Here is a 46964-nt window from a genome sequence, read left to right on the forward strand (position 1 = left end):
CTACAATTTGAAACACCTGCACAAAATTTTGTATTTGCCTCTCAGGATGGAACCATCGCATATAAAGCCAATGGTAAGATTCCTATCCGTAAAAAGGGAGATAGCATACTTCCTGTCCCTGGATGGACTGATGAGTATGAATGGGAAGGTTTCATCCCTTTTGATGAATTGCCTAAAACAATCAATCCAATTGAGGGATTCATTTCTACAGCTAATAATAAAGTCATTTCGGATGAGTATCCATATCATATCAGCCATCATTGGGCACAGCCTTATCGACAAGCTAGGATTCAGGAAGTTCTTAAGGATAAAGAAGTTGTGTCATTGACAGATATGAAAGATCTGCAGATGGACCAAATGAATCTGCAAGCAAGGGAGTTTGTTCCTCAGTTTCTGTCTATTATGCAAAATGTAAAAGGAGACAAAGAGGAAAAAGCTTTAAAGTTGCTTAGAGAATGGGATTTCAAGGATTCTAAAGATGAAGTAGCACCACTGGTATTCCATGTATGGATGAATAAGATTTCCCATGTGTTATTTCATGAGGATATTTCTGAAGAGGCAATGGATTTATTTAATGGAAGAAAAGCTGTAGTGGATCAATTGTTGAGAAATGCCATTGAAGGAAATCCAGGCCCTTGGATTAAAGAAAAAGGAGACATTAACAAGGTTCTCAGAGACTCCTTAGTGTTAGCCTTAAATCATATTGAAGACCTACAGGGGAAAAATATGAATAAATGGACTTGGGGAGAAGAACATCAAATCCAATTCAAACACCCACTATCCAGTGTTTCGCCATTAAATTATATCTTTAACTATAAAGGAAGCGTCCCAGTAGGTGGAAGTAGTGTCACTGTGCAGGCAGCAGCTACGAAAAATGATGATGGTATTGTAAATCATGGGGGTTCCTGGAGGTTTGTTATAGATACAAAAGATATGGGGACAGGATATCATATTGTGGGACCAGGTCAATCGGGACATGTGAAAAGTAAATGGTATCAGAATCAAATGGATGATTGGGCAGAAGGGAATTATCATGCCACTGCTTTAGACGAATACAGTGGAGATGTTTTGAATCTCTTGCCTAAGAATTAGTAAGAAACGAGAGGTCACTCGCTTAATGAGTGGCCTTCGTCTATTCTAGGTAAGTCAAGATTGGTGTTGATGAAGGAATGTTTCAATTTGCTTCATATGATGAGCATCATGAGAAGAAAAGTCATGCATTAGGTATTCAAGAGTGAAGCGTTCATTCGTTGATGTGTCATGTGTTAGGCCGTTAATATTAATAGGAGTGTCTAAAGGGATTCCATTGTTATTAAGCATTTGAAGCAATTCTTTTCGTTTGCTAATGGTTTGAACAATAACATCAGCATTGGACATTTGTTTCGATAATGCTGCAGATTCATCATTATATTGATGATGGTCAGGGAAAGAGATAGTTTGATCATTTTGAATGCTTGGTATACCTACTTCAATTAAGAAAATATCCCATCTGAAAAGGTGTGCCAATATTTCTTTAGTCGACCAGTTATTTTCGGACAAAGGAGTTTCGAGCAAAGAAGGTTCTAATGATTGAAGTGAATGGGTAAACGGAATCAATTTTTCAAGATTCTGAACAGATGTGGTCATAATACACCTCGAATAGGTAAAATTTGTTATAATTATCTTAACAAAAGGAACGTATGTTTGTCTATTGGTTTTATTTAGTTATTTTCTAAAAAAAGGATGACTTTTTTTCTTCTAATTTTGAAGTTAAATAGTATATAATAGTTTAGAAGAATAAATTAAATAGGACTTACCTTTCTAGTAAAGGGGAGTAGCGTCAGATTTCGATCTGAAATACAGTCGTCATTACATGGGCATCCACCCATCGGCTGTGTTGGCATATAATTGCTTAGCGAGACCTTTGCCTTATATAGGCAGAGGTCTATTTATTTGCACTGAATTAAAGAAGGAGGTACATCATGGAAATACTTAGTGTAGAGTTTTTTTCAGCGTTGATGGTCATCATTGCAATTGATTTGGTATTGGCAGGAGATAACGCAATCTTAATAGGATTAGCTGCTAGAAACTTACCAAAGGAACAGCAGAAAAAGGCGATCTTATTCGGTTCTCTTGGAGCAGTCGTGATACGTTCTGTTGCAACAATTGGGGTGGTATGGCTACTTAAAGTACCAGGACTTCACCTGGTTGGAGGTTTAATGCTTGTATGGATCGCGTACAAGCTACTAGTAGAAGAAGATGATCATGGAGATGTAAAGGCTGGAGACAGCTTTTGGGCAGCCATCCGTACAATTCTGATTGCGGACGCTTTGATGGGATTAGATAATGTATTGGCTGTTGCAGGTGCATCTCATGGTAACTTCCTGCTTGTAGTAATTGGATTACTTGTATCTATCCCAATTGTAATGTGGGGAAGTACAATTATTCTAAAGTTCATAGAAAAATACCCTGTTATCATTACCATTGGAGCAGCGATATTAGCTTGGACAGCTGCGAAAATGATTGTGGGAGAACCCTTCTTGAAAGTTTATTTCACAAACGGGTTCTTGAAGTACGGTTTTGAATTGCTAGTCGTAGGGCTTGTAGTCATGATTGGCATGAAAAATAAACCAAAAAGTGAATTAGAACAACTTGAAGAAGAAGAACAACCGTTGAGAAAAGTAGGTTCGTAAATAAAAGGTGACTTGGATAATCGTAAATACGATTGTCCGGGTCACTTTTTTTTGAATAAGACCGCGAGACTCTCGGATAAAGAGAATACCTGGGGCGTATATCAACAGCCAAAATTAACAAAGCCAATAAAAAAAGCCCATCTATTTTAAAGATGGGCTCTGTGATAAGTTATTCTTTTGTATTATTTAATAAACGATCAATATCTATCGGTTTTAGAAGCAGTGAATAGGTCTCTTCGGCAAATTCGGTGGTAGCTTCTAGTAACTGATCGATATTAATATATGATTGTTTCATTTTCTTACCTCCATATACTGAAGTTATACCCCGTTTGAGGCTTTATTAAGCATCATGCTAAAGTCTTCGCTTAATGCTCGACACTTTAAGGGGGTAGAGAGAAAATAATTTTATAAATTCAGTATAGGTCTATTATACCATTTTTTCGATGGTTAAAGTGAACTTGTAAGTGGTAAATATCTACAAAGAGAAAAAGGAGTTGTTTATCATTGAAGAACATATATTATGTAGACATTAAAAGTGGAGAAATCCTGAAGCAACCTATCCAAGAAGGAGGACATTTTACTGTCTATGCTACAGATGAGGAATTTGCAAAGTTAAAAGCTCTATTTGAGCAAAATTATTCTGCAGAGTTAAAAACGTTTGTTCGAGCACAGACCCCTTTTAAGGAATACCATAAGGATAAAGAAGACAAACAATATGATGAGATTATGATTAATATTTATCGGTATTTATATGTTTTGGGTGATAAGGAAACAAAGAGTCATATCGAAAGTATGGGGATTATAGGAAAAAGCGAATTAAATGAGAGAAGCAATTTTTAGTTGGGTAGATTTCCTAAAAGTGTAAAATGAGATGTCAAATTGTTCCCAATATTATATAATCAATCACTAAGGACTTTCGTAAGCGGCAGTCCTTAGTTGTAGTTATAAAGTGGGGGAACAGAATGAATGGGATAAAAAGATATATAAGGATGTTTCATCCAATTGTTTGGACTTTACTAGCAGGTACGATATTTGCTAGAGGTGCATCTTTTATGACTATGCCATTTTTAGCAATTTATTTATCACAGAACCTTGATATGCACCCTATACTAATAGGAATTACGATTGGAATTAGTCCACTGACTGGTACGATTGGTGGATTCATTGGAGGACACTTATCCGATCGTTTGGGGCGAAAACCAATCATGATTATTGCTTTATTTATTTGGTCAGGTGTCTTTTTTGCTTTTTCCATGGCTAGTGTCCCGGTGGCATTTATTCTATTGAATGCATTGAACGGTCTATGTCGTTCGTTCTTTGAACCAACTTCCCAAGCCCTAATCTCAGATTTGACTCCAAGGGAAAATCGAATGAGAGCTTTTTCACTGCGCTACACCGCTATTAATATAGGTGCTGCTATTGGTCCGCTGTTAGGGGCATATTTCGCTACTAAGTCAGCAGATTTAACCTTTTTAATTACGGGAACAATGTATTTGCTGTATGCTACTATGCTGTTCTTGCAAATGAATAAGCATTTGCCCTCATCGGTTACAGGTAGTACTAATCGAAAAAACAATACAATGTCAATAAAAGCGGTTTTCCATGTAATTCGTAAGGACCGTATGCTATTAATGTTGATTCTCGGAACGATTTTGGTGAATGCTGGTTACTCACAAGTAGAATCTAATCTTCCTCAGTACTTAAAAGATACTTTTACGAAGGGTGTGTACTTATATTCCATCTTGGTGTCATTGAATGCCATCATGGTCATCATTCTCCAAATGCCCATTTCGCATTATACCGAGAGATTTAAGCCGATGCATTTAATGGTATCAGGAGCTTTGTTCATGGGAATAGGATTGTTTGGTTTTGGCTTTTTTGATGCTTGGTCAGGTCTGTTTGTCTCCATGGGATTTCTAACGATTGGAGAAATCTTAATCTTTCCTTCGAATAGCCTTGTTATCGATCAATTAGCGGAAGAAGGGATGAGAGGAGCCTATTTTGGTGCAAGCCAGTTTCGGAGCCTAGGTTCATTTTTCGGTCCGATTGCGGGAGGGTATCTATTGACGGAAATAGGGGGACCGTTTATGTTCACTTCTATATCTCTTCTGGTCCTGGTAAGTACTCTTTTCTTTTACAAAGGGAGTTCAATGACGATATCTAAAAATGCTACGATAAAAGCATAAAAAAGAGGCGATCTAATATAAATAGGTCGCCTTTAATGTTGCAGTGAAGTTGAGATTAGTCCCTTTTTCTAGGTATCGAAAGTATTGATTGTAAACTAAATGTTATGTATTATTAAACTATATGCACATGAAGTTTACTAATTTTAAACAACAGAGGGATTAACAAATATGCTTATTGGAAAAAAAATTAAGAATTTACGTTTGAAAAAGGGTCTTACCCAAGAAGAGCTGGGAGAAAGAACTGACTTAAGTAAAGGGTACATTTCACAATTGGAAAGAGACTTAAGCTCTCCTTCTATAGAAACTTTCTTTTCCATTTTAGAGGTACTAGGTTGCTCACCGAAGGAATTTTTTGATGATGAAAATCGAGACCAAAAGGTCGTGTACTCAGAAGAAGATCAAACAGAATATTGGGATGAAGAACGTGGATATCGCATCCAATGGTTAGTTCCGGAGTCTAATGAAAAGGAAATGGAACCAATCATGCTTTCGTTTGAGGAAAAAGGAGAATTCAAATCATTTGAGCCTTCATTATCCGAGACTTTTGGATATGTACTATCAGGTAGGGTAGTAGTAAAGCTAGGTAAGCATGAATATACAGCTAAAAGTGGTGAGGCTATTTATTTTCATGCTTCTGAAAACCACCAGGTAATCAATGATTTCGATGGGAAATCAGAATTAATCTTAGTTGTTACTAATTCATATTTATAAATGTAGGAAAAATAAAGTCTCGTAAGCTACTAAGTCTTATTTATATCTGAAGTCTGAAGGGTGTATATGGACAGGGAAAGGAGATAGTTATGACTAATAATACAATCATTCGTTTTGAGAATGTGACGAAGAAATATGATGCTGACCCAGCTGTATTGGAAAATGTAAGTTTTGAGATTGAGCGAGGGAAATTTTATACTTTGCTTGGTCCCTCAGGATGTGGGAAAACGACCATACTTCGATTAATTGCTGGATTCATTGAACCTTCTGAAGGGGATATCTTCATTAACAACAAAGTCGTTAATCGTGTCCCAGCCAATCGGCGACAAGTGAACACAGTATTTCAAGACTATGCCCTTTTCCCACATCTCAACGTCTTTGAAAATGTAGCATTCGGATTGAGAATTAAAAAGATGAAAAATGATGAGGTTCATAAAAAAGTAATGGAAGCCTTGCGCTTTGTTAATTTGGAAGGGTATGAATCCAGAGAAATCAGTGAAATGTCTGGTGGGCAACGCCAACGTGTAGCCATTGCTCGCGCGATTGTAAATGAGCCAGAAGTTATTCTACTGGATGAGCCTCTTTCTGCATTAGACCTGAAATTAAGGACTGAAATGCAATATGAGCTTCGAGAACTGCAACGTCGATTGGGAATTACTTTTATCTTTGTAACACATGATCAGGAAGAAGCTCTGGCAATGTCCGATGAAATCTTTGTTTTAAACAAAGGGAAAATAGTCCAAAGTGGGACACCAATTGATATTTACGATGAGCCGATTAATCGATTCGTTGCAGACTTCATTGGAGAATCGAATATAGTAAAGGGACGTATGGTCCGAGATTATTTAGTAGAATTCACCGGTAAACAATTTGAGTGTGTCGATGGTGGTTTAAAACCGAATGAGGGAATTGAAATTGTCATTCGTCCTGAGGATTTGGAAATTACCACTCCAGAAAAAGGTAAGCTTCAAGTGAAGGTAGATACTCAATTGTTCCGTGGTGTCCACTATGAAATCTCTTGCTATGATGAAGATGGAAATGAGTGGCTCGTGCATTCCACCAAGAAAGCTACTGTAGGTGAAAAAATCGGATTATTCTTTGAACCAGAAGCAATTCATGTAATGATGCCGGGTGAGACAGAAGAGGAATTTGATAAACGTCTTGAGGCTTACGATGAGGTTTTAGAACATGAGAAATAAAACAAAACCTTTATATCTTGTGCCTTATCTCTTATGGGTTGCATTATTTGTTATTGCACCCATTGTCTTAGTGGTATACTACTCGTTCTTTAATATAGAGGGAGATTTCTCTCTTATTAACTACCAGAAATTTTTCACTCCTGTTTATCTGAAGATGACTTTAAGTTCCTTTTGGTATGCCTTTCTTATTACAGCATTTTCCTTGCTGATAGCATATCCAACGGCCTATCTTTTAACGAAGACGAAGCATAAGCAGCTTTGGCTTTTATTGATTATCTTGCCGTCATGGATTAATTTACTGTTGAAGGCATATGCATTTTTGGGGATATTCGGAACATTTGGACCTGTCAACGCTTTCTTGGAAGTCATGGGGATTGGCTCCAAACAAATCTTATTTACGGATTTTAGTTTTGTTTTCGTATCTGTATACATTTTCATACCATTTATGATTTTGCCGATCTTTAATGCTTTAGAGAAGCTGAATCCATCAATGGTTTATGCTTCCTTAGATTTAGGGGCATCTAATTGGACGACTTTTCGTCGAGTAGTGTTCCCTTTAACGATTGATGGAGTGAAGGCGGGGTGCCAGGCTGTTTTCATACCAGCATTGTCCTTATTCATGATTACAAGGCTGATCTCTGGAAATCGTGTTATAACACTTGGTACAGCCATCGAACAACACTTCCTTGTGACCCAAGACTGGGGAATGGGTGCTACGATTGCTGTATTTTTAATCTTAACGATGTTTGCCATTATGCTAGCAACAGGAAATAGAAAGAGAGGGATCAGGATTGAAAAGTAACGGAAACCTTTCAAAGCTCTATTTAGCACTCGTATTTTTCATTCTGTATGCCCCGATATTCTATCTAGTTTTCTATTCTTTCAATAGTGGTGGCACCATGCATGATTTTGAAGGGTTTACCTTGGAATGGTATAAAGAGGTATTTAAGGACACTCGTTTATTAATTATTGTTTTAAATACCTTCGTCATTGCCCTACTTTCGTCCGCTATAGCCACAATCATAGGTGTTCTTGGCGCACTTGGGATTATGTACATGAAAAACAGACAGATGAAACAATCCTTTCTGTCGTTGAATAATGTGTTAATTGTAAGCCCAGATGTCATCATTGGTGCTTCTTTTCTAATATTGTTCACGATTGTAGGAATCAAACTTGGCTTTACGTCCGTCTTGTTGTCGCACATTGCTTTTAGTATTCCGATTGTTGTAATCATGGTTCTTCCTAAGCTACAGGAAATGAGCCCATCATTGATAGATGCTGCGTTGGATTTAGGTGCAAGTAGATTTGACGTGTTAACAAAAGTCATTTTGCCATTCATTTCTCCAGGGGTATTTGCAGGGTTTTTCATGGCATTGACGTATTCTCTTGATGATTTTGCCGTTACTTTCTTTGTTACAGGAAACGGATTTACTACTCTTTCAGTTGAGATATATTCTTTGGCACGTCAAGGAATCTCCTTAAATATTAATGCACTATCAACTCTTATATTCCTATTCACCATTGCATTAGTTATCGGTTATTACTTTATTAACCAACGTAATAATCGTCCGAGAGGGGTGAGTGGGAATTGAAACAATTAGTAAGGGCTTTTATTGCTGTTTTCCTAGTATCAATGGGATTATTGTATATCCTAAACGAGCTAAACTCTTCTGAAGGGTACTCCGGAGGTAACACATTGACTATTTATAATTGGGGAGATTATATCGACCCGGATCTTATTGAAAAATTCGAGAAGCAATCCGGTTTAAAAGTAATCTATCAAACCTTTGATTCCAATGAAGCGATGATGACAAAGATTAAGCAAGGTGGAACCACTTTTGACATAGCTGTCCCTTCTGAATACGCCATTGCAAAAATGAAGGAAGAAGATTTACTGATTCCAATCGACCATACGCAACTACCTAACCTTCCTTTTATTAACTCACGATTTATGGATTTATCGTTTGATCCTAAAAATGAGTATTCTATTCCTTACTTTTGGGGAACAGTTGGAATCGTATACAATTCAGAGATGTTAGGTGGCAAAAAGTTGTCAAGTTGGGCGGATTTATGGGATAAGGATTTACGCAATCAAATCCTCCTGGTGGACGGTGCTCGTGAAGTAATGGGGATGGGATTGAACAGCCTTCATTACTCTTTAAACGATACCGATAAAAATCATCTACTTGAAGCTAAAGAAAAGCTGGATACGTTAACTCCTAACGTAAAAGCCATAGTTGGCGACGAAATAAAAATGTTAATAGCAAATGAAGAAGCTGCAGTAGGCGTTGTATGGTCAGGAGATGCCGCAGAAATCATGTGGGAAAATGAAAAACTGGATTATGTTGTTCCTAAGGAAGGATCGAATCTATGGTTCGATAACATGGTCATTCCGAAAACAGCGAAAAATATTAATGGAGCTCATCAATTCATGAATTTCATCCTTGACCCGAAAAATGCAGCCCAAAATGCTGAATATGTTGGATATTCCACTCCAAATGAAAAAGCGATGGATTTCTTACCAGAAGACATTTCTAGCGATAAACGATTTTATCCAGACCCTGAGCTAACTGATAAACTTGAAGTTTATGAAAACTTAGGGAAGAAAATGCTTGCCTATTACAATGAGCTTTTCCTAGAATTCAAAATGCATAGTAAATAGGATAAAACACCCACCCTCAAGTTCACAACTAGAGGAGTGGGTGTTTTTTTAAACAGTATACTGCTAAATTTTAAGACTTCCATAATAAATAGCGTTCCTACAAGGAAAATCTGTTTCATAGACGTGCTTTTAGGATATTAGAACAATATAAAAAAGGTAACGTAGGAGAGGTTGTCCGATGATTAGGAATGGACTAGCAGGTAGGTATTTGGAAATCATTAAGAGTATGTCTAAAAATGGCTTTGCTTTACACATTAAAGAATTAGGTTTGCTTCGCATTTTTCCTGCTGCATATAAAATTCTTACATTTCATAAAAAAAGCGATAATAGAACGAGAGGAGAGAGGTTGCGTCAATCTTTTGAAGAGCTGGGTCCAACCTTTGTAAAGTTCGGTCAATTTCTGGCAACTAGGGGAGACTTGTTGCCCAAGGATATCACGAAAGAACTCAGCAAGCTCCATGATCATGCTTCGCCTATTCCATTCCCGACTGTAATGGAAATCTTGCAGAAAGAATGGAACATCGATTTTCGTTCGATATTTAAGGAGTTCGATCCGAATCCAATTGGTGTGGCTTCCTTGGGACAAGTGCATAAGGCGCTCCTTGTAACAGGGGAAGAAGTGGCTGTGAAAATACAACGTCCACATGTAGAGGAAACACTTGAAAAGGATAGCAGAATCATTGAACAATTAGCGGAACTTGCTGAAAACCATGCCGAATGGGGAAAGAGGCTCCGAATTTCACAATTGGCGAGAGAGTTTATCCTGTCACTTGAGAAGGAGTTAGATTATAAAAAAGAGGCTGCCAATTGTCTAAAGATGCGGAAATTAATTCAAGGAGAACGGATTTACATTCCGAAGGTATATGGTCAATTCACCACGAAAAGAGCAATGATGATGGAGTACGTGGAAGGGGAAATGTTAACAGAAGAAACGATCAACCTTATGATGCAAGAAACTAAAGTGGAACTTGCTGATTTACTTTCTAGAAGCATTTTTCAACAAATTTTCGTGGATGGCTTCTTTCATGCGGACCTCCATCCAGGGAACATATTGCTTATGAGGGAAGGGAAAGTTAGTTTTCTTGATTTTGGGAGCGTTGGGAAAATGAGATCCCAAACACAAACCATTTTTAATCAAATTATGATGGCAATGAAAAATAGGGATGTTGAAGGAATGGTTTACAGCATCGTTAAGCTAGGTGCACCCAAAAACCTAGACGTTATTGATTTTACAAGAGACATAGATGAATTCATAGATTGCTATATGGAGGCTTCTTTATCAGATATTAGTATAGGGGAAAGTATACAGGATTTATTTTTTATCGTATCAAAACATGGTATTTATCTGCCATCAGAGTTTGTACTTGTAGGGAATACACTATTGAAATTAGAAAGCACGATTGAAAAGTTAAATCCACATTTTCAATTGGACCCATTGATTGCAGACATTGGAGACCATATTGCAACGAATAAGGTAAAACCAGGTTCATTAGCTAGAGAAGTGGAGAGATTGATTCCTAAATATGAGGAATTATTTGTGAAAGCTCCAGATTATATGAATACAATCTTACATGATTTTTCACAAGGACAAACAAAATTGAACATCCACATGAAGATGGAAGAGCCGACCGTAAAAAGATTTGAAAAAATTGCCCATCTCATAGTATTAAGTATCATTATGTTAGCCTTAAGCATAATTATTGGCAGCATCATCTTAGGGATAACTTATAATTCTTCCGATTATCTATACCCATCGTTGCGATCAGTGGATGTCGGATTGTTTGTTTCCATGGCACTTTTAATCATTTTTAGTGGAGTTTTCATTTCAATTATCAAATCGAGATTCAAATAGATTATATGGCGCTTTTCTTTTTATTTTCATAGAGCCTATAATAGAAAGAAAAAAGGAGCCGTTACCGTATGCCAAGAGCTATTCGTTTTATCTTTATATTCATAACCGCGTTATTAATCGGAAGTGGTGTTCGAATTCTTAAAGATGCCAAAAATATTGATGGTGATGGAATGGGAATATCGTTTTTAGGATTTGAAATTAATGATAGTGTCGCAATTTCGCAAGTGCCTTATTATGCTTGGAGTATGATTGGATTGGGCATTTTATTATTTATCGTCATCACTTATTTGAATTTCAAATGGACAAAGAAGACGGATGAAAGTAAGTAACTATAAAAACCCGCCAAATTTGGCGGGTTTTATTAAGTTAAATATGTTTTTTCACTTGTTTATCGATCCAGAATGTTCCAAACGGGACGAAAGATAGGAAGACTGCCCAGATTGCCCAAAGGAATGACCATTTGGCTGTAAACTTAACCGCGATTACAGCGAAAACATATAGGACGAATAAAAGACCATGAAGGCCTCCGACTACCGTAACAACCTCTGGAATGCCTGCCCAATATTTTAAAGGCATCGCAATTAGTAATAGTACAAGATAGGAAATACCTTCAGAAATGGCAAGCCATCGCAGTGATAGTAAACTTTTTTTCAATTCATTTTCCTCCAGAAAAATAAATTTCCCCTTTGTTTCTACCAAAGAAGTATATCACAGTATTCTATCATTTCCTTTATATAGATTATTACATTATGGATTTTTCATGACAATCCCATCAATCTCTTATTTTTTTATGTTATGAGAATACGGGGAATCGATCTATCAATTCTGTCCAATCCTCAAGTAATTCATCCTCAGTCATCAAACAAGAGTCTAATGATTCGGTGACCTCGGCATGGTTCATATCTATACCAATCAATACTAACTCTGTCATACGATCCCCAAATACAGGATCCCACTTTTTCTTCAAATCTGGGTCTTCTTGAAGAATTTGTTCGATTTCTTCTGGTGACATTTCAGCGACCCATTCACCTGCTCCTTGAATAGTTACGGCCGAGCCAGCCTGAGACAGCATACCCATAGTTGAATTTCTACTTGCTAACCAAAAGAATCCTTTTGCACGTACAATATCAATTGGCCAATCTTCCATCCATTTCAATAGTCGTTCTGGGTGAAAAGGTAGACGTCTCCTATATACAAACGAAGAAATGCCGTATTCTTCTGTTTCAGGTATATGTTCCTCATTTAGTTCTTTTAACCAGCCGGCTGACTGGCTTACAGCATCAAAATCAAACTGATTCGTATGAAGGATAGCAGGTAATGGAACTTCTGAATAGTTAGTCGGAATGATTTCCGCGTCAGGGTTCATTTTCTTTAGAAAGCTTATCAACTCAAGTAAGTCATGCTCTTCTAATAGGTCTGATTTATTTAATACAATGACATTGGCAAATTCGATTTGATCTAGTAGAAGGTCAGCAATGTCTCTTTGATCATGTTCATCTGTTCCTTGAGCACGGTCCAGCAATGTTTCTCCGGAAGCATAATCTTCCCAAAAGCTGTTAGAATCAACCACGGTTACCATGCAATCTAGCTGACAAAACTTGGTTAAATCGATTCCTAATTCCTCATCCATATAAGTAAAGGTTTGTGCAACAGGAATAGGCTCACTAATTCCGGATGATTCAATAACAATATAATCGATTTGACCTTCCAAAGCTAAACGCTCCACTTCTTTCATTAAATCCTCACGTAGGGTACAACAAATGCATCCATTCTGTAGCTCCACTAATTTTTCTTCTGTCCGACTTATTTGCCCATTTTTAATTAGCTTTGCATCAATGTTTAATTCACTCATGTCATTGACGATTACTGCGATTTTTAAGTTTTCTTGATTAGTTAATATATGTTTTAACAAAGTTGTTTTACCGGCACCTAAGTACCCGCTAAGAACTGTAACAGGAATTTTCATTTTTTGCCTCCGTTTATAATTCGTAATTATTACGATTTACACTATAAACTTCATATCCAATTTTGTAAATATAAATCGTATTAATTACGATTTGACTTTTGAGAAATTGATGATAAAATACTAAATAGTAATCATTACGATTTATAAGTCGATTAGGAGGAATAAATATGCGAGTGAATATCACTTTACAATGTACTGAAACAGGGGATAGAAATTATATTACAACTAAAAACAAACGTAATAACCCAGATCGTTTAGAACTTATGAAGTATTCTCCCCGTCTAAAAAGAAAAACTTTACATCGTGAAACGAAATAATTTACGTGGAGGAAAATCTAAATGAAATCAGGTATTCACCCAAACTATCAAAAGGTCGTATTCATGGATACAAATAGCGGGTATGCTTTTCTAAGCGGATCTACAAAAACTTCAAATGAAACGATTGAATGGCAAGATGGTAACACGTATCCATTGCTCAAAATAGAGGTCAGCTCGGATACTCATCCATTTTACACCGGGAAACAAAAGTTTGCGGACAAAGGTGGCAGAGTGGATCGATTCAATAAAAAATACAATTTAAAGAATTAAAAAAGCTGTTGATAGGTGAGGAGCGACTCACTTATCAACAGCTTTTATTTGATTATGTTAAAATTTTCTGAAATTTAATAGTTGACGAACCTAAGTTATCATACTATAATTTCGATTATTATCTTTTATCACATAAATACTATGCAGCGTTGAAGAGAACCTATTAAGCCAGTCTCCCTGTTTCAAGAGAGTCAGTGGGTGGTGTGAACTGACACAAAGACTATGGTGAATTTCAATCTTGGAGCTGTTCTTCAAAGAAGACCTTTTTCCTTTGAAGACGGGAAATCGTTAACTTTTTAAGCGGGAAGAAGTATAGATTCTTCCAAGTAGGGTGGTACCGCGTGTTCAAGCCACGTCCCTATTCTTTTTAGAATAGGGATGTGGCTTTTTTATTTTCTATGGTTTGTCTAGAGTATGCAACTTGATATTTGGGGCAATCACATAGAAAAATTATTGCTACTAGAGAGGAAGGGAAAACAATGGAAAAAGAACAATGGTCTTCAAGACTCGGCTTTATCCTGGCTGCTGCAGGTTCAGCGATTGGGATAGGTGCTATTTGGAAGTTGCCTTATGTAACAGGCGTGAGTGGAGGAGGAGCATTTTTTCTACTGTTTATCCTGTTTTCATTATTTGTTGGACTCCCGCTGTTATTGGCTGAATTCGTGATAGGCCGTACCACAGGGAAAGAAGCGATTCGAGCTTATCAAGCGATTGCGCCTCATTCAAAGTGGCATTGGATTGGAATACTAGGAGTGATAACATGCTTTATCTTGTTGTCATTTTACAGTGTCATTGGTGGATGGATTGTCTTATATTTTGTAAAAGGTTTGTTTGGTGGATTAATTCAAGACGGTGCAAATTATGGCCAATATTTTGAATCCACAATTAGTAGTTCTGGACTGGTAATTACTGCTCAAGGTGCATTCTTGTTAATTACTATACTCGTGGTAGCAAAAGGGGTACAAGCTGGAATTGAACGAGCTAGCAAGCTAATGATGCCTGCACTTTTCATTTTATTCCTTGTGCTGATTGTTCGTTCTTTGACATTGGAAAATGCCATGGAAGGAGTAAAGTTTTTCCTAGCTCCTAATTTTTCGGGAATTTCGTCAGAAAGTATATTGTTTGCCATGGGGCAATCCTTCTTCTCCCTAAGTGTTGGGGTATCAGTAATGGTAACGTACAGCTCGTATTTATCTAAAAAAGAAAGCCTCATCCAACCGGCTTTGTCGGTAGTTTGGTTAAATCTATTGATTGCCATGTTAGCTGGTCTTGCCATTTTCCCAGCTGTGTTTTCACTAGGGCTAGAACCAACGGCAGGCCCTGGTTTACTATTCATCGTGTTACCTTCTGTATTTCAACAAATTGTATTCGGCGAATTGTTTTTAGTATTATTCTTAGCGCTATTCTTATTTGCTACGTTAACATCAGCCTTTTCCATGTTGGAAATAGTAGTAGCTTCATTAGTAAAGGGAAAAACGGAAAAACGTGCGGCCTATTCTTGGATAACCGGAATTCTCATTTTCATATTAGGCATTCCTTCTGCATTATCTTATGGTCTATTAGGAGATTTTCTCATCCTTGATAAAAGTATTTTTGACGCAGCAGATTATCTTGTAAGTAATATCCTTCTTCCAATTGGATCGTTACTAATTGCTATTTTTGTTCCTTTAAAGATAAAAAAATCAAGATTGAAAGAGGAATTGCTTCGAAATTCTAAAGCAGGTAATGCCTTTTTCACTATTTGGTATTATGTCATGAGATTTGTTGTTCCAGTCGTGATTGTCATCGTGTTTTTAGATTCACTTGGAGTATTTAGATAAGAAATGAAAAAACAGCGGACCATTCCAAGTGGCCGCTGTTTTTTCTAGTTAATATTAAATCTTGAAGTCGTCATTATCACGCTTCGGACGATACTCTTCATTTTCAGGAGTTGGTGTTTGACGATCATAAAAATCTATATGACCAGTATCTCCTGTTAAAGATGAGTCATAGCTAGAACGGTTATTTTGGGGGTCGATCTCAAAATGATTGTTTTGCTTTTGGATTTCTCCACTTTTCGGTTTCATATTTGTGCCCTCTGGTTTAAATGAAGGACGCTCGTGTTTCGGCGGCATCGTTACTTTTGTGTTTTCGATTTTATGATCGAGTTTGTTTAAATACTTTGAAGCGAAATCCTTGCCGCCAAGTCCGAATGCTAAACCGAATGCTAACGCTAGGCCACCAAGAATTAAGATAAAGGCAGCATTAACGATTGTGTCTGCCACACCTAATTGGTCTAGAGCCATGAAGAAGGCAATAGCAATGATCGCATATTTAGCGATGGATGCTAGCAATGTAAAATGTTCGCCTGTGAACATGCTCTTTAGTACCTTCTGAATGAAGTTACCTACATATAATCCAACTGCTAAAATAATCAGTGCGGCAATCACGTGTGGAAGATAAGCAATTACGCCTGTTGCTAGAGTAACTAAGAAATCTAGTTTTACAATATTAAGAGCTTGTACTACAAATAATAGAACAACGATAATCTGCGCGATATAGCCTAAGATATCTGATAGAGATGTTGTATTTGTAGAAGATTTTCCTTTAATGCCGATCCCATTCATAATTGAGTCTAAGCCAACTCGTTTTAAGAATCCAGAAACGAAATTCTTGACCATTTTACCAACCCAAAGGCCAGCAATTATAAACAGAATTGCGATAATAATGTTTGGAATCATAGTCAAAATATCGTTTAACATAGCGATGGCAGGTTCGGAGATGCCTTCAATGTTTAAACGCTCTAAGGCAGCGATGACTACTGGAATTAATATTAAAACAAATACAATATTTCCAATGATGGAAGATAGAGAAGTTCCTTCAACTAATTTCCCTAAACCCATTCGGTGAACAAGCTTTTCTGTGCCGATACTTTGTAAGAAGTTAGTTAAGATGTCACGAACTAGTTTGGCTACAAACCAGCCGATAAACAGAATAAGTGCTGCTCCAATTAAGTTTGGTAAGAATGCTAAAATGTCGTGCAGCATACCCGTGAAAGGTTCAGATATACCATCCATATCTAATGCAGATAATACAGCTGGTAAGAAGAGTAACAGTACAAGATAAAAAACAACATTAGCTACTTTATCAATGATATTTTCACTTGAAACCTGTGAATCTCCCATTTTAAACTTTGAAAATAATCGATTAAAGCGAAGTGTGCTTCCTGCTTTCTTGATCATAAACTTTAAAGCTGAAGCAATTGCCCAAGCAACGAGTAAGATTAGGGCTGCCTTCAATACTTTAGGAATAGCCGAAGTAATAGAAGATAGCATATTCACAAAAGGTGCTGCAATGAAACTCATGCTCAACATGTTAAAGAACAATACAAAAACAAACACAAGAATCAAAAAGTAGATGATTTTGCTAATTATTTTTTCTGAAGAATATTTCCTATTAGTTCTTTGGGGGAAAAGTTTATTATCAAGATTTGTTTTCTTAAGAGCTTTTTCCACCACTTTTTCAATAAGTTTGGCTACCATCCATCCAATAAATAGAACAACAAGTGCCATTAATAAGTCGGGTAGGTCGAGGGCGAGGCTGTTCCACCCATTCCAAAACTGATATTTTTCCAAATAGGTCACTCCTTTTTTTAAGTAGATATGATTTATACTGTTGTAATACCCGAGCATAAATGGCTTAAACGGCATTTTTAAAAACAAAATATTTTACTAGTATAAGAGTTTATCTAATCAAAATTAGGTTATAGAATAAGTTGGCCATTGGGGAAGGAAGAATTCTCTTGAGAAGGTTTAACATTGGAAAGAGACATATATATTAATCTGCGGATAAAGAATAGAGCACTAGACATTGGAACCTCTATATGAATTTTTATCAGAATATTCCTTTAATTAACTTGGTCTTTGTTGGAAAACAGAGTATAATTTCGGTAAACGAAATTTATTTCGTAAAGTGAAAGATTTTTCATGCTTAAGATTAGAGTTAAGTTTACATATAAAAAGGGAGCTGAAAGAAATGACAGATTATTTACATCATCCATATGCATTACCAAAAAACAGTGTATTTGCCAGAAAAGGAATGGTTGCTACTTCTCAACCACTGGCTGCACAAGCGGGTCTTGATATTTTAAAGAAAGGCGGGAATGCAATCGACGCGGCTATTGCTACAGCAGCAACTCTTACTGTAGTGGAACCCACTTCTAATGGCATTGGTGGAGATGCCTTCGCATTGGTATGGGTCAATCAGAAGCTATATGGTCTCAATGGGAGTGGTCCTGCACCGAAAGACATTTCCATTGATATTCTTAAAAAGCAAGGTCATGAAAAAATGCCCGTTCATGGACTAGTTCCTGTAACTGTACCAGGAGCACCGTCAGCTTGGGTGGAACTTTCCAAAAGGTTTGGTAGGCTTCCATTGACAGAGGTATTGGCACCAGCTATTCGATATGCTAGAGAAGGTTATCCGCTTAGTCCGATTTTAGGGAAGTACTGGGAGTTTGCTTACAGAAAATATAAAGAAATTTTCAAAGGTGATGAGTTTCAGGGGTGGTTTGAGACTTTCGCTCCTAAAGGAAGAGCACCAAAAGTTGGAGAGATGTGGAATTCCCCAGATCATGCGACCACATTAGAAGCGATTGCAGAGACAAATGGCGAGAGCTTTTACAGAGGAGAACTGGCATGGAAGATGGATGAGTTTTCATCTAAACATGGTGGCTTCTTAAAGTACGATGATTTGGCAAATTATAAAGCAGAATGGGTAGATCCAATTTCCGTGAATTATCGGGGCTATGATGTATGGGAAATCCCACCTAATGGACAGGGAATCGTCGCTCTTATGGCTTTAAATATCGCTAAAGGCTTCCATTTCACAGATAAAGATTCGATTGATGCATATCATAAGCAAATTGAATCGATGAAGCTTGCGTTTACGGATGGCAAGGCTTATGTAACGGATTCTGTACATATGGAAATGAAGGTACAGGAGTTGCTTTCAGAGGAATATGGCAACCACAGGAGAGCGTTGATTGGAGAAAAAGCGATTCAGCCTATACCTTATAAACCGGTTACATCGGGAACGGTTTATCTTGCGACAGCAGATGATGAAGGCAATATGGTTTCTTTCATCCAAAGTAACTATATGGGATTCGGTTCAGGGGTGGTCGTACCAGGTACAGGGATTGCTTTACAGAATAGAGGACATGATTTTTCATTGGATTCCAGCCACCCGAATGCACTGCAAGGAGGAAAAAAGACATTCCATACAATCATCCCTGGTTTCTTGACGAAGGACAATAAAGCAGTTGGTCCATTTGGTGTAATGGGAGGTTATATGCAACCACAAGGACATATGCAGGTGGTCATGAATACTGTGGACTTTAACCTTCATCCGCAGGCAGCTTTAGACGCACCAAGATGGCAGTGGCTTGAAGGGAAAACGGTAAGTGTTGAACCACACTTTCCTCTCCATATAGCGCAGGCACTTACGAGGTTGGGGCACAACATCAAAATGGAGACGGACACAGGTAGCTTTGGTCGTGGACAGATTATATGGAGAGATCCAGAGAGTGGTGTCCTTGTAGGAGGAACGGAAAGTCGTACAGATGGTAGCATTGCTTGTTGGTGATTGGTAAAGAAAGAAGGTGCATCAATGAAAGGGAAGGACTTATTTTTAGCCTTTTTTCGTGTAGGGATGCTTGGGTATGGAGGAGGACCCTCCTCCATACCTCTTGTGAAAAAGGAAGTCGTAGAACGTTATGAATGGTTGCAAGAGGAAGAATTCTCGGACATTCTTGCCTTAGCCAACACTTTGCCTGGACCTATTGCCACAAAGCTAGCAGGGTATATTGGGTACCGAGTTAATGGATGGTCAGGAATGCTCCTTGCTTTATTGGCGTCTGTTATTCCAACAGTTTTAATCATGATATTTTTCTTAAGCTTAATTTCCACTTATAAAGAGAAATCTTGGGTAACGGGAATGACACAAGCCATTATTCCTGTAGTGGGGGCGATGCTTGTTGCAATGACTTGGGAGTTTGTTGATAAGTCTGCTTCTACTTTAGGGTGGATAAAAGCGATTCTACTGATGAGTATAAGTCTGATTTGTATTGAAGTACTTCATATACCAGTTCCGGTCTTTGTTCTTGCTGTGTTACTGATTGCGCTGCTTCTTCCAGTAAGAAATAAAGTAACGGTTGCAGCAAGTGATGGGGAGGAACGTATATGATTTATTGGGATATTTTCTTAGCATTTTTCATTCCTGGGATATTGGGGTATGGTGGTGGTCCTGCGAGTATTCCTCTTGTGAAGGAACAGGTTGTCGACGTATATGGATGGATGACGGTACGAGAATTCAGTGAAATGTTAGCTGTCGGAAATGCGCTTCCCGGACCCATCGCAACGAAGATGGCGGGCTATATCGGTTATCAACAAGGTGGGATTCTCGGTGCATCTGTTGGACTCTTTGCTACCATTGCTCCATCCTTATTGCTCATGATTGGATTATTAGCTTTGATTATGAAGTATAAAGACTCTCCGAGGGTGAAGCGTCTAAGTCTTTCAATTCGACCTACAATCGCAATTTTATTAGGGACGATGGCATTTCATTTCTTTTCTGAAGCGTATTTTAGTATTTCCTTGTTTCATACGGTATTGATTGGGGTCATTAGTTACGTATTAATGGAATTCGTGAAAGTCAATCCTGTTTTTGTCATCATAGGTTCGGTTATTTATGGTGGTATAGTTCTAGGGTAAGAAGAGCGTCCGGAAAACCGGCGCTCTTTTCATTTCTCGTATTAATGGAATGTCTACCTTTTTGGGATCATATTAGATTCAGATGGAAATTCCCTTTCTTACGATTATTTTTGTAATATCGTTCCTGCGTCTTTCCATCCTAATGCGATCTCGTTTGCATTCCATTCTTCAATCAATTCCACGTCGACCTTCTCAGGGCTGAAGCTGTCATAAAAGGCACGAGATGGATTTTCTTCAATTACCCAAACCATAATAGAGTTTAGACCATCTTCTTGTAGGGAAGACACAAGGGTTCGCATTAAGTTTTTGCCAATCCCTTTTTTCTGATGTTCTTGAAGGAGATAAAGAGTATAGATTTCACCTGAGTAGCCATATCGTTTGGTTCTTTCTGGTCCACCGCTTGAAAACCCAATAACTTCTCCATCTAGCTCGGCGACAAAAGTCTTTACCTTACTGTTTTCTTGGCTTAAAACCGATTTCCACAGTTCTTCTCTAGCTTCGTATGTTAGGTTTTCAAGGGCAAAATCGGGGATCAATTCCTTGTAAGTCGTTTTCCAGGAATCTACATGTACTTTGGCGATGCCTTTAATATCATCTAAGCTTGCTATCCGTATTAACATAAAATACCTCGTATTCACAATTTTCTTTATATTGTAGCAACAATTGGAAATTACGAAAATAAAAATCTTTTCATCAGCTAGGAGTTTTCAAGTGTTGTTGGTAAATTTAGAAAAAAATATTTATTAATAAGTTGTATACAGTAGGGGGGTATGGTAATATACTAAGTGTAAGGAGGTTATAACATGAATGAAGGTAACCTAGAGACATTTAATCAAGATGAAGAAAGCTGCTGTTCGTCAAATGAACGGAAAAGCCACCATTCTGAAAAGGTGAAAAAAAATTTAATCACACGACTGAATCGAGTGGAAGGGCAAATCCGTGGAATTAAAGGGATGGTCGAAAAGGATGTTTATTGCGATGATATCATCACTCAAATCTCTGCCACCCAATCTGCCTTGAATAGTGTAGCAAAATTGTTGCTTGAGGGTCATATGAAAAGCTGCATTGCTGAGCGAATTCAAGAAGGCGATATGGAAGTGTTAGACGAGTTATTAGTGACGATTGACCGCTTAATAAAAAAATAATATTGATTAGTTTGGAGGGAAAAGGAAATGGAAAAAGCTCTATTATCTGTTCAAGGCATGTCTTGTGGACATTGCGTAAAAGCAATCGAAGGCAGTGTAGGTAAAATCGATGGTGTGAAGACAGTTGAGGTAAGTTTAAGTGAAGCGAAGGTAAATGTAGAATATGATTCTTCTGTCGTAACATTAGAAACGATTAAAGAGACAATTGATGATCAAGGATACGATGTTCAGTAATCGTTCTTATTAACCTTATATCGACTCAGTCCAATCTAGTAAACAGTTACTAGGTCGGACTGAGTTTTTTATTGTTTGTAACAAAAATAAATTATTTTGATTTATAATTTTCATTATGTTTTTTTGGTACAATAAGGGTAACTTTTAAAGGATAGGGCTTGGGGGTATGGCAATACATGAGAAACCATCAACGAGATATACTCTATTTACATTTACACGCTTCAGACAGATTTGTATTATCTAGTGGTTTTGAGTTCTATGAATTTGCCCTATCGGTTCCAGAGCCCTTAACGAATCTGCTTTTATTAAAGCATAAATTTGAAGATGGCGATTTTAATATGAATACATTATTGGAATTTGTAACACAAGAAAATTTGCCACAGTTGCTAAAAGAAGATGTTCATACCTATGGAGATTTTTGTTGGATTGACTTCGAGGATGAAATTGGATTGGACGAGCTTGAAGGAAGGGAAATTGCAGACCTTCTTTATTTAGGTCATTGTAAATCGCATCTTGTGCCGCCTTTTTTCAGGAAATTAAATAATCAATATGTGTATCTGGCCCACGACGATGGTTGGTTTAATAAGATATATTACAGGTCATTAGATCATTATTTTTACATGCTTGGAAAATTAATACCCTTTAAAATGGATAGTTTGAAAATAGAAAGAACATGGTTAGGAATTAAGAAAAGAAATGAATACCCGGATATGCCCGTTGAAACTTTAATGAGGCTTTCTCATTTAATGACAGAAGGTATGGCAATCTCTTTCAAACATATCCAACAAACAAGAAATCGTTTGGAAATTCCAATATGGGTGTTAGGTGACTTCTTTAATATGGATGATATGATGGACCGGTTTGAAGAAAATAAATCCCAGCTCCCAGATGCGAAAATTATCTATCAGCGGAAGACTAAAGAATGGTCTATTGTCCTTAAATAGTGAAAGAGTCTTGCGATATGCTGCAAGGCTCTTTCTTCGTTTACATCTTACATGCATGCTTTTTTATCTATACGTTACTTTAAGTGTTAGCCCAAACTAAAGCATTGCAAGCTAAGTCTCTGTAAGCCTTCGAAAATTGGTTTCGACGGGTGTTAGGTCTAGCATATGGTTTCATATAGTAAAGAAGGGGAATGTATAGGTATGTCATCCCATACCGATGTTAATAAGTGAATGATGAACTGGATTACTAAGAAGTAAAAATAGAGTATTTGTACAGATTAACGTTTTATTTGTAAAGTGATACAATATAGGGGTACTGATTATTGGAGGGTATACAATGAAAACTAGAATTGGCCTACTATACGGTGGTAAATCCGCAGAACATAAGGTTTCATTACAAACTGCTCTGGCAGTGAATAAAGCATTGAATTTTGAGAAATTTGAAATTCATCCAATTTATATTAACACTGAGGGTCAATGGATAACAGGGCCACAGCTTACAGGACCAGCAAGCACAGTTGAAGAGTTGACTTACACTTCCAATGTGACAGGATTATCAGCAGTTCAAACTCAATTATTGCCTGTACAACAAAAAGATGAGCCAGGTGGCTTTGATGTTATATTCCCGTTATTACACGGGCCAAATGGTGAGGACGGTACTGTCCAAGGGATGCTTGAAATCTTGAATTTGCCTTACGTAGGAAACGGAGTATTGGCTTCTTCAGCCGGGATGGATAAAGTCATCATGAAGAATATCTTCGCTCAAGCAGGGTTGCCACAGGTAAACTATGTTTGGTTTATCCGTTCTGAATGGGAAACCAATGAAGAAGCGGCTTATGAAAAGGTAGAAGAGCAGCTTGGCTATCCTTGTTTTGTCAAACCGGCTAACCTTGGTTCAAGCGTAGGAATTAGCAAATGTACAAACAAAGAAGAACTGAAAGCTGCATTTGCAGAAGCTTTCCAATTTGATCGGAAAATCATTATTGAAGAAGGTGTGATCGCTAGGGAAATCGAAATTGGTGTACTTGGTAACGATCATCCAGAATGCTCAGTTGTAGGAGAAATTGTTCCGAAGAAAGCATTTTACGATTACAAAGCAAAGTACGAAGATGGAGATACTGGGCTGATCATCCCCGCAGAGTTACCTGAAGGAGTTTATGAAGAGTTGCAAGAACTTGCTATCCGAGCATTTAAAGCACTTGATTGCTCTGGATTAGTTAGAGCGGATTTCTTCTTAACTCAAGATGGAAAACTATATATGAATGAAGTGAATACAATGCCTGGATTTACGCCATTCAGTATGTTCCCGTTATTATGGAAGCATACAGGAGTAGAGTATCCGGAATTAATTGAAAAGCTTGTCATGTTAGCTAAGGAAAGATATGACGAAAAACAAAAAATAAAATATACGTTTTAAAAAAAGGGCAGAAGCTGTAGTCATATGATGACGATGCTTCTGCTCGTTTTGCAAAAAGGTTATTACATATATCACGGAATGGAGTGATGAGCTCAATGATTAAACGACGTCTAGAAGATGTTGCAAAAATGCTCGGAGTAAAACTGGAAAAACACCTGGATGTTGAAATCCATGGTGTCACAATTGATTCCCGTAAGGTTGAAACAGGAAATTTATTTGTGCCATTCCCTGGAGGAAATGTAGATGGACATCAATATGTAGAAAAGGCGATAGACTCGGGAGCGGCAGCTGCTCTATGGCATAAGGATGTTCCGAATCCTCCCCAGCATTTACCTATTCTATTAGTCGATGATACCTTACTAGCTTTGCAGCAATTATCAAAGCAATATCTGCAAGAAGTTAAGCCGAAGGTTGTGGGTATTACAGGCAGCAATGGTAAAACGACAACGAAAGACATTACGGCTGCCTTACTTTCTACACAATACCGTGTACACAAAACGAATGGGAACTTTAATAATCATATAGGGATGCCATTGACCATTCTATCCATGCCGACAGATGTTGAAGTCGTTGTGCTTGAAATGGGTATGAGTGGAAGAGGAGAAATTGAGCTATTATCTACCCTGGCCCAACCTGATCTTGCAATAATTACTAATATCGGGGAATCCCACCTATTGGATTTAGGCTCACGTGAGGGCATTGCAGAAGCAAAGTTGGAGATTGTTAAAGGTTTGAAGCAAGGTGGCACGCTTGTTTATCACGGTGATGAGGTACTCCTACATGAAAGACTATCTACACCAGGATTTAAAACACTCTCCTTTGGTTTAAAGGATGAAAATAATATGTATCCTTTATCAATTCAAACAAGAGAGGAAGACACTTTATTTAAAACCAATTTATATGCCACTGATTTCATCCTGCCAGTTCTAGGTGCACATAATGTATTAAATGCTCTGGCAGCGATATTGGTAGCAAAAGAATTAGGCGTATCAGAAGAACACATCAAAGTAGGACTGCAATCTGTCAAGTTGACAAATATGCGCATGGAAATGCTGAGCGGAACAAATGGGGAGAAAGTCATTAACGATGCATACAATGCAAGCCCTTCCTCCATGAAAGCAGCCATGAACCTTGTAGGGGAAATTAACGGCTTTGAAAAGAAAATCCTCGTGCTAGGAGACATGTTAGAACTTGGTCCGGATGAAGAAACCTTCCATTATGACTTAGGAAAGCAAGTCCCAGATTCTGTAGACTTATTGTTTACATTTGGCCGACTAGGAAAATTTATTGCCGAAGGAGCAGAAAAAGTCCTGCCAAAACAGAGCATTTTATCTTTCGATGACAAGAAGGCTTTAATTCATGAACTTCAACACCATGTGAATAAAGACGTTCTAGTATTAGTGAAGGCCTCAAGAGGGATGGAGCTTGAGGAAGTTGTTCATGCATTAATCGGAAAAAAATAAGAAAAGGTAAGCGGATAAATCACATTCTATTAGATTTATCCGCTTTTTATTTCCATTGTACATATAGTATTAAATAGGTATTTATGCCTATTTATTCATAAAATTGTAAAAACTCAATTGTGGTTTTGTTTTGCCTTCGAGATATACTTGTGGAAAATAACAGTCCAAGTGTTGATCTGGAGGTAAAGTATGTCCATTAAATCACTATTCTTAAACAAAAGTGATAGTCACAGGGATCATTCAACTCAACCAAATATGGTTGCTCATCATCCCGGAATCGATTCAAACATCCACAAACACTATCATGAATTAATGAAAAGTAAGGAGGCGCAGCAGTTTAAGTTTGTTGGTTTATCTAAAGAGGATTTGATAAATCAACTTAAGATGCGTCCTATTATTGAAGCCCATGCAGAACAAATCGTGAATTCCTTTTATTCAAGATTATTAGAAATCCCTCATTTAACGACTATCATCCAAGAACATTCCACAGTTGAAAGATTAAAGCAAACATTGACTCGCTATGTTTTAGATATGGTTTCTGGTGAAATTGGAGAACAATATATTATTGGAAGAAAAATGATAGGTAAGGTGCACAATAGGATTGGTCTATTCCCTGAATGGTATATTGGAGCCTATACCCTTCTTCAAAATGAAGTCCTTCAAGTATTGACTTCTTCCATTGACAGGAAGGAGGAAATCGCCCAGCTCTATTTATCTTTCCAAAGGCTGTGCTCCTTTGACATGCAAATCGCTATCGAGACATATATAGAATCCTATACGGCTTCCATGTTAAAGCTAGGTGAAATTGAATCGATACAGAATAACCTTAACGATTCTTCTGCCAGATTGGCAGCAAGTGCAGAGGAAACAACATCCTGTATTGAAAATAAAGAGGAATCAATTAAGCAGATGATAGAGGAAATCGATTCTATTCAAGAGATTTCCCAAAACATGATTAAGCAAGTAGAAGCTGGAAAAGAAAATGTGGTGTCTTCCCTTACAAAAGTGGATGGTATTGTAGACCTCATTCATACCACTAAAAACATGACTTTGGAGTTGACGGAGTGTTCTGCACAAATTGGCCATGTGGTGAAGTCGATTCGAGGGATTTCTAATCAAACCAATATCCTTTCATTGAATGCGGCGATTGAAGCGGCTAGAGCTGGTGAACATGGACGTGGGTTCTCCATTGTTGCGCAAGAAGTCAGAAAGCTAGCTCGTCAAACGGAAAGTGCGCTTGATGATATTCAACAACAAATAGCCACTGTTCAAGCGACCATAGATAAATTTGATAAAAGTTTCCGGATTCTTGTAAGTGAAACTAGCGATTTTAGGGAAATGAACAGTCACATTATAGAAATTTTAGACCAATCTGTTGAAAGTGTGAAAGTAAATGACTCTAGAATAAGTCAATTTGCCATTGCAGTAAGTAATTTTAATAAAACTTTCGAGGATATTACCTATGCTTCCTATGAAATTGCAAAGATGGCTGAAAGCCTTAGTCATCTGAATATGGAATTGACGGATAAAATTAAAGCATAATTTATAGTCAGGCGGGGTATTAAGTTAAAAACTAAACAGAAACGGTGATACTATGATCGGCTGTTTATGCATTCATGGGTTTACTGGGTCTCCTTATGAGGTGGAACCTTTGGCCGAGTACCTTAGGGGAAACACAAATTGGAAGATCGTGGTGCCAACTTTACCGGGACATGAAGAAGAAGGTTCATTACAGGGAATCTCTTATATAGAATGGATGCAGTGTGCAGAAAATGCTCTGCAAGAGTTGGTAAGGGATTGTGAAAAGGTATATGTGATTGGATTTTCCATGGGAGGAATGATTGCATGCCACCTAGCTTCAAAATACCCGGTAGATAAGCTTGTATTGCTTAGTGCTGCTGCCAAATACATTCATTTTAGACAATTGATTTTGGATATTGTGGATTTGGTAAAAGAAGCTGCGAAAGGGCAGCATCAACAAAATGAACTTTTCTTAAGGTATAAGAACAAAATCCAAAAAACACCTTTAAGTGCGACCATCCAGTTCAGAACATTAGTTGCTAAAGTAATTCCCTTATTGGAAACTATATCCACACCGACTCTTATTGCGCAAGGCGGATTAGATGGTATTGTACCTCCCAAAAGTGCGGATTTTATCTATCAACACTTGTCATCCCAAGATAAGAAAATGATTCATGTGAAAAATGCCAAACATTTAATTTGCCATTGTGATGAAAATGAAAAGCTTTTTAAGAAAATACATTCCTTTTTAAGCAGTTAACCTCCTTAACTATCTTGCATAAAGAACATCCACGTGTTAATATTAGCTTTAATGCAACTTTAGGTTTGCATGAACGTCATGTGCAACCTTCGACTTTCAGGACAATATTTTTATTGTCCTTCTTGTTATTTTAAAGTTGTTTTCATTTATCTTTTGAAAGAGATTTCTTTTCGATCCTTACGATATGAGGATGAAATTTTTTACTTTATAAAATAGGCCATGCGAATTTTCAGCTGGCAACGGTGTTCTTTGTAATTGAAAAAGATGCGACCATAGAGATATAAGTTTACTCGATACATGTTATCGTAATTAAGATATAGAAGGAAATGGACCTTCTATTATGGTCCCATACTCCGTGTCATGTTGGCCTGTTTTGTGTATGAAAAAGATTGGACTTAAGTCAAAGACAGGAAAAATTGTCCTTACTTAACCTTCTCTCCTGTAGGATAAGCTATATAGTAGGTTCATTGGCTTCTGTGCTAAAGTAAATTCATTGGCTAGACAGCTGAAAACCTCCATATACTCCCTTCGGTTATATCATTTCAAATTGGTGATAATGAGAAAACTTTTTCTAAAGATATACACAATTCAAAGAAAAAAGGAGTTAGGAATTTTGACATTATTTAGCGAATTAGGATTACAGAAGTCCACATTAAAATCAATAGAAAGAATGGGTTTTGAAGAGGCTACACCGATTCAAGCTCAAACTATTCCAGTAGCTTTACAAGGTAAAGATTTAATTGGACAAGCACAAACAGGAACTGGAAAAACAGCTGCTTTTGGGATTCCGTTATTAGAGAAAATTGACATTAAAGCAGAACATGTTCAAGGGATTGTTATTGCCCCTACTCGTGAGCTTGCTATTCAAGTTTCAGAAGAATTATATAAATTAGGTTATGGTAAAAAAGTGAGTGTTCTTGCGGTATATGGTGGTCAAGATATCGACCGTCAGATTAGAGCGCTTAAGAAGAAGCCTCACATTATCGTTGGTACTCCAGGTCGTTTATTAGACCATATTAAACGTAAAACTCTTCGTCTTGGCGATGTTCAGACAGTTGTATTGGACGAAGCGGATGAAATGCTGAATATGGGCTTCATTGAGGATATTGAATCCATTCTTTCAGAGGTTCCGGAAGATCATCAAACATTGCTATTCTCTGCGACAATGCCTGATCCAATCAGAAAAATCGCTGAGAAATTCATGAATGATCCTCATCTTGTAAAAGTAAAAGCAAAAGAAATGACTGTAGATCGAATCCAACAGTATTATCTTGAAGTAAAAGAAGGAGAGAAGTTCGATGCACTTACTCGCCTACTTGACATTCAAACGCCAGAATTGGCAATTATTTTCGGTCGTACGAAAAGACGTGTAGATGAACTATCTTCTGCATTGACATTACGTGGATATACAGCAGAAGGAATTCATGGTGATCTTAGCCAAGCAAAACGTCTTTCTGTTTTGAAAAAGTTCAAAGAAGGCAGTATCGATGTTCTTGTAGCGACTGACGTGGCTGCTCGTGGTCTTGATATTTCAGGTGTTACACACGTATACAACTTCGATATCCCACAAGATGCAGAGAGCTACGTTCACCGTATTGGTAGAACAGGCCGTGCAGGTAAAACTGGAGTTGCAATCTCGTTTGTTACGTATAGAGAAAGATCTCAACTATATGTTATTGAGAGAACAACGAATAAACGTATGGAGCTTTTAAAAACTCCTACTTTGTCAGAAGCTTTAGAAGGACAACAAAAAGCTGTAACGGATAAAATTATCCAAACGATTGAAAGTGAAGATCTATCTGTATACTTGCCAAACGCTAAAGATCTTCTTTCTAGATATAGCGCAGAAGAACTTGTAGCAAGTGTATTGAAAATCATGACCAAAGAGCCGGATGCAACTCCTATCAAATTAACTGAAGAAGCTCCGATTCGTTCAAAACGCGAAAGAAAGCCATTCTCTAACAGAGGAAATAACCGAGGTTCTGGTGATAGAGGCCGTAGAGACTTTGGTGGCAAGAAACGCACAGGCAGCGGTGACCGTGATCGTAAATCAAATGGATATGGTCGTTCACGTAAAGAAAAATCAAACAATCAATAAGAATAAAGTAACCCGACTTCCTTGGAAGTCGGGTTTTTTGTACTTTTATGAATGGGTAGTTGGTTAGTGAAAGTAAGTCGACCTTGGTCTAATGACACTTACCAAGCTCTCATATATTAGCATCAAGAGGGGTAACAATGGGTACTGGTTTTAGGATGAATAAAGATTAGAGCGTATATGGTCGTAATGGGCAATTTCTTTATGCCACATCTTCTTATCTTCCTTTGTCTATACTATGAAAAAATAGTTTGAGGTGTCTGAAGTGACAATATTTCGATTAGGATACGTGGCAATGAGTGTCCACGTTCAAAATGCTTCTCCTTCCAAGACTATGACATATAGTCAATTTTCTAAAATCAAAGATAAAGAAGCTGCAATCCATAAGCTAGAAAGAATTGCAAAGACCAATTTACACAATTGCTTACGTTTGCTGAGACATAATCTTGCTCACGATATTACTTTTTTTCGGTTTAGTTCAAGGCTAGTACCCCTTGCTAATCATCCAGATTTGCCGGATTGGGATTATTTAAAGCCGTTAAAAAGTGAATTGCTTGCTATCAAGGAATTCCTTCAAAATCAAAGTGAAATGAGAGTGGATTTCCATCCGGATCATTTTGTCCTACTTAATGGAACAGATAAAGATATTCTGAACACATCTCTTCGAACTTTAAGGATGCATTATAGTTTATTGAAAGGTATGGGGATTGACACAAAACATCGTTGTGTCATGCATGTAGGGGGTGCTTACGAGGACAAGGAAAAAGCTCTTGAACAATTTATCTTAAATTGGGGATTGGTACCCACTAAGATTCAAGAAATGATCATGCTGGAAAACGATGACACTACTTTTTCGTTAAATGAAACATTATATCTTTGCGAAAAGTTAGGAGTGCCTCTTGTTTTTGATTATCATCACCATTTAGCAAACAAAGGAGAAGGGGAACAATGGGAGTCCCAGTGGGAACGCATAGTAGATACATGGAAATCATCTAACCTTCCTCTCAAGATGCATATTTCCAGTCCAAAAACTGAAAAAGATTTCTTGGCACATGCTGATTATGTTGATGTAGATATGTTCTGGAGATTTGTAGAGGAAGTGAATGGGACTGTGCCACAAATAGATTGTATGATTGAGGCGAAACAAAAGGACGATGCATTATTTCGGTTGATGGAGGAATTAATTGCGAAAAAAGGGATTAAAAAAATTAATGACAGCAGTTTTACCTTAAATTAATTGATGAAAAAGCCATTTTGTTATCTTTTTCACTTCACCATAAATATGAAGTAGTATGATACTATTTACATATATAGGGTGATTGGAAAAAGGAGGGGCTTTTTTGCAGCAGCAGATGAATACAATTTCACAAAAAGCGATAAAGGTATGGAGACTTTCAGGGTTTTTATATTCGTTAATTGGTATTGCCTTTGCAATTGGACTTACTGCATTAACCATATTCATGGATTGGCCAAATTGGATAATTGGGGTTTATTGGCTATTGGCGATTTTGGACTCGATATTCCTAGCGGTAATCTTGCCGTCCTTACGTTGGAAGTGGTGGAGATATGAAGTCAGAGAAGGGGAAATTGACATTCAGAAGGGAATTTTCGTTGTAAAAAAGACGTTATTTCCTATGAATAGGGTTCAGCATGTAGATACTAAACAAGGGCCTATTTATAGAAAATATGGGTTATCTACTGTCATTATTTCAACAGCTGCAACTATTCACGAAATCCCTGCTATAGAAAGCCATGAGGCTGATGAATTACGAAGAAAGATTTCGAGCCTTGCAAGTGTAGGTGAAGATGATGTCTAATTCAAAAAAGAGGTTACATAAGGTAGCCATCGTCTCTAATGCTTTAAAAACTTTAAAAGAAGCCATTATTCCATTCATAGTATTATTCGTATTCGGTGGGGATAAAGGATCAAAATGGGAAAGTATCGAGTTATACATCATTTTAGGGGTAGGCTTGCTAATCCTGATTTATGGTTTAATATCGTGGTGGCGTTTTACCTACGAATTGACAGATTATGAACTACGAATAGAACAAGGTGTATTTGTAAGGAATAAACGGTATATCCGTTTTGAAAGAATCCAAAGTGTTGATTTATCAGAAGGAATACTTCAGCAATTGTTTGGTTTGGTAAAGGTCAAAATTGAAACCGCCGGAACATCAGGACTACAAGCTGAAGCTGTACTAACCGCTATTACTAAACAAGAAGCTTCTAAGATTGAAACCGCCATTAGAGACTCGAAACGAAGTTCTAAAGATTTGCTTATTGAGGAAGATGGTCATGAACAAATGGGGGAGATTAGCACCCCTCTTTCTAAGTTTCAACTTAGCTTTAAGGAATTATTTATAATGGGAATCACTTCTGGAGGAGCTGGTGTCGTATTTTCCGGGGCAATGGCTTTTTTTTCACAATTCGAAGAATACATCCCATATGAAAAGGTCTTTAAAGGCTTCGAAAAATTCATTGCATCTGGAGTTATGGTAATTACGGTGCTTGTATTAATCGGCCTTATTATTGCCTATATTGTTGCAACCGCAGGTATTGTGTTAAAATACGCTTTCTTTACCGTTGTGAAGAAAGAAGATGAGTTGATTATTACAAGAGGTCTGCTCGAAAGAAGGCAAATCACCATTCCATTGAAAAAAATTCAGGCCATACGCATTGTTGAAAACTTGGTCAGACAACCATTAGGATATGCTACTGTTTATTTGGAGAATGCGGCTGGTTCTGTCATGGATCAAGAGGCATCTAAAGTCATGATTTTCCCATTAGTTAAAAAAAATCGGATACAAGGACTTTTGCAAGAATTTGTACCTACATATCAGTACCCAAATAATATTTTGCCTGTTCCGAAACGCTCAGTTACCAACTACTTATTCCAACAATGGGTGTTCTGGATTCCGGTATGTATAGCTATCATAATTTTCTTCCGTCCTTGGGGATTTCTTTCCTTATTCCTCTTACCTATTAGTGGAGTCTGGGCTTTCATAAATTATCGGACCGCAGGATGGTTTGTCGGAAATCAGCAGTTATCCCTCAGGTATCGAACTATTTCAAAACATACGTTTTTAGTGTTGAAGAATAGAATACAGTCCATTGAAAACAAAGGAAGCTGGTTTCAGAAACGTAGGCAACTGTCTACTCTAAGTGCATTCATTAAGCTTGGGATTGGTCCGGGTACAGGGAAGGTTGTTCATATGGACGAACAGGATGCGGATATCATCAAAGCTTGGTACCTGCCTGGCCGTATCGACCAAAGAAACGAAATGGATGTCTAAAAAAGAATGGCGCCATGAAAAAGCCTGCCATCAATCCTCCAAGGTGGCTTACTAAATTGATGTTTGGTTGGAAGGTACTCATTAGAACACCAACAACCGTCAACACAATGATTCTTTGCGAATCTTGTTTGGTCAAGTGGCTTTTTTGAAATAGAACTAAATATAGATAAAAACCTAGTAGTCCATAAATAGCTCCACTAGCACCACTATGCGTATAAGTAAGAGGGTATATGAAGTATGTGGCTAAATTCCCCGCTATTCCACACAAAACATAAAATAGCAACACATTGAAAGAACCTAATGATTTTTCCACGTAAGGGCCAAATAGTACGGTGGAAAAACAATTGAACAATAGATGAGAAAAAGAATTGTGTAAAATAACTGGAGTTAATAATCTCCAGTAATCACCTTGGGAAATCCAAAGGTTTACGCCTGCTAACGATTCAAATATGGTTCTGTTTGGAAAAAGCGGAATGGCTGTACTTAAAAAAACCATTATATTAAGAGCAATTATGAACGAAAAAATAGGATAAGATCTTACAAATTGTTGAAGGCTTTCTGTTCTTAGTAACATTATTTACACACCTCAAGTAGGGGATTCGTATTAAACGGTTTGTCCATTATATTTATGTTTATACCTTTTAAAATAGAAGAAGGTGGTTCGATGATAGTTGGTATTGGTCTTGATATTGTGGAAATCGATAGGATTCGAAATCTTTCTGAGAGACAACCTCGTTTTGTAGATCGTATTCTTACAACGAAAGAAAAGGAAAAATACGAAAATTTAAAGGGAGGAAGGAAGACGGAATTTTTAGCAGGAAGGTTTGCTGCGAAGGAAGCATTTTCAAAAGCTATAGGTACTGGAATTGGAAAGGATTTGCAATTTATTGACATGGAAATACTTTCAGATGAACGAGGGAAACCATTTTTTTCAAAGCCTGAAAAAAATAAAGTTCACTTGTCTATCACTCACAGTCAACAGTATGCTGCGGCTCAGGTCATTATTGAACGATAGTATAAATTTCTTTTTCTTATCAGCTTGTCAATACTTGGACATATTCGTAAATCTCCCCTCATATACTCATAGTGCTATAGGTGAGACAAGGCCAGGTAAGTGGACATTTCCCAAGGTAAGAAGAAACTTCGGGACTTTCGATTCTAAAGAACGGTACACTCTTGAGTTTTTTCTGGAGTGTTGCCCACAACAAATGGTAATTCTACAAGTAGAGTGGAAAAGAGAATGTTTGGACCAGCCTTTTCGTCTCCCTTTTCATGAGAAATGATAAAAAGGGGTTGAAAAGATGAAGAAATTGTTAGTAGTATTTGCAGGACTGATGCTTCTATTTACCCTTTCTGCTTGCGGACAGAAATCTCAAGAAGAAGTTGTGAAGGCTTTGGATGAGAAGGTAGCCGAAATGAAAGGGTATAAGGCTGATGCCAAAATGACCTTACAAATGGGTACTGAACCACAAGTGTATAATGTGGAAGTATGGCATCAAGATCCAGATTTCTATCGTGTGAATTTAAAGAATGAAAAGAAGGATCAAAGTCAAATGATTCTTCGTAATCAAGAAGGTGTATTTGTTTTAACGCCTGCATTGAATAAGAGTTTTCGTTTCCAAAGTGAGTGGCCAAAAAATAGCAGCCAAGCTTACCTCTACGAATCTTTAGTGAAGGATATTATTGAAGATAAATCCTCCACCTTTAAATCGACTGACAAACATTATGTGTTTGAAACAAAGACTCGTTACCAAAATAATAAAATGCTTCCGTATCAAGAAATCACCATTAATAAAAAGGATTTGACTCCTGTAAGTGTTAAAGTGATGGATCCTGACAAGAATACGTTGGTTACTGTTGAATTTTCTAACGTGAAATTTGATGCTTCCTTTGAAAAGGATGCATTCGATATGAAGAAAAACATGACAGGTGCTCAACTTGAAGTTCAAGTTATGGCTGAAGTGAAAGAAGAAGACTTTGCCGTGAAATATCCAGTTGCTGAGCTAAAGGGTGTTACTTTGGTGGATGAAAAAGAAATGGATACAGAAGACGGAAAACGCTTCGTTTTAACGTATGATGGGGAAAAGAGCTTTACTCTAATTCAAGAAAAAACAGAAATCGCACAAACAACATTAACTCCAACTAATGTTATTGGTGAGCCTGTTGATCTTGGATACACAGTAGGAGCGATGACTGCTAACATGATTACTTGGACATATGATGGTGTAGATTATACACTGGCTTCCCAAGAACTAACACCAGAAGAAATGATTGATGTAGCTCGCTCGGTTCAAGGAAATCCAATTAAATAACCTTACATGTAAAGCAGGCCGTTTTTATAATGGTCTGCTTTTTCCCGTATTGGAAATTGTGTTAACCTGTTTCGATGGGAAATTCTAATAAAGTATAAGTTTGCATGAAATGTTCACTATATGGTTTGACACTTTTAAATTAAGAGGTGATAATTTTTAAAAACATTTTTCTTTTACGATTCATGTACCGATAGAAGGAAGGGCTTTATGTGGCTATGGAAGCGTATTACCGTGATACTTGGGCTGAAATAAACTTGGACCATATATATGATAACGTCAAGGTTATGAAGGATAGATTGCCAGAAGGGGTAAAAATGTTTGCGGTTGTGAAAGCAAATGGTTATGGGCACGGAGATTGGCAGGTGGCTCAGGTAGCGTTGGAAGCAGGAGCGGATTACTTAGCTGTAGCCTTTTTAGATGAAGCAATCTCATTAAGGAAAAAAGGGATTGAAGCACCAATCTTAGTCCTTGGGGCGACACGACCAAGTGATTCTTCCGTGGCTGCTTATTGGGGAATAACTGTTACTGTCTTTCATCCAACTTGGTTAATCGAAGCAAAAAAAGATTTAAAAGAAAATCAAACATTAACTCTTCATATTAAATGTGATTCGGGTATGGGCAGATTGGGAATTAAAGATCGTCAAGACTTAGTCCAAATCGAAGAATTTGTAGAGGATAACCCTCAATTTATCATCGAAGGAATGTATACTCATTTCGCAACTTCAGATGAATTAGACGTTACGTATTACGAGAATCAATATACTACCTTTCAGGAGATGCTTTCTTGGTTAAAGATTCGTCCAGATATCATTCATGCTAGTAACAGTGCATCTAGTCTTCGGTTTGATAAAAGTCATTTCAATGCAATTCGTGTTGGAATATCCATGTATGGTCTTACTCCCTCCTTAGAAATGGAGCATTTACTTCCGGTGCCATTAAAAGAAGCATTCAGTCTTCATACGAAGTTAGTGCATGTTAAGAAACTAAAGGCTGGTGAGAGTGTAAGTTATGGAGCAACTTATACACCTGAAGAAGACGAGTGGATTGGAACATTACCTATCGGATATGCGGATGGCTGGTTACGTAAACTCCAAGGGATAGAAGTTTTGATTAGAGGGGAAAGGCTCCCTTTGGTAGGTAGGATTTGTATGGATCAATGCATGGTGAAACTACCAAAAAGATTAGAGGTTGGGGAAACCGTCACGTTAATTGGTTGGAATGGAAATCAAAGAATTTCTGTCAATGAGGTTGCCGTAAAACTAAATACCATCAATTATGAAGTAGTTTGTATGATTTCAAGCAGAGTCCCGAGGAAATATATTCGAAACAAAAATGTACAATGTATTCATAATTCTCTCCTGTGATTAATAAAATAAAACGGTGTAATACAGTGGCTTCATAAAATTACTCGAAAAACGATAGAACCTCATACCTTTATGCATAAAAGAGATTAAAATTGGACGATAATATTATGGAAATCCAATATACTCTTTGCATTTAAGCGTAAAAATGGTAATATGTTATGAGAAGTAGTAAAGGTGTGTAGTGATGGTGGAGGTGTATGCTTGTGTCTGAATCCAGCGCAACGAGAGAGATATTAATTCAATTACCTCAAAATCTATTGACAGAGTTAGATGGATACGCAGAAGAAGAAAACGGCAATCGCAGTGAGCTTATTTACCGTGCCACAATGATGTATTTAAACGAAAGAAAAAAGAGAAAATTTCGTGATCAGATGAAACGCGGATATTTAGAGATGGCTGCTATTAATTTGACAATTGCATCAGAAGCATTCCTAGCAGAATACGAAGCCGAGCATTGCGTAGAACGTCTAGTAAGTGGAGGATGACGATTTGGGCTTTAAGCGTGGTGACGTATACTTTGCAGATTTGTCCCCTGTGGTAGGTTCAGAACAAGGTGGAACCCGCCCAGTGCTGATTATACAAAATGATATTGGTAATCGCTTTAGTCCTACAGTAATTGTAGCAGCGATCACAGCCCAAATTCAAAAAGCAAAGCTTCCTACTCATGTAGAGATTAATGCGAAGCGTTACGGTTTTGAACGTGATTCGGTAATTCTACTTGAGCAAATACGTACCATTGATAAGAAACGCTTAACAGATATGATTACCCATCTAGATGACGTGATTATGAAAAAAGTCGATGAGGCTTTGCAAATCAGCTTGGGATTAAAAGAGTTTTAATATATACGTCCTTACGAATTGTAAGGGCGTTTTCGTTTTTTAAAAAGGGTAATTCCGCTATTATTATTTTGATAATTCTGGCTATTATTTGACGGTTCTTGTGAAGAAAAGATATAGTTAACATGAATGTCCCTTTTTTAAAAGGGATTTTGTTCTTTTGAATTTCAGAAAAAATATGAAAAATAGGTTTAACCTTATTCAAGAACGGGTATAAATAATCGTTTCGGTAACAATATAAATAAATTTGTGTGATTTAAGCACTCAATATAACCTAGGGTTTTGAAATGGAGGATACTATGCACGAGCTTGTATACGACTATATAACAAAAAATAGGGGTAGTATTTTAAACGACTGGATGAATAGAATGAAAGCCAATGCGGACGAAAGGTTGATTAAGGTTGTTTCTGACCAAATGTTCGCTCGGACGAGTAGTGAATTCATTGATATGGTCCTTTCAAATTTTAATGAAAATAGTAAAGAATTTCAAAATAAATTAACAGATTTTGCGGAAAAAGTAGTTCGTCTAGGTTGGCCATTAACCTTTGTGACAGCTGGTTTAAGAGAATTTAACCTAATTGTTTTTGAAGGAATGAACGAGGCGGGATTGATTAATCCGGACAATCAAATGGAGATTGTATACGACTTTGATAAATGGGCAACTCCAATGACGAACGAAATTGTAAATATGTATTCTCAAACATGGGAGAGGACGGTTTCTCTTCAAAAAATCGCCCTTCAAGAATTGTCTGCTCCACTTATTCCTGTCTTAGAAGGGATTACGGTAATGCCTTTGGTTGGTACGATTGATACTGAAAGAGCGAAACAAATCATGGAGAACTTATTGAATGGTGCCGTGAAGCACCGTTCAGAGGTTGTTTTAATAGATATTACAGGAGTTCCGGTAGTTGATACGATGGTAGCACATCATATTATCCAAGCTGCTGAAGCAGTTCGATTAATTGGCGCGAAATGTATGCTTTGTGGTATTCGACCAGAAATAGCACAGACCATCGTAAATTTAGGGATTAATCTTAATGAAATCGTCACTAAGAATTCTTTGAAAAAAGGAATTGAGGCCGCTTTAGAAATTACGAATCGTAAAATTGTCGGTGTCAATGAAGTGGAGGGCTCCTGATGAGAATCCCTATTCTGAAACTGCATAACTATTTGCTCGTTTCTATTCAATGGGAATTGGATGATCGTACTGCATTACAATTCCAAGAAGATTTACTTCATAAAATACATGAAACAAGTGCCAATGGAGTAGTCATTGATTTTACTTCAATCGATTTCATCGACTCTTTCATCGCTAAGGTTCTTGGTGATGTAGTAAATATGTCCAAGTTGATGGGGGCAGAAGTTGTAATTACAGGTATCCAGCCAGCTGTAGCGATAACCTTGATTGAACTTGGGATTGGTCTTGAAGATGTATATACAGCCTTGGACTTGGAAAAAGGCCTGGAGAAATTACAACAGGAACTGGGGGATTGAGTGTATGGAGCTTCAATCCTGTGTGAAAATTATTAATGAATGGGATATCGTGGCTGCAAGACAATTAGGTCGTAACGTGGCAAAAGAGCTGGGGTTTGGAACGGTAGACCAAGCAAGAATTACTACAGCTATTAGTGAATTGGCAAGGAATATCTACTTATATGCTGGCCAGGGGAAAGTCTGTATTGAAAAAGTATATAACAATGGTAAGGCTGGAATGAAAATCATTGCATCTGATGAAGGGCCAGGGATACAGGATATCCGAAAAGTAATGGAGGATGGCTATACTACTTCAGGTGGCCTCGGAGCAGGGTTGCCTGGTGTTAAACGATTGATGGATGACTTTTCAATAGATTCCACTCCTGGGGAAGGAACTGATATTCGCGCTACAAAATGGCTCCGCTAGGGGGAAGGTACATGGACCAAGATAGAGAGTCAATGGAATACAAGTATCGTGAAGCTCTCTCGAATTATATAAAAAATCAAACGGAACAAGCTTTGTATCAAGGACAAAAACTTAGCAGAACAACGTTGGAACAAAAAATATCTCCTGAAGAAATCATAAGTTGGCATAAAAGTATCCTTTTGGATTTGTCTCCTGATACATCTGAAACGGTCCTACATTCCTTAGACTTCTTATTAGAAGTCATGATGGGGTATGGGATTGCTTATCGGGAACACCAAAGTCTTCGCCATCAACAACAGGAATTAAAATCTGAGATAGAAATCGCGGCTAATGTTCAAAGTACTTTGCTAGAGACGCGAATCCCTGACGTGGAAGGTCTTGATATTGGGGCAATTAGTGTCCCTGCAAAAAGTATGAATGGAGACTACTATTACTTTGTGCAAGATGAAAATGATTTTATCGGAGTATCTATTGCTGATGTAATAGGAAAAGGGATTCCTGCTGCACTTTGTATGTCAATGATTAAGTACGCAATGGATAGTTTACCTGAGAATAGACATGCCCCCGCTTTAGTTTTAGAAAATTTGAATAGAGTGGTTGAGCAGAACGTTGATCCAAGTATGTTCATAACGATGTTCTATGGCCTGTATAACCCGTATGATCATATATTCTCTTACTCGTCTGCTGGTCATGAACCAGGGTTTTATTATCACGCTGCTGATGGTGCTTTTGAAGAATTATCAGCAAAAGGGTTACTTCTTGGTGTAGATAAACGGACGAAATATCAACAGTACGAACGTAGAGTAGAAGTTGGAGATATGATTATTCTGCTTTCAGATGGTGTAACTGAATGTCGCACTGAGGATGGTTTTATTGAAAGGGAATATTTAGTGGACTACATCACTAAGAATATACACCTTCATCCACAAGCAATTGTTGTAAATCTATTTAAGCAATTAGAAAAGCTTCAAGATTTTCAGTTAAGAGATGATTTTACATTGATTGTACTGAAGAGGACAAAATAAATTGGGACTTATTTTTATTTTAGGTTTAAGTCATAGAATTACGGGTATATATAAAAAGCAATTTCAGTAGGTAAAGAGGTGGGTCAAAATGAATATTACGATTGATGTTAAAGATTTAGATGCAAATGTACAAGTGAAAGTGAAGGGTGAAATAGATGCATATACTGCCCCGAAGTTAAGAGAGTCGTTATTTCCTCTTTCTGAACAAGAAAATGTGAAAATGACTGTCGATCTTTCCGAAGTTACGTATATGGATAGTACGGGTCTAGGAGTATTTGTAGGTCTTTTTAAAAATGTACGTTCCTATAATGGAGATTTTGCTATCGAAGGTTTAAGTGATCGTCTTAAAAGGTTGTTTGATATTACTGGCCTAGGGGATATTATCAATATTAAAAGTGATGCAGAGGGTGAACAATCATGAGTCGAGCGTATGATTACATTGAAATGACAATTCCTGCTAAGCCAGAGTTTGTTGGTGTAATTCGACTTACGCTTTCTGGAATCGCTAGTCGAATGGGTTTTTCTTATGATGCTATTGAAGATTTGAAGATAGCTACAAGCGAAGCAGTGACAAATGCAGTGCAGCATGCATATAAAGAAGGCGATACTGGTGAAGTGAAAATTGGATTTGGCCTTTTTGAAGATAAAATAGAAGTAATGGTTGGAGATAACGGTCATAGCTGTAACTTTGATGAAGTTAGACAAGGCCTTGGTCCGTATGCACAGGATCAAAACGTGGAACTCCTAAGAGAAGGAGGTTTAGGCCTATATCTCATTGAAACCCTAATGGATGAAGTGAAAATCCATGAAAATAATGGGGTTACAGTATTTATGACAAAGTATGTCGAAGGAGAGCAGGTGGAGAGTGATGCAGAAACAATCTCAACCTAATCAAGCCATGAAGGAAAAGGTAAGCGAGTGGATTAAAGCCTATCAGCTTCACCAAGATGAAGAGGCCCAAAATCACCTTGTAATCCATTATAAAAATTTGGTTGAAACAATTGCTAGGAAATATTCTAGAGGAAGATCTTTTCAAGAAGATATCACCCAAGTTGGGATGATTGGTCTATTAGGAGCCATCCGTCGATATGACGAATCTTTCGGTAAAAGTTTTGAGGCGTTTGCAGTTCCTACCATTATTGGTGAAATCAAAAGGTTCTTAAGGGATAAAACCTGGAGCGTTCATGTTCCAAGGCGAATTAAAGAACTTGGTCCAAAAATAAAAACTACTGTAGAAGATTTAACGACAGAATTACAACGTTCCCCAAGGATAGATGAAATAGCGGATTACCTACAAGTGTCAGAAGAAGAAGTGTTAGAAGCTATGGAAATGGGTAAGAGTTATCAAGCTTTATCCATGGATCATTCAATAGAGGCTGACTCTGATGGAGGTACTGTCACATTATTAGATATCTTCGGGAACATTGATCAAGGATTTGAAAAGGTAAATCAGCGCCTCGTCCTTGAAAAAGTTCTACACGTATTGTCAGAACGGGAAAGAAGTATTATCCACTACACATATCTAGAGAATTTGAGCCAAAAAGATGCTGGAGAAAAGCTGGGGATTTCGCAGATGCATGTTTCGAGATTGCAACGTAGAGCAATAAAAAAGCTTCAGGAAGCGATTCATTCTGAAAACTCGGAGTTCAGTAAATGATTCAAGATGACCTCTCGAATTCTAATGTTGAGGTTTTGGTGAGGCAAACCTCTAAAAAAGGCGACCCTTATTGTGGGGATTCTTTTTTCTATACATCTACAGATGAATACTTCATATGTGTCCTTGCTGATGGACTTGGAAGTGGAAAATACGCTAATGAATCATCTGCCGCCGTAATCAACGCTGTCAAACAGCATCATTCAAAACCGCTTGTCCAACTCATGGACATATGCAATAAAGAGATGATTAACAAGCGTGGTGCAGCAGTTTCCATTATAAAAATGTATTATGAAACTAGGACTTTTGAATATATTTCTGTCGGTAATATAAAGTTCTTTCTCTATAATCACAAGGTTGGAAAGATGCTATATCCTTTACCTGTAACAGGCTATCTGTCTGGTCGAAAGGTAAAAATGTATATTCAAACATTTGAATATGAAGCGGGTTCAAGGTTTATATTGTTTTCAGACGGGCTTGAATTAAGGGAAATTAAAGCTTATTTGAATTCTCATTCACCGTTGGATTGCATAGCTGATACAATATTGGATTCCAATACCGCACAATCTGATGATATGACGTTTATATTAGGAAGCTTACAATGAAGAAAATGTAAGCTTCCTTTTTATGTGTATAAATTTACATCAACCAAATTTCCTCTGAACAGTTTGATTTGTTAAAATGGAAACAATTCATAAAATAATGGGGGAGATTCATTGACTACATTATCTGAACAATCCATTGATTTAGTAAACATAGTTTCAAAAGAATTGAAGTTGCAAAAAAAACAAGTTCAACAAGTGATTTCCCTAGTAGAAGATGGGAATACAGTCCCTTTTATTGCGCGGTATCGAAAGGAAATGACAGGTTCGTTGGATGAAGTGCAAATCCGCGACATCATTGAACGTTGGAATTATTTAGAGAACTTAGAAAAGCGTAAAGAGGAAGTCCTTCGCAATATTGAAGAACAAGGGAAACTTACTCCTGAACTACAAAAAAGCATTCAGCAAGCAGAGAAACTTCAAATAGTAGAAGATCTTTATAGACCTTTTAAACAAAAGAAAAGAACAAAAGCTACCGTTGCAAAAGAAAAAGGGCTGGAGCCTTTTGCGAATTGGTTATTAGCTTTTCCGGCACAAGGGGATGTCCTTAAGGAAGCAGCATCTTATCTTTCAGAAGAATTGGGTGTTCACTCGCCTCAAGAAGCAGTGGATGGAGCAAAAGACATTATTGCAGAAGTAGTTTCCGATGATGCTTCCATTAGACAATGGATAAGAACACAAACCTTTACTTCTGGAATGATTCAAGCTGCGCTAAAAGATGGAGAAAAAGATGAGAAACGAGTTTTTGAGAACTACTACGAGTATGAAGAACCGATTCAGAAAATAGTACCTCACCGAGTCCTCGCTTTAAACCGAGGAGAAAACGAAGGTGTTTTAAAGGTTTCCTTAAAAGCAGGAACTGATAGAATTGTGTCATACATAGAGAAGAAAATCATAAAAAATCAACAATCCATAAGTGTAGATTACGTTAAACAAGCAATTGAAGATGCTTATAAACGACTGATTCAGCCTTCAATCGAAAGAGAAATTCGTAGAGAGTTGACGGAAAAGGCAGAAGATCGTGCCATTCATATCTTTTCCGAAAACTTACGCAATCTTTTATTGCAACCGCCATTAAAGGGGAGAGTTGTATTAGGGGTAGATCCAGCCTATAGAACAGGTTGTAAATTAGCAGTGGTAGATGAGACAGGGAAAGTGTTGGACATAGGTGTCATTTATCCTCATCCACCAGCTTCGAAAAAAGAAGCTGCAAAAGAAAAAGTAAAGCAACTTATTGGGAAATTCAGCATCGAAGTAATTGCCATTGGTAATGGAACTGCTTCTAGGGAAACTGAACAATTTATTGCGGAACTGATTAAGGAACAAAATAACAAAATATATTATACGATTGTCAATGAAGCGGGGGCGAGTGTGTATTCTGCTTCTGAATTGGCTCGTGAGGAATTTCCGAACTTCCAAGTTGAAGAAAGAAGTGCAGTATCCATTGCGAGAAGATTACAAGATCCGCTTGCGGAACTAGTGAAAATCGATCCTAAATCTGTTGGTGTTGGCCAATACCAGCATGATGTATCTCAGAAAAAGCTTTCAGATTCTCTTACCTTTATTGTAGAGACAGCAGTTAACCAGGTAGGGGTAAATGTCAACACTGCTTCTGCATCCTTGTTGCAAAATGTAGCAGGACTTTCAAAATCCGTAGCTCAGAATATTATTAACAAAAGAGAAGATGAGGGCAAATTCACTACCCGATCTCAATTGAAGAAAATCCCACGTCTTGGTGCGAAAACTTATGAGCAATGTATAGGGTTTCTAAGAATCGTTGATGGCGAGCAACCATTGGATCGTACAAGCATTCATCCCGAAAACTACGATACGGTCAAAAAACTGTTAAAAAAGCTAGGATTCAAAGAGTCTCAGATAGGATCAGAAGGCTTGAAAGAAGCGTTGAACAATGTTTCTCTTGATGAGGTTTCAAAAGAATTTGGAATCGGACACCTTACATTAAAAGATATTATAGATGCTTTGGTAAAGCCAGGACGAGACCCAAGGGATGAACTTCCTAAACCGTTATTGAAGTCAGATATTCTAAAGATGGAAGACTTATCACAAGGGATGGAACTTCAAGGCACAGTTCGAAACGTTGTCGATTTTGGAGCTTTTGTTGATATTGGGGTTAAACAAGACGGGCTAGTCCATTTATCCAAGCTAAGCAACAGTTTTGTTAAACATCCATTAGATATTGTCGCTCTCGGAGACGTGGTGACGGTTTGGGTGGATTCAGTTGACTTAGTAAAGCAACGCGTTTCGCTTACGATGCTACCTCCAAATAAATGAAAATGAACACCTTCCAGCGTTATTGCTTGAAGGTGTTTGTTTTTTTGTAGTAATACCAACATTGATTTAGTAATTTGATTTGATATCGATCTTTTTCAAGGAAAGCTCTACGGATTTGACTTTGCAACCATTTAGGCATATTGTAGCCCCCAATCTTATGCTAGCGTTAATGCAGTGTATGATATAATAGGTTGTCATGGTTAAAGGAGAATTTAAATGGACAATCATCAATTGCAAAGAATGACAGAAGAAATCTCAATTACGCTTTTTCATAAACCATTTCAGCATGCCATTTATTTTAATGCTCGCTTAAAGACTACTGGTGGAAGGTATCTGCTTCAATCTCATAATATAGAAATTAATGAAAGATACTACAAGGAATATGGGGTTAATGAGATTGTTGGTATTATTAAGCACGAGTTGTGCCATTATCACTTACATTTAGAGGGTCGTGGGTATCAACATAAAGATCGTGACTTCAAGGAGTTAATGAAACAAGTAGGTGCCCCACGGTTTTGTACTCCTCTTAAAAGCTATCGTAAGCAAAGTAAAAGCCCTCAAAAACTTTATTTATATGAGTGTAGTAATTGTGCTCAAAAATATAGGAGAAAGAAAAGGGTAAATATAGATAAGTATGTTTGTGGGAAGTGCAAAGGTCGTCTAAAATTGGTGAAGAGTTCCATTGGATTAACATAAAAAAATATTATTTTAATATTGACTTCGGGTAGGAATCTAACTATAATCTAAAGAGTCGACAAGTTAGTCGATGAGAATTCAGCTTCATATTGTTCCGCAGTAGCTCAGTGGTAGAGCACTCGGCTGTTAACCGAGCGGTCGTAGGTTCGAATCCTACCTGCGGAGCCATTTTATTTATGGGGAAGTACTCAAGAGGCTGAAGAGGCGCCCCTGCTAAGGGTGTAGGTCGGGTAACCGGCGCGAGGGTTCAAATCCCTCCTTCTCCGCCATATACATTATGGCCCGTTGGTCAAGCGGTTAAGACACCGCCCTTTCACGGCGGTAACACGGGTTCGAATCCCGTACGGGTCATCTTTATAAGAATGGGAAGCGAATTAGTCGCCTCCCATTCTTTCACCTTATTGGTTCCGTGGTGTAGCGGTTAACATGCCTGCCTGTCACGCAGGAGATCGCGGGTTCGATTCCCGTCGGGACCGCCATATTTTTTTGGTGAAATAAAGAATAAAAAAATAATAGTTGCAAACACTTTTATTGTGTGGTAAGATATAAAAGTTGCTTCTTTGAAAAGTAAACATCATTGGGGTATAGCCAAGCGGTAAGGCATAGCACTTTGACTGCTACATGCGTTGGTTCGAATCCAGCTACCCCAGCCATTAGAGCCATTAGCTCAGTCGGTAGAGCATCTGACTTTTAATCAGAGGGTCGGAGGTTCGAGTCCTCCATGGCTCACCATTTAGTTTCGCGGATGTGGCGGAATTGGCAGACGCACCAGACTTAGGATCTGGCGCCTTACGGCGTGGGGGTTCAAGTCCCTTCATCCGCAC

The 46964-nt window shown here is 37.6% G+C and carries 51 protein-coding genes, 7 tRNA genes and 1 other annotated feature; of the genes, 50 read left to right on the forward strand and 8 right to left on the reverse strand.

Translation table 11 applies throughout. The features are described from left to right. On the forward strand, nt 1–1092 hold a 1092-nt coding region (locus DBX25_RS21440), incomplete at its 5' end, for a penicillin acylase family protein (RefSeq protein WP_240620342.1). A gap of 54 nt (nt 1093–1146) precedes the next feature. On the opposite strand, the gene DBX25_RS15370 is transcribed toward DBX25_RS21440, so the two are convergent. Further along, nucleotides 1147–1626 carry a DinB family protein gene (locus tag DBX25_RS15370; RefSeq protein ID WP_108671689.1) on the reverse strand — a complete coding sequence of 160 codons (480 nt, stop codon included), beginning with the start codon at nt 1624–1626 and terminating at the stop codon, nt 1147–1149. A gap of 335 nt (nt 1627–1961) precedes the next feature. Between DBX25_RS15370 and DBX25_RS15375 the strand changes: the two genes are divergently transcribed. Further along, on the forward strand, nt 1962–2672 hold the full coding sequence (locus DBX25_RS15375) for a TerC family protein (RefSeq protein WP_108671690.1): 711 nt from the start codon (nt 1962–1964) through the stop codon (nt 2670–2672). Between the two features lie 169 nt (nt 2673–2841). Here the strand turns inward: DBX25_RS15375 and DBX25_RS21665 are convergent, their stop codons facing one another. After that, entirely contained in the window at nt 2842–2967 is a 126-nt protein-coding gene (locus DBX25_RS21665; protein WP_276309624.1) for a hypothetical protein, read from the reverse strand. Between the two features lie 209 nt (nt 2968–3176). Here DBX25_RS21665 and DBX25_RS15380 point away from each other — a divergent pair, with 209 nt between their 5' ends. The 9 genes from DBX25_RS15380 (at nt 3177) to DBX25_RS15420 (ending at nt 11611) form a co-directional block, all read left to right on the forward strand. After that, a complete protein-coding gene (locus DBX25_RS15380) occupies nt 3177–3512 on the forward strand; it encodes a hydrolase (protein WP_108671691.1) in 336 nt (111 codons plus the stop codon). Nucleotides 3513–3634: 122 nt separating this feature from the next. After that, nucleotides 3635–4858, forward strand: a complete 1224-nt coding sequence (locus tag DBX25_RS15385) for an MDR family MFS transporter (protein WP_240620344.1) — start codon at nt 3635–3637, stop codon at nt 4856–4858. Between the two features lie 168 nt (nt 4859–5026). Continuing rightward, the gene (locus DBX25_RS15390) at nt 5027–5569 is read left to right on the forward strand and encodes a helix-turn-helix domain-containing protein (protein WP_108671692.1); all 543 of its coding nucleotides are present in this window, start codon (nt 5027–5029) and stop codon (nt 5567–5569) included. An 89-nt stretch (nt 5570–5658) separates the two neighbouring features. Beyond that, nucleotides 5659–6768 carry an ABC transporter ATP-binding protein gene (locus DBX25_RS15395; protein WP_108671693.1) on the forward strand — a complete coding sequence of 370 codons (1110 nt, stop codon included), beginning with the start codon at nt 5659–5661 and terminating at the stop codon, nt 6766–6768. Then, the gene (locus DBX25_RS15400) at nt 6758–7570 is read left to right on the forward strand and encodes an ABC transporter permease (protein ID WP_108671694.1); all 813 of its coding nucleotides are present in this window, start codon (nt 6758–6760) and stop codon (nt 7568–7570) included. The genes DBX25_RS15395 and DBX25_RS15400 overlap by 11 nt, the downstream gene beginning before the upstream one ends. Then, nucleotides 7560–8360 (forward strand): ABC transporter permease, encoded by an 801-nt coding sequence (locus tag DBX25_RS15405; protein WP_108671695.1) that lies wholly within the window; start codon nt 7560–7562, stop codon nt 8358–8360. Before DBX25_RS15400 ends, DBX25_RS15405 begins: the two co-directional genes overlap by 11 nt. Beyond that, nucleotides 8357–9430: an ABC transporter substrate-binding protein gene (locus DBX25_RS15410; RefSeq protein ID WP_108671696.1), complete on the forward strand. Its 1074-nt coding sequence runs from the start codon at nt 8357–8359 to the stop codon at nt 9428–9430. The genes DBX25_RS15405 and DBX25_RS15410 overlap by 4 nt, the downstream gene beginning before the upstream one ends. Before the next feature lie 178 nt (nt 9431–9608). Beyond that, entirely contained in the window at nt 9609–11282 is a 1674-nt protein-coding gene (locus DBX25_RS15415; protein ID WP_108671697.1) for an ABC1 kinase family protein, read from the forward strand. 68 nt (nt 11283–11350) lie between these two features. After that, nucleotides 11351–11611 (forward strand): hypothetical protein, encoded by a 261-nt coding sequence (locus DBX25_RS15420; RefSeq protein WP_108671698.1) that lies wholly within the window; start codon nt 11351–11353, stop codon nt 11609–11611. A 37-nt stretch (nt 11612–11648) separates the two neighbouring features. On the opposite strand, the gene DBX25_RS15425 is transcribed toward DBX25_RS15420, so the two are convergent. Together DBX25_RS15425 and DBX25_RS15430 are read right to left on the reverse strand one after the other, a co-directional pair. Next, on the reverse strand, nt 11649–11936 hold the full coding sequence (locus tag DBX25_RS15425) for a DUF3817 domain-containing protein (protein ID WP_108671699.1): 288 nt from the start codon (nt 11934–11936) through the stop codon (nt 11649–11651). Between the two features lie 139 nt (nt 11937–12075). Beyond that, entirely contained in the window at nt 12076–13248 is a 1173-nt protein-coding gene (locus DBX25_RS15430; protein ID WP_108671700.1) for a GTP-binding protein, read from the reverse strand. Between the two features lie 167 nt (nt 13249–13415). Between DBX25_RS15430 and rpmG the strand changes: the two genes are divergently transcribed. The 3 genes from rpmG to DBX25_RS15445 all read left to right on the forward strand — a co-directional run bounded on the left by rpmG (nt 13416) and on the right by DBX25_RS15445 (nt 15655). Continuing rightward, nucleotides 13416–13565, forward strand: coding sequence for a 50S ribosomal protein L33 (gene rpmG / locus DBX25_RS15435; protein WP_108671701.1), 150 nt, complete (start codon nt 13416–13418; stop codon nt 13563–13565). A 21-nt stretch (nt 13566–13586) separates the two neighbouring features. Beyond that, a complete protein-coding gene (locus DBX25_RS15440) occupies nt 13587–13835 on the forward strand; it encodes a type B 50S ribosomal protein L31 (protein WP_108671702.1) in 249 nt (82 codons plus the stop codon). 140 nt (nt 13836–13975) lie between these two features. Then, nucleotides 13976–14198, forward strand: a binding site (T-box leader). Nucleotides 14199–14314: 116 nt separating this feature from the next. After that, complete coding sequence (locus DBX25_RS15445; protein ID WP_108671703.1) at nt 14315–15655, forward strand: sodium-dependent transporter; 1341 nt, start codon at nt 14315–14317, stop codon at nt 15653–15655. A 54-nt stretch (nt 15656–15709) separates the two neighbouring features. Here the strand turns inward: DBX25_RS15445 and DBX25_RS15450 are convergent, their stop codons facing one another. Further along, nucleotides 15710–17449 carry a mechanosensitive ion channel gene (locus DBX25_RS15450; protein WP_276309625.1) on the reverse strand — a complete coding sequence of 580 codons (1740 nt, stop codon included), beginning with the start codon at nt 17447–17449 and terminating at the stop codon, nt 15710–15712. 400 nt (nt 17450–17849) lie between these two features. On the opposite strand from DBX25_RS15450, the gene DBX25_RS15455 reads away from it, so the two are divergent. Genes DBX25_RS15455 through DBX25_RS15465 form a run of 3 tightly spaced genes read left to right on the forward strand, consistent with a single transcriptional unit; the run spans nt 17850 to nt 20584 of the window. After that, the gene (locus DBX25_RS15455) at nt 17850–19457 is read left to right on the forward strand and encodes a gamma-glutamyltransferase family protein (protein WP_108671704.1); all 1608 of its coding nucleotides are present in this window, start codon (nt 17850–17852) and stop codon (nt 19455–19457) included. Nucleotides 19458–19481: 24 nt separating this feature from the next. Beyond that, complete coding sequence (locus DBX25_RS15460) at nt 19482–20057, forward strand: chromate transporter (protein ID WP_108671705.1); 576 nt, start codon at nt 19482–19484, stop codon at nt 20055–20057. Next, nucleotides 20054–20584, forward strand: a complete 531-nt coding sequence (locus DBX25_RS15465) for a chromate transporter (protein WP_108671706.1) — start codon at nt 20054–20056, stop codon at nt 20582–20584. The genes DBX25_RS15460 and DBX25_RS15465 overlap by 4 nt, the downstream gene beginning before the upstream one ends. A gap of 104 nt (nt 20585–20688) precedes the next feature. Here the strand turns inward: DBX25_RS15465 and DBX25_RS15470 are convergent, their stop codons facing one another. After that, nucleotides 20689–21204, reverse strand: a complete 516-nt coding sequence (locus DBX25_RS15470; protein WP_108671707.1) for a GNAT family N-acetyltransferase — start codon at nt 21202–21204, stop codon at nt 20689–20691. A gap of 183 nt (nt 21205–21387) precedes the next feature. On the opposite strand from DBX25_RS15470, the gene DBX25_RS15475 reads away from it, so the two are divergent. From DBX25_RS15475 to DBX25_RS15525, 11 genes are all read left to right on the forward strand, one after another. Next, complete coding sequence (locus DBX25_RS15475) at nt 21388–21729, forward strand: metal-sensitive transcriptional regulator (protein ID WP_108671708.1); 342 nt, start codon at nt 21388–21390, stop codon at nt 21727–21729. Between the two features lie 27 nt (nt 21730–21756). Beyond that, the gene (gene copZ, locus DBX25_RS15480; RefSeq protein WP_108671709.1) at nt 21757–21963 is read left to right on the forward strand and encodes a copper chaperone CopZ; all 207 of its coding nucleotides are present in this window, start codon (nt 21757–21759) and stop codon (nt 21961–21963) included. Between the two features lie 176 nt (nt 21964–22139). Beyond that, nucleotides 22140–22907: a hypothetical protein gene (locus DBX25_RS15485; protein WP_108671710.1), complete on the forward strand. Its 768-nt coding sequence runs from the start codon at nt 22140–22142 to the stop codon at nt 22905–22907. 337 nt (nt 22908–23244) lie between these two features. After that, on the forward strand, nt 23245–24324 hold the full coding sequence (locus tag DBX25_RS15490) for a D-alanine--D-alanine ligase (protein WP_108671711.1): 1080 nt from the start codon (nt 23245–23247) through the stop codon (nt 24322–24324). Between the two features lie 95 nt (nt 24325–24419). After that, the gene (locus DBX25_RS15495; RefSeq protein ID WP_108671712.1) at nt 24420–25787 is read left to right on the forward strand and encodes a UDP-N-acetylmuramoyl-tripeptide--D-alanyl-D-alanine ligase; all 1368 of its coding nucleotides are present in this window, start codon (nt 24420–24422) and stop codon (nt 25785–25787) included. Nucleotides 25788–25976: 189 nt separating this feature from the next. Further along, nucleotides 25977–27329 (forward strand): globin-coupled sensor protein, encoded by a 1353-nt coding sequence (locus DBX25_RS15500; RefSeq protein WP_108671713.1) that lies wholly within the window; start codon nt 25977–25979, stop codon nt 27327–27329. Nucleotides 27330–27381: 52 nt separating this feature from the next. Then, nucleotides 27382–28068: an alpha/beta hydrolase gene (locus tag DBX25_RS15505; protein ID WP_108671714.1), complete on the forward strand. Its 687-nt coding sequence runs from the start codon at nt 27382–27384 to the stop codon at nt 28066–28068. Nucleotides 28069–28681: 613 nt separating this feature from the next. Then, nucleotides 28682–30166 (forward strand): degradosome RNA helicase CshA, encoded by a 1485-nt coding sequence (gene cshA, locus DBX25_RS15510; protein ID WP_240620346.1) that lies wholly within the window; start codon nt 28682–28684, stop codon nt 30164–30166. 262 nt (nt 30167–30428) lie between these two features. Then, complete coding sequence (uvsE, locus tag DBX25_RS15515) at nt 30429–31400, forward strand: UV DNA damage repair endonuclease UvsE (protein WP_108671716.1); 972 nt, start codon at nt 30429–30431, stop codon at nt 31398–31400. A gap of 115 nt (nt 31401–31515) precedes the next feature. Then, nucleotides 31516–31980, forward strand: a complete 465-nt coding sequence (locus tag DBX25_RS15520) for a PH domain-containing protein (RefSeq protein WP_108671735.1) — start codon at nt 31516–31518, stop codon at nt 31978–31980. Continuing rightward, entirely contained in the window at nt 31970–33457 is a 1488-nt protein-coding gene (locus tag DBX25_RS15525) for a PH domain-containing protein (protein ID WP_240620347.1), read from the forward strand. The genes DBX25_RS15520 and DBX25_RS15525 overlap by 11 nt, the downstream gene beginning before the upstream one ends. Here DBX25_RS15525 and DBX25_RS15530 read toward each other — a convergent pair. Further along, complete coding sequence (locus DBX25_RS15530) at nt 33402–34031, reverse strand: rhomboid family intramembrane serine protease (protein ID WP_108671718.1); 630 nt, start codon at nt 34029–34031, stop codon at nt 33402–33404. The two genes, DBX25_RS15525 and DBX25_RS15530, sit on opposite strands and share 56 nt — an antisense overlap. A 90-nt stretch (nt 34032–34121) precedes the next feature. On the opposite strand from DBX25_RS15530, the gene acpS reads away from it, so the two are divergent. The 14 genes from acpS (at nt 34122) to DBX25_RS15600 (ending at nt 45444) form a co-directional block, all read left to right on the forward strand. Continuing rightward, nucleotides 34122–34472: a holo-ACP synthase gene (gene acpS / locus DBX25_RS15535; RefSeq protein WP_108671719.1), complete on the forward strand. Its 351-nt coding sequence runs from the start codon at nt 34122–34124 to the stop codon at nt 34470–34472. A gap of 286 nt (nt 34473–34758) precedes the next feature. Beyond that, nucleotides 34759–35769: a LolA family protein gene (locus DBX25_RS15540; RefSeq protein ID WP_108671720.1), complete on the forward strand. Its 1011-nt coding sequence runs from the start codon at nt 34759–34761 to the stop codon at nt 35767–35769. A gap of 215 nt (nt 35770–35984) precedes the next feature. Continuing rightward, a complete protein-coding gene (gene alr, locus DBX25_RS15545) occupies nt 35985–37133 on the forward strand; it encodes an alanine racemase (protein WP_108671736.1) in 1149 nt (382 codons plus the stop codon). A 203-nt stretch (nt 37134–37336) separates the two neighbouring features. Next, entirely contained in the window at nt 37337–37618 is a 282-nt protein-coding gene (locus DBX25_RS15550; RefSeq protein WP_108671737.1) for a CopG family ribbon-helix-helix protein, read from the forward strand. Between the two features lie 4 nt (nt 37619–37622). Continuing rightward, complete coding sequence (locus tag DBX25_RS15555; protein ID WP_108671721.1) at nt 37623–37973, forward strand: type II toxin-antitoxin system PemK/MazF family toxin; 351 nt, start codon at nt 37623–37625, stop codon at nt 37971–37973. A gap of 296 nt (nt 37974–38269) precedes the next feature. Beyond that, on the forward strand, nt 38270–39109 hold the full coding sequence (locus DBX25_RS15560) for an RsbT co-antagonist protein RsbRA (protein WP_108671722.1): 840 nt from the start codon (nt 38270–38272) through the stop codon (nt 39107–39109). Further along, a complete protein-coding gene (locus DBX25_RS15565) occupies nt 39109–39465 on the forward strand; it encodes an STAS domain-containing protein (RefSeq protein WP_108671723.1) in 357 nt (118 codons plus the stop codon). The genes DBX25_RS15560 and DBX25_RS15565 overlap by 1 nt, the downstream gene beginning before the upstream one ends. 4 nt (nt 39466–39469) lie before the next feature. Next, nucleotides 39470–39871 (forward strand): anti-sigma regulatory factor, encoded by a 402-nt coding sequence (locus DBX25_RS15570; RefSeq protein ID WP_108671724.1) that lies wholly within the window; start codon nt 39470–39472, stop codon nt 39869–39871. Nucleotides 39872–39882: 11 nt separating this feature from the next. Further along, entirely contained in the window at nt 39883–40896 is a 1014-nt protein-coding gene (locus tag DBX25_RS15575) for a PP2C family protein-serine/threonine phosphatase (protein ID WP_108671725.1), read from the forward strand. 88 nt (nt 40897–40984) lie between these two features. Further along, entirely contained in the window at nt 40985–41317 is a 333-nt protein-coding gene (locus DBX25_RS15580) for an anti-sigma factor antagonist (RefSeq protein WP_108671726.1), read from the forward strand. After that, nucleotides 41314–41787: an anti-sigma B factor RsbW gene (gene rsbW, locus DBX25_RS15585; protein ID WP_108671727.1), complete on the forward strand. Its 474-nt coding sequence runs from the start codon at nt 41314–41316 to the stop codon at nt 41785–41787. The genes DBX25_RS15580 and rsbW overlap by 4 nt, the downstream gene beginning before the upstream one ends. Further along, nucleotides 41765–42553, forward strand: coding sequence for an RNA polymerase sigma factor SigB (sigB, locus tag DBX25_RS15590; protein ID WP_108671728.1), 789 nt, complete (start codon nt 41765–41767; stop codon nt 42551–42553). The genes rsbW and sigB overlap by 23 nt, the downstream gene beginning before the upstream one ends. Then, nucleotides 42550–43155: a PP2C family serine/threonine-protein phosphatase gene (locus tag DBX25_RS15595; protein WP_108671729.1), complete on the forward strand. Its 606-nt coding sequence runs from the start codon at nt 42550–42552 to the stop codon at nt 43153–43155. The genes sigB and DBX25_RS15595 overlap by 4 nt, the downstream gene beginning before the upstream one ends. A 111-nt stretch (nt 43156–43266) precedes the next feature. Further along, nucleotides 43267–45444 (forward strand): Tex family protein, encoded by a 2178-nt coding sequence (locus DBX25_RS15600; protein WP_108671730.1) that lies wholly within the window; start codon nt 43267–43269, stop codon nt 45442–45444. Between the two features lie 19 nt (nt 45445–45463). Here the strand turns inward: DBX25_RS15600 and cmpA are convergent, their stop codons facing one another. Further along, nucleotides 45464–45583, reverse strand: a complete 120-nt coding sequence (gene cmpA, locus DBX25_RS15605; protein ID WP_108671731.1) for a cortex morphogenetic protein CmpA — start codon at nt 45581–45583, stop codon at nt 45464–45466. Nucleotides 45584–45660: 77 nt separating this feature from the next. Between cmpA and DBX25_RS15610 the strand changes: the two genes are divergently transcribed. The 8 genes from DBX25_RS15610 (at nt 45661) to DBX25_RS15645 (ending at nt 46963) form a co-directional block, all read left to right on the forward strand. Beyond that, complete coding sequence (locus DBX25_RS15610) at nt 45661–46140, forward strand: SprT family protein (RefSeq protein WP_108671732.1); 480 nt, start codon at nt 45661–45663, stop codon at nt 46138–46140. A gap of 93 nt (nt 46141–46233) precedes the next feature. After that, nucleotides 46234–46308 (forward strand) — tRNA-Asn (locus DBX25_RS15615). Between the two features lie 10 nt (nt 46309–46318). Continuing rightward, nucleotides 46319–46409, forward strand: a tRNA-Ser gene (locus DBX25_RS15620). Between the two features lie 10 nt (nt 46410–46419). Next, nucleotides 46420–46491: transfer RNA gene (locus DBX25_RS15625), tRNA-Glu, on the forward strand. A gap of 52 nt (nt 46492–46543) precedes the next feature. After that, nucleotides 46544–46619, forward strand: a tRNA-Asp gene (locus DBX25_RS15630). Nucleotides 46620–46718: 99 nt separating this feature from the next. Continuing rightward, nucleotides 46719–46793: transfer RNA gene (locus DBX25_RS15635), tRNA-Gln, on the forward strand. 3 nt (nt 46794–46796) lie between these two features. After that, a tRNA-Lys gene (locus DBX25_RS15640) sits at nt 46797–46872 on the forward strand. A 9-nt stretch (nt 46873–46881) separates the two neighbouring features. Next, a tRNA-Leu gene (locus tag DBX25_RS15645) sits at nt 46882–46963 on the forward strand. The last annotated feature ends 1 nt before the right edge of the window (nt 46964 follow it).

Origin of the sequence: Peribacillus acanthi (assembly GCF_003073175.1) — a bacterium.
GTDB lineage: Bacteria > Bacillota > Bacilli > Bacillales > DSM-1321 > Bacillus_BN > Bacillus_BN acanthi.

Bases quoted from the DNA above. Each gene is read 5' to 3' on its own strand.
- DBX25_RS15460 (WP_108671705.1), top strand. From the start codon at position 19,482: ATGAAAGGGAAGGACTTATTTTTAGCCTTTTTTCGTGTAGGGATGCTT.
- copZ (WP_108671709.1), top strand. From the start codon at position 21,757: ATGGAAAAAGCTCTATTATCTGTTCAAGGCATGTCTTGTGGACATTGC.
- alr (WP_108671736.1), top strand. From the start codon at position 35,985: ATGGAAGCGTATTACCGTGATACTTGGGCTGAAATAAACTTGGACCAT.
- DBX25_RS21665 (WP_276309624.1), bottom strand. From the start codon at position 2,967: ATGAAACAATCATATATTAATATCGATCAGTTACTAGAAGCTACCACC.
- DBX25_RS15440 (WP_108671702.1), top strand. From the start codon at position 13,587: ATGAAATCAGGTATTCACCCAAACTATCAAAAGGTCGTATTCATGGAT.
- DBX25_RS15490 (WP_108671711.1), top strand. From the start codon at position 23,245: ATGAAAACTAGAATTGGCCTACTATACGGTGGTAAATCCGCAGAACAT.
- DBX25_RS15375 (WP_108671690.1), top strand. From the start codon at position 1,962: ATGGAAATACTTAGTGTAGAGTTTTTTTCAGCGTTGATGGTCATCATT.
- DBX25_RS15560 (WP_108671722.1), top strand. From the start codon at position 38,270: ATGCACGAGCTTGTATACGACTATATAACAAAAAATAGGGGTAGTATT.
- DBX25_RS15500 (WP_108671713.1), top strand. From the start codon at position 25,977: ATGTCCATTAAATCACTATTCTTAAACAAAAGTGATAGTCACAGGGAT.
- DBX25_RS15565 (WP_108671723.1), top strand. From the start codon at position 39,109: ATGAGAATCCCTATTCTGAAACTGCATAACTATTTGCTCGTTTCTATT.
- DBX25_RS15520 (WP_108671735.1), top strand. From the start codon at position 31,516: ATGAATACAATTTCACAAAAAGCGATAAAGGTATGGAGACTTTCAGGG.
- DBX25_RS15610 (WP_108671732.1), top strand. From the start codon at position 45,661: ATGGACAATCATCAATTGCAAAGAATGACAGAAGAAATCTCAATTACG.
- DBX25_RS15465 (WP_108671706.1), top strand. From the start codon at position 20,054: ATGATTTATTGGGATATTTTCTTAGCATTTTTCATTCCTGGGATATTG.
- cmpA (WP_108671731.1), bottom strand. From the start codon at position 45,583: ATGCCTAAATGGTTGCAAAGTCAAATCCGTAGAGCTTTCCTTGAAAAA.
- DBX25_RS15475 (WP_108671708.1), top strand. From the start codon at position 21,388: ATGAATGAAGGTAACCTAGAGACATTTAATCAAGATGAAGAAAGCTGC.
- acpS (WP_108671719.1), top strand. From the start codon at position 34,122: ATGATAGTTGGTATTGGTCTTGATATTGTGGAAATCGATAGGATTCGA.
- rsbW (WP_108671727.1), top strand. From the start codon at position 41,314: ATGAGTCGAGCGTATGATTACATTGAAATGACAATTCCTGCTAAGCCA.
- DBX25_RS15595 (WP_108671729.1), top strand. From the start codon at position 42,550: ATGATTCAAGATGACCTCTCGAATTCTAATGTTGAGGTTTTGGTGAGG.
- DBX25_RS15370 (WP_108671689.1), bottom strand. From the start codon at position 1,626: ATGACCACATCTGTTCAGAATCTTGAAAAATTGATTCCGTTTACCCAT.
- DBX25_RS15575 (WP_108671725.1), top strand. From the start codon at position 39,883: ATGGACCAAGATAGAGAGTCAATGGAATACAAGTATCGTGAAGCTCTC.
- DBX25_RS15470 (WP_108671707.1), bottom strand. From the start codon at position 21,204: ATGTTAATACGGATAGCAAGCTTAGATGATATTAAAGGCATCGCCAAA.
- DBX25_RS15415 (WP_108671697.1), top strand. From the start codon at position 9,609: ATGATTAGGAATGGACTAGCAGGTAGGTATTTGGAAATCATTAAGAGT.
- DBX25_RS15525 (WP_240620347.1), top strand. From the start codon at position 31,970: ATGATGTCTAATTCAAAAAAGAGGTTACATAAGGTAGCCATCGTCTCT.
- sigB (WP_108671728.1), top strand. From the start codon at position 41,765: ATGCAGAAACAATCTCAACCTAATCAAGCCATGAAGGAAAAGGTAAGC.
- DBX25_RS15495 (WP_108671712.1), top strand. From the start codon at position 24,420: ATGATTAAACGACGTCTAGAAGATGTTGCAAAAATGCTCGGAGTAAAA.
- DBX25_RS15420 (WP_108671698.1), top strand. From the start codon at position 11,351: ATGCCAAGAGCTATTCGTTTTATCTTTATATTCATAACCGCGTTATTA.
- DBX25_RS15485 (WP_108671710.1), top strand. From the start codon at position 22,140: ATGAGAAACCATCAACGAGATATACTCTATTTACATTTACACGCTTCA.
- DBX25_RS15455 (WP_108671704.1), top strand. From the start codon at position 17,850: ATGACAGATTATTTACATCATCCATATGCATTACCAAAAAACAGTGTA.
- DBX25_RS15385 (WP_240620344.1), top strand. From the start codon at position 3,635: ATGAATGGGATAAAAAGATATATAAGGATGTTTCATCCAATTGTTTGG.
- rpmG (WP_108671701.1), top strand. From the start codon at position 13,416: ATGCGAGTGAATATCACTTTACAATGTACTGAAACAGGGGATAGAAAT.
- DBX25_RS15445 (WP_108671703.1), top strand. From the start codon at position 14,315: ATGGAAAAAGAACAATGGTCTTCAAGACTCGGCTTTATCCTGGCTGCT.
- DBX25_RS15395 (WP_108671693.1), top strand. From the start codon at position 5,659: ATGACTAATAATACAATCATTCGTTTTGAGAATGTGACGAAGAAATAT.
- DBX25_RS15400 (WP_108671694.1), top strand. From the start codon at position 6,758: ATGAGAAATAAAACAAAACCTTTATATCTTGTGCCTTATCTCTTATGG.
- DBX25_RS15505 (WP_108671714.1), top strand. From the start codon at position 27,382: ATGATCGGCTGTTTATGCATTCATGGGTTTACTGGGTCTCCTTATGAG.
- DBX25_RS15580 (WP_108671726.1), top strand. From the start codon at position 40,985: ATGAATATTACGATTGATGTTAAAGATTTAGATGCAAATGTACAAGTG.
- DBX25_RS15540 (WP_108671720.1), top strand. From the start codon at position 34,759: ATGAAGAAATTGTTAGTAGTATTTGCAGGACTGATGCTTCTATTTACC.
- DBX25_RS15570 (WP_108671724.1), top strand. From the start codon at position 39,470: ATGGAGCTTCAATCCTGTGTGAAAATTATTAATGAATGGGATATCGTG.
- DBX25_RS15390 (WP_108671692.1), top strand. From the start codon at position 5,027: ATGCTTATTGGAAAAAAAATTAAGAATTTACGTTTGAAAAAGGGTCTT.
- DBX25_RS15430 (WP_108671700.1), bottom strand. From the start codon at position 13,248: ATGAAAATTCCTGTTACAGTTCTTAGCGGGTACTTAGGTGCCGGTAAA.
- DBX25_RS15530 (WP_108671718.1), bottom strand. From the start codon at position 34,031: ATGTTACTAAGAACAGAAAGCCTTCAACAATTTGTAAGATCTTATCCT.